This window comes from Streptococcus sanguinis (genome assembly GCF_019929225.1).
Taxonomy (GTDB): domain Bacteria; phylum Bacillota; class Bacilli; order Lactobacillales; family Streptococcaceae; genus Streptococcus; species Streptococcus sanguinis_J.
Window position 1 is genome coordinate 1 of sequence record NZ_JAHZPA010000007.1, and the last position, 57671, is coordinate 57671.

Annotated in this window: 56 protein-coding genes (1 of these 56 running past the window's edge); 12 read left to right on the top strand and 44 right to left on the bottom strand. The window is 43.9% G+C overall.

Annotation, left to right across the window (positions count from 1 at the left end; translation table 11 throughout):
• The 9 genes from K1I80_RS10315 to hisS all read right to left on the bottom strand — a co-directional run.
• A partial coding sequence (locus K1I80_RS10315) for a hypothetical protein (protein WP_223314006.1) occupies positions 1-1779 on the bottom strand: 1779 nt, incomplete at its 3' end.
• Positions 1780-1799: 20 nt separating this feature from the next.
• Positions 1800-2237, bottom strand: a complete 438-nt coding sequence (locus tag K1I80_RS10320; RefSeq protein WP_002908246.1) for a hypothetical protein — start codon at positions 2235-2237, stop codon at positions 1800-1802.
• A 43-nt stretch (positions 2238-2280) separates the two neighbouring features.
• A complete protein-coding gene (gene essC / locus K1I80_RS10325; RefSeq protein WP_223339042.1) occupies positions 2281-6684 on the bottom strand; it encodes a type VII secretion protein EssC in 4404 nt (1467 codons plus the stop codon).
• 2 nt (positions 6685-6686) lie between these two features.
• A complete protein-coding gene (gene essB / locus K1I80_RS10330) occupies positions 6687-7946 on the bottom strand; it encodes a type VII secretion protein EssB (protein WP_075202709.1) in 1260 nt (419 codons plus the stop codon).
• A gap of 1 nt (position 7947) precedes the next feature.
• Complete coding sequence (locus tag K1I80_RS10335; RefSeq protein ID WP_002894139.1) at positions 7948-8187, bottom strand: EsaB/YukD family protein; 240 nt, start codon at positions 8185-8187, stop codon at positions 7948-7950.
• A gap of 1 nt (position 8188) precedes the next feature.
• Positions 8189-8647 carry a type VII secretion protein EssA gene (gene essA, locus K1I80_RS10340; protein WP_223313969.1) on the bottom strand — a complete coding sequence of 153 codons (459 nt, stop codon included), beginning with the start codon at positions 8645-8647 and terminating at the stop codon, positions 8189-8191.
• 6 nt (positions 8648-8653) lie between these two features.
• Entirely contained in the window at positions 8654-11593 is a 2940-nt protein-coding gene (gene esaA, locus K1I80_RS10345) for a type VII secretion protein EsaA (RefSeq protein ID WP_223313982.1), read from the bottom strand.
• A gap of 224 nt (positions 11594-11817) precedes the next feature.
• A complete protein-coding gene (locus K1I80_RS10350; protein ID WP_032913686.1) occupies positions 11818-12105 on the bottom strand; it encodes a WXG100 family type VII secretion target in 288 nt (95 codons plus the stop codon).
• 167 nt (positions 12106-12272) lie between these two features.
• A complete protein-coding gene (gene hisS / locus K1I80_RS10355) occupies positions 12273-13553 on the bottom strand; it encodes a histidine--tRNA ligase (RefSeq protein ID WP_223313970.1) in 1281 nt (426 codons plus the stop codon).
• Between the two features lie 180 nt (positions 13554-13733).
• On the opposite strand from hisS, the gene K1I80_RS10360 reads away from it, so the two are divergent.
• Entirely contained in the window at positions 13734-14075 is a 342-nt protein-coding gene (locus K1I80_RS10360) for a metal-sulfur cluster assembly factor (RefSeq protein ID WP_002899327.1), read from the top strand.
• Positions 14076-14158: 83 nt separating this feature from the next.
• Here K1I80_RS10360 and ilvD read toward each other — a convergent pair whose 3' ends face one another.
• Positions 14159-15862, bottom strand: a complete 1704-nt coding sequence (gene ilvD / locus K1I80_RS10365; RefSeq protein ID WP_032907459.1) for a dihydroxy-acid dehydratase — start codon at positions 15860-15862, stop codon at positions 14159-14161.
• 256 nt (positions 15863-16118) lie between these two features.
• On the opposite strand from ilvD, the gene rpmF reads away from it, so the two are divergent.
• Positions 16119-16301: a 50S ribosomal protein L32 gene (gene rpmF / locus K1I80_RS10370; protein WP_002907528.1), complete on the top strand. Its 183-nt coding sequence runs from the start codon at positions 16119-16121 to the stop codon at positions 16299-16301.
• Positions 16302-16316: 15 nt separating this feature from the next.
• Entirely contained in the window at positions 16317-16466 is a 150-nt protein-coding gene (gene rpmG, locus K1I80_RS10375) for a 50S ribosomal protein L33 (protein WP_001265622.1), read from the top strand.
• Positions 16467-16527: 61 nt separating this feature from the next.
• Here rpmG and K1I80_RS10380 read toward each other — a convergent pair whose 3' ends face one another.
• From K1I80_RS10380 to K1I80_RS10495, 24 genes are all read right to left on the bottom strand, one after another.
• A complete protein-coding gene (locus K1I80_RS10380; RefSeq protein ID WP_125434480.1) occupies positions 16528-17079 on the bottom strand; it encodes an ATP-binding protein in 552 nt (183 codons plus the stop codon).
• Between the two features lie 116 nt (positions 17080-17195).
• Positions 17196-17420: a helix-turn-helix transcriptional regulator gene (locus K1I80_RS10385; RefSeq protein WP_002894155.1), complete on the bottom strand. Its 225-nt coding sequence runs from the start codon at positions 17418-17420 to the stop codon at positions 17196-17198.
• A 2-nt stretch (positions 17421-17422) separates the two neighbouring features.
• A complete protein-coding gene (locus K1I80_RS10390) occupies positions 17423-18019 on the bottom strand; it encodes a DUF3796 domain-containing protein (RefSeq protein WP_223313971.1) in 597 nt (198 codons plus the stop codon).
• Positions 18020-18215: 196 nt separating this feature from the next.
• Positions 18216-19250, bottom strand: a complete 1035-nt coding sequence (locus tag K1I80_RS10395) for a SepM family pheromone-processing serine protease (RefSeq protein ID WP_126436055.1) — start codon at positions 19248-19250, stop codon at positions 18216-18218.
• Positions 19251-19299: 49 nt separating this feature from the next.
• Complete coding sequence (locus tag K1I80_RS10400) at positions 19300-20190, bottom strand: hypothetical protein (protein ID WP_223313972.1); 891 nt, start codon at positions 20188-20190, stop codon at positions 19300-19302.
• Between the two features lie 48 nt (positions 20191-20238).
• Positions 20239-21153, bottom strand: a complete 915-nt coding sequence (locus tag K1I80_RS10405; protein WP_223313973.1) for a hypothetical protein — start codon at positions 21151-21153, stop codon at positions 20239-20241.
• A gap of 161 nt (positions 21154-21314) precedes the next feature.
• Positions 21315-21914: a glucosaminidase domain-containing protein gene (locus K1I80_RS10410; RefSeq protein ID WP_125337751.1), complete on the bottom strand. Its 600-nt coding sequence runs from the start codon at positions 21912-21914 to the stop codon at positions 21315-21317.
• Positions 21915-21949: 35 nt separating this feature from the next.
• On the bottom strand, positions 21950-22762 hold the full coding sequence (locus tag K1I80_RS10415; protein WP_223313974.1) for a prepilin peptidase: 813 nt from the start codon (positions 22760-22762) through the stop codon (positions 21950-21952).
• Entirely contained in the window at positions 22759-23823 is a 1065-nt protein-coding gene (locus K1I80_RS10420) for a VanW family protein (RefSeq protein ID WP_125348691.1), read from the bottom strand. The genes K1I80_RS10415 and K1I80_RS10420 overlap by 4 nt, the downstream gene beginning before the upstream one ends.
• A gap of 7 nt (positions 23824-23830) precedes the next feature.
• Positions 23831-24916 (bottom strand): PRC-barrel domain-containing protein, encoded by a 1086-nt coding sequence (locus tag K1I80_RS10425; protein ID WP_223313975.1) that lies wholly within the window; start codon positions 24914-24916, stop codon positions 23831-23833.
• A 55-nt stretch (positions 24917-24971) separates the two neighbouring features.
• A complete protein-coding gene (locus tag K1I80_RS10430) occupies positions 24972-26684 on the bottom strand; it encodes an SSA_2305 family type IV pilus system protein (protein WP_263280781.1) in 1713 nt (570 codons plus the stop codon).
• Between the two features lie 288 nt (positions 26685-26972).
• Entirely contained in the window at positions 26973-28559 is a 1587-nt protein-coding gene (locus tag K1I80_RS10435; protein WP_223313977.1) for a hypothetical protein, read from the bottom strand.
• Complete coding sequence (locus tag K1I80_RS10440) at positions 28543-29124, bottom strand: PilN domain-containing protein (protein WP_002899352.1); 582 nt, start codon at positions 29122-29124, stop codon at positions 28543-28545. Before K1I80_RS10440 ends, K1I80_RS10435 begins: the two co-directional genes overlap by 17 nt.
• The gene (gene pilM, locus K1I80_RS10445) at positions 29124-30536 is read right to left on the bottom strand and encodes a pilus assembly protein PilM (protein WP_223313978.1); all 1413 of its coding nucleotides are present in this window, start codon (positions 30534-30536) and stop codon (positions 29124-29126) included. The genes K1I80_RS10440 and pilM overlap by 1 nt, the downstream gene beginning before the upstream one ends.
• 44 nt (positions 30537-30580) lie before the next feature.
• Positions 30581-32068: a type II secretion system protein gene (locus K1I80_RS10450; protein WP_223313979.1), complete on the bottom strand. Its 1488-nt coding sequence runs from the start codon at positions 32066-32068 to the stop codon at positions 30581-30583.
• A gap of 12 nt (positions 32069-32080) precedes the next feature.
• Positions 32081-33385 (bottom strand): VWA domain-containing protein, encoded by a 1305-nt coding sequence (locus K1I80_RS10455; protein WP_223313980.1) that lies wholly within the window; start codon positions 33383-33385, stop codon positions 32081-32083.
• Positions 33386-33413: 28 nt separating this feature from the next.
• Complete coding sequence (locus K1I80_RS10460; RefSeq protein ID WP_049547789.1) at positions 33414-33902, bottom strand: hypothetical protein; 489 nt, start codon at positions 33900-33902, stop codon at positions 33414-33416.
• Positions 33903-34024: 122 nt separating this feature from the next.
• Positions 34025-34468 (bottom strand): prepilin-type N-terminal cleavage/methylation domain-containing protein, encoded by a 444-nt coding sequence (locus tag K1I80_RS10465; RefSeq protein ID WP_223313981.1) that lies wholly within the window; start codon positions 34466-34468, stop codon positions 34025-34027.
• Positions 34469-34513: 45 nt separating this feature from the next.
• Positions 34514-34957 carry a prepilin-type N-terminal cleavage/methylation domain-containing protein gene (locus tag K1I80_RS10470; RefSeq protein WP_223313899.1) on the bottom strand — a complete coding sequence of 148 codons (444 nt, stop codon included), beginning with the start codon at positions 34955-34957 and terminating at the stop codon, positions 34514-34516.
• Positions 34958-35065: 108 nt separating this feature from the next.
• Positions 35066-35509 carry a prepilin-type N-terminal cleavage/methylation domain-containing protein gene (locus K1I80_RS10475; protein WP_223313899.1) on the bottom strand — a complete coding sequence of 148 codons (444 nt, stop codon included), beginning with the start codon at positions 35507-35509 and terminating at the stop codon, positions 35066-35068.
• A gap of 171 nt (positions 35510-35680) precedes the next feature.
• Positions 35681-36907 (bottom strand): type II secretion system F family protein, encoded by a 1227-nt coding sequence (locus K1I80_RS10480; RefSeq protein WP_002899358.1) that lies wholly within the window; start codon positions 36905-36907, stop codon positions 35681-35683.
• Positions 36908-36910: 3 nt separating this feature from the next.
• A complete protein-coding gene (locus tag K1I80_RS10485) occupies positions 36911-37975 on the bottom strand; it encodes a type IV pilus twitching motility protein PilT (RefSeq protein ID WP_223313900.1) in 1065 nt (354 codons plus the stop codon).
• A gap of 1 nt (position 37976) precedes the next feature.
• A complete protein-coding gene (locus tag K1I80_RS10490; protein ID WP_002894193.1) occupies positions 37977-39659 on the bottom strand; it encodes a GspE/PulE family protein in 1683 nt (560 codons plus the stop codon).
• 1121 nt (positions 39660-40780) lie between these two features.
• Positions 40781-41668, bottom strand: a complete 888-nt coding sequence (locus K1I80_RS10495) for a cation diffusion facilitator family transporter (RefSeq protein WP_223312453.1) — start codon at positions 41666-41668, stop codon at positions 40781-40783.
• A 167-nt stretch (positions 41669-41835) separates the two neighbouring features.
• Here K1I80_RS10495 and K1I80_RS10500 point away from each other — a divergent pair, with 167 nt between their 5' ends.
• Both K1I80_RS10500 and K1I80_RS10505 read left to right on the top strand, forming a co-directional pair.
• Positions 41836-42357: a TetR/AcrR family transcriptional regulator gene (locus K1I80_RS10500; protein WP_002894195.1), complete on the top strand. Its 522-nt coding sequence runs from the start codon at positions 41836-41838 to the stop codon at positions 42355-42357.
• A gap of 38 nt (positions 42358-42395) precedes the next feature.
• On the top strand, positions 42396-43562 hold the full coding sequence (locus K1I80_RS10505; RefSeq protein WP_223313901.1) for a CynX/NimT family MFS transporter: 1167 nt from the start codon (positions 42396-42398) through the stop codon (positions 43560-43562).
• A gap of 25 nt (positions 43563-43587) precedes the next feature.
• On the opposite strand, the gene K1I80_RS10510 is transcribed toward K1I80_RS10505, so the two are convergent.
• Positions 43588-44850 (bottom strand): S41 family peptidase, encoded by a 1263-nt coding sequence (locus tag K1I80_RS10510; protein ID WP_223313902.1) that lies wholly within the window; start codon positions 44848-44850, stop codon positions 43588-43590.
• A 3-nt stretch (positions 44851-44853) separates the two neighbouring features.
• Positions 44854-45435, bottom strand: a complete 582-nt coding sequence (locus K1I80_RS10515; protein WP_223313903.1) for a DNA-3-methyladenine glycosylase — start codon at positions 45433-45435, stop codon at positions 44854-44856.
• Between the two features lie 280 nt (positions 45436-45715).
• Here K1I80_RS10515 and K1I80_RS10520 point away from each other — a divergent pair, with 280 nt between their 5' ends.
• The 3 genes from K1I80_RS10520 (at position 45716) to K1I80_RS10530 (ending at position 47880) form a co-directional block, all read left to right on the top strand.
• On the top strand, positions 45716-46111 hold the full coding sequence (locus K1I80_RS10520; RefSeq protein WP_002907568.1) for a hypothetical protein: 396 nt from the start codon (positions 45716-45718) through the stop codon (positions 46109-46111).
• A 162-nt stretch (positions 46112-46273) separates the two neighbouring features.
• The gene (locus tag K1I80_RS10525; RefSeq protein ID WP_223313904.1) at positions 46274-47020 is read left to right on the top strand and encodes a DeoR/GlpR family DNA-binding transcription regulator; all 747 of its coding nucleotides are present in this window, start codon (positions 46274-46276) and stop codon (positions 47018-47020) included.
• 32 nt (positions 47021-47052) lie between these two features.
• Complete coding sequence (locus tag K1I80_RS10530) at positions 47053-47880, top strand: Cof-type HAD-IIB family hydrolase (protein WP_223313905.1); 828 nt, start codon at positions 47053-47055, stop codon at positions 47878-47880.
• A 30-nt stretch (positions 47881-47910) separates the two neighbouring features.
• Here the strand turns inward: K1I80_RS10530 and K1I80_RS10535 are convergent, their stop codons facing one another.
• From K1I80_RS10535 to K1I80_RS10560, 6 genes are read right to left on the bottom strand one after another with little or no spacing between them, the layout of a single operon-like run.
• The gene (locus K1I80_RS10535; protein ID WP_223313906.1) at positions 47911-48396 is read right to left on the bottom strand and encodes a GNAT family N-acetyltransferase; all 486 of its coding nucleotides are present in this window, start codon (positions 48394-48396) and stop codon (positions 47911-47913) included.
• Positions 48397-48436: 40 nt separating this feature from the next.
• Positions 48437-49705, bottom strand: a complete 1269-nt coding sequence (gene dltD, locus K1I80_RS10540; protein WP_223313907.1) for a D-alanyl-lipoteichoic acid biosynthesis protein DltD — start codon at positions 49703-49705, stop codon at positions 48437-48439.
• On the bottom strand, positions 49698-49937 hold the full coding sequence (gene dltC / locus K1I80_RS10545) for a D-alanine--poly(phosphoribitol) ligase subunit DltC (protein ID WP_002899374.1): 240 nt from the start codon (positions 49935-49937) through the stop codon (positions 49698-49700). Before dltC ends, dltD begins: the two co-directional genes overlap by 8 nt.
• A gap of 19 nt (positions 49938-49956) precedes the next feature.
• Positions 49957-51201, bottom strand: coding sequence for a D-alanyl-lipoteichoic acid biosynthesis protein DltB (gene dltB, locus K1I80_RS10550; protein ID WP_223313908.1), 1245 nt, complete (start codon positions 51199-51201; stop codon positions 49957-49959).
• On the bottom strand, positions 51198-52748 hold the full coding sequence (dltA, locus tag K1I80_RS10555) for a D-alanine--poly(phosphoribitol) ligase subunit DltA (protein ID WP_223313909.1): 1551 nt from the start codon (positions 52746-52748) through the stop codon (positions 51198-51200). Before dltA ends, dltB begins: the two co-directional genes overlap by 4 nt.
• Before the next feature lie 19 nt (positions 52749-52767).
• Complete coding sequence (locus K1I80_RS10560) at positions 52768-52899, bottom strand: teichoic acid D-Ala incorporation-associated protein DltX (protein ID WP_002894209.1); 132 nt, start codon at positions 52897-52899, stop codon at positions 52768-52770.
• 258 nt (positions 52900-53157) lie between these two features.
• Between K1I80_RS10560 and K1I80_RS10565 the strand changes: the two genes are divergently transcribed.
• The 4 genes from K1I80_RS10565 to K1I80_RS10580 all read left to right on the top strand — a co-directional run bounded on the left by K1I80_RS10565 (position 53158) and on the right by K1I80_RS10580 (position 56229).
• On the top strand, positions 53158-53496 hold the full coding sequence (locus K1I80_RS10565) for a PadR family transcriptional regulator (RefSeq protein WP_002899377.1): 339 nt from the start codon (positions 53158-53160) through the stop codon (positions 53494-53496).
• The gene (locus tag K1I80_RS10570; RefSeq protein WP_009659568.1) at positions 53471-54070 is read left to right on the top strand and encodes a DUF1700 domain-containing protein; all 600 of its coding nucleotides are present in this window, start codon (positions 53471-53473) and stop codon (positions 54068-54070) included. The genes K1I80_RS10565 and K1I80_RS10570 overlap by 26 nt, the downstream gene beginning before the upstream one ends.
• Positions 54063-55130: a DUF4097 family beta strand repeat-containing protein gene (locus K1I80_RS10575; RefSeq protein ID WP_223313910.1), complete on the top strand. Its 1068-nt coding sequence runs from the start codon at positions 54063-54065 to the stop codon at positions 55128-55130. Before K1I80_RS10570 ends, K1I80_RS10575 begins: the two co-directional genes overlap by 8 nt.
• A gap of 145 nt (positions 55131-55275) precedes the next feature.
• Positions 55276-56229, top strand: coding sequence for a S66 family peptidase (locus K1I80_RS10580; protein WP_223312468.1), 954 nt, complete (start codon positions 55276-55278; stop codon positions 56227-56229).
• A 79-nt stretch (positions 56230-56308) separates the two neighbouring features.
• Here the strand turns inward: K1I80_RS10580 and K1I80_RS10585 are convergent, their stop codons facing one another.
• Together K1I80_RS10585 and K1I80_RS10590 are read right to left on the bottom strand one after the other, a co-directional pair.
• A complete protein-coding gene (locus K1I80_RS10585; protein WP_223313911.1) occupies positions 56309-57568 on the bottom strand; it encodes a carbohydrate-binding domain-containing protein in 1260 nt (419 codons plus the stop codon).
• Positions 57569-57587: 19 nt separating this feature from the next.
• Positions 57588-57671 carry the 3' end of a polyphosphate polymerase domain-containing protein gene (locus tag K1I80_RS10590; RefSeq protein WP_223312470.1) on the bottom strand. It continues 630 nt past the right edge of the window, so only the last 84 of its 714 coding nucleotides appear in the window; the start codon falls outside the window, past its right edge; it ends in the stop codon at positions 57588-57590.

Here is a 57671-nt window from a genome sequence, read left to right on the forward strand (position 1 = left end):
ATCCAAGTATTGCTCACGCATATAAGCATCGTAATCATAATAATGAGTCGCATCTACCTTCATAGTATTGGTGTTATGTGCAGGGGTGTAGCCTTTCCATAAATCAAAATCTGGTACATTATTTTCTTCCATCTTCCAAGCCCCTTTATTGGTAAAACCTCTCACAATATCATTTCTTGCTGCCATCTCTTTTTCTTCTAATTCTGACAAATTTTCATTATAAGTTTGTTGAGATTCTACAAATTTATTAAAACCGGACTTGAAAGTCTCAAGCGGAATCTTTTTACCATTAATAGTAATCTCATCAGGTAACCCTTCGCTCGCGGTGCCAATCGCTGTCGCTTTGTCAAAGGAATCCAAAGAATTTAACATGACTTTAAAGGTTCCGATAGCTATCTTTGTTGGTTTACCGCCAGGAACTAGATCTAGTGCCCATTCACCCATAGACTTCCAAAACTCCACTTGTTCACTAGCTTGCTGCTTCTTAATATCAGTCAATTCCTTATAAGAAGCTTCAAGTGCTTTATCCGAATATGTAGTTGAAAGACCACTTGTGTATATCTTAGTTTCAGGGACTCCAAGAGAATTATTCTTGGTAACCTTAAACGTAATATTGTCACTATCATCCAATTTTACTATTTCGAAATCATAAGAAATGTTTTTTTTGTAAACTCCTTGCATGCCATTATTAATCTCGCTCGAACTAGACCCTAAGCCAAGATCCTCCACAGACTGAAGAAGGCCGTTAAATTTATTCAAAGTTCGCAGTCTTTTTTTCATCGCAATCATGTCGGGATTGCTTTCATCATATTTAGCTTCTTTCAAACCTGCTTGAATTGCCTGCAATTTGCCTGCATACTTATCATTAACCGTTTTTAGATTTTCAATATGAGCTTTTGTTTCTTCTGGGGATATCTTCCCAAAGCCATTAAAATAACGTTGTATTTTATTTATATTCCCTTGTTCCATAGCCATAGCTATCTCAGTCGAGATAATCAAATAACCATTTTCACTAATAGATGATGAAGCTATGGCATGAGTGCTTTCAAGATTGTCATTCCAAGCTGCAACCATAATTTCGGCATCCGCTTCATTCTTGATAATATCTAAATAATCTACTTGTTCTACCGTAATAGGATTTTCTTTCATAATAGCATGATAAACTACTTTTGGACTAACTCCTATAACAGCTTGAGCATTTTGAATAGTATCAGCTAAATCTTCAAAGGCTGCCTTACCTGTCTCAGCTACTTTCTTTAAAGCATCATCCGCATCTGAAATGCCTTGATGGGTGGTGTTACGCGCATTAACTTCATCATTAATGAAAGCTTGGGCTCTCTCATCATATCCTGTGAAATCAACAGTCCCAAAACCTAGTGCCTCTTGCGCTTCTTCCATCAAAGATTTCAAGCCATTTTTCTTGGCAATCATCTCTTCATACTGAGGGCCTTTTAGTGTATTAACAATACCGTCAATAGCTCCTTTATCAGTATAGGCAAAATTACCAAATCCTAGGCCTTGGACGGTATGCCCAAAGTCTGAGACCCCTTCTCCGTAAGTTTTTAAAACTTCAGGAGCTTGTTGAAAGACTTGGTCCTGCAGAATGTTTAATTTACCAAAAAAGGCATTAATCACCTCTCCTCTTTGACCTCCTACACGATCTGTAAAGGATCGCTGTGTTTGGGCAGCTGCCGCTGTTAGTGCAACTGAAAAACTCGTAATGGATTCTCCATAGCTTTGAATACCACCCAAATTATGCGCTTTAACACTATAACTCATCTGTCTACTCCTTCTCTATTCTATTTCGTCTTAAACGTTGGCGTTTTAAGTAAGCTATTATTTCGATATTCTTCCCATTCACTAGCTACAGCTGCCGAAATCTGAGTTTCTAAAGAGGCGATTTCAAGCTTCAATAATTCAACCATCGTATCACGTTTTGTATCCAATAAAGTGGATAAAGTTTTGATATCCGTTTGTTCTTGCCTACGCTCTTCATCGTACTTATCTCCAGCAACGCTACCTAGAGCACCATTAATACTAAAGGTCATACTTCCAATCGCGCCTATTGAACCATTCAATGCATTGGTTACTTGCTTATCATCAATATTGCAGGAATATCCTTCTAACCTACTCTTGATGGCCTCTAACCGTGCTTTTTTGGCTTTCAAACCTGCTGATGCTCCAAAAGGATTACCAGGAAAAGTCATAGGGGTATATAAATAATTAAAACCGTTCATTTTGTTTCCTCTCTATTTTATAATTTAGTTTAAATAAATGTTGTTATTTCATCAAAACTTTAATCTTGTGTACTGTATTATCAAGAATATAATAATGAGTCTGTAAATCTAAGATGCCTTCACGAATCGGACGGTTGTTAAGAGAACTAAAGACTGTTTGCTCGCTTATACGCATAGCCACCAAAGATTGTTTAAAGCCTCTTGCAATCTTAGATGCAACATCTATGCTGCGAATAATATTTGGAGAAGTCATTGCAATAGAAGCATAGCCAGCTCTTAATCCTTTCTCTAAGACAAAAGCTAATCGTCCTTGATCCACACTATCAAGTTCTGTCATCAATTCTGTCATTTGATAGATTATCACTGTCGCTTCATGATTATTCTTACGTTCCTTAGTTCGTATTTTAATACGTTTTTCTATATCTTCAAGAAGCTCTGAAACATTTTGGCCCCCATTCGCTAGGATTACGTTCTTTTGCTCATTTAAATTATGATAAGTAGGAGCGAGTATAATTACACGCTGCATTCCCCTTTGAATTTGATTTACAAAAGCAATCATTTGAGTTTCTTGTTCTGTTAAATAAAGAAGATTTCCTTTATTTAACTGCCAATTGACAGATTCAACCGTCTCCATATCCAATCCTAGTGGTACTAAGCCCTGCTCATAAGCTGCTTGGACACTAGCTCGGCTGTAGAAGTCCGCCTCTGTCAACTCCTCTGGTACCATCGGAATGGCACTTGGTCGCTGTCCGGTCCAAGCTTCTTGGAGAGAAGCGACTTCCTGACGTAGGTTGTTGAGGACTTGTGCATCATTGGCACCTGCTACTGGCAGAGCCAGCTGGATAACATCGACTTCGTCACGCTTCATGAGCGCCCGACCCTTGATGTCTTCCATAGTAGCTGCAAGTAGAGTAGAGCCCACAATCAAGCGAACTTCTCCCACATCATTCTGCGGCAGACTCAGCTGGTGCTTGAAGTTGGCATAGAACTGCGCCCGAAGGTTGGATTGACGGCCCGCTGTCACCAAGAGGTGAACACCGATGCTGAGACCTTCACGGGAAATCCGCACTAAAAGTTTGAAAAGCTCCGCTTCATAGGCCTCTTCCTTCATGGACTCATAGCTGTCCAGCAGGATGACAATTGCCGGCTCTTGCTGACCGCTAGCTTGACGGTAGAGCTCCAAGGTACCAACACCGTAGTCGGACAAAAGTTTCTTACGCCGGTTGAGCTCCCGCTCCATGATGCGTACAAACTTGGCAATCTTCTCCGTCTGATCGAGAAGCAAAGTATCGGCCACCTGCGGTAATTGCCCCAGTGGTGCCAGACCATTGGTACCGAAGTCCATTAGGTAGAGGGTGACATCTTTGGGACTGAACTTGCGAGCCAAGTCCATGGCCGCACTTTGCAGGAAGGTTGTCTTCCCCGTACCTGGACTTCCGTAGAGCAGGATATGCCCATCCTTAGACAGATTGACTGAGACCGGCTCTTGCTTCTGCGCCTGCGGGATATCCGCCATCCCGAGAAGGACGGAGACCGGCTTCTTTTGCTCCCAGGCTTCCTGGGGCTGGACAGGTTCCAACTCTTGCAGAGTCATCCGCTCTTTAAGCGGTGGCAGCCATGGCTGTGGTACCGGTGGAATCTGCTGGCTCTCTGTCAGTAGTTGGATCTGACTGACAATAGCCTCCAGCTCTGTCGGTACTTCCTTGATATCCTCGGCTAAGTCAAGACCTGACAGGTCTTGATTGAGCACCTCGTATTGGCCTAGGTCGTTGATCAGGTAGATGGTATGGTCTTCAATTCCCATCTCATCCTTATCCGGCTGATAGTCTGCCCCTGACCAGGCTGACTGGAAGAGTTCATAGACTTCATTATTGCCGACCTGCAGATAGGCCCGGCCTGTCTGGGTAATCTCCGCCGCATCTGGCGTCTTAAGCATTTCCATCGAGTCCGTCCGGTCTGCTACCTTGAGCGCCAGCTTAAAGCGGGAGTTGGACCAGATCTGGTCATCCACCACCCCAGAGGGCTTCTGAGTAGCCAGGATCAAGTGGACCCCAAGGGAACGTCCGACCCGAGCGATAGATACCAGCTCCTTGATAAAGTCAGGCTGGTTGACCTTGAGCTCTGCGAACTCATCCGAGATGAGGAAGAGATGGGGCAGAGGTTCGGTTGCTTCCCCGTTTTTAAATTTCTTTTGATATTGGTTGATATGATTGACTTCAAACTCTCTAAAGAGCCGCTCCCGACGGTGAATCTCCGCATTGATGGAAGCCAGCGCCCGCATGGATTGGGCCCCGTCCAAGTTGGTAATGGTCCCCAAGAGATGAGGCAGGTTCTTGAAGAGGTTGGCCATTCCCCCACCCTTGTAGTCGATGAGCAGGAAGGCCACATCGTGCGGGTGGAAGTTGACAGCCAGACTCAGGATATAGGATTGGATAGTCTCTGACTTACCTGATCCCGTTGTCCCGGCAATCAGCCCGTGCGGTCCATGAGCTTTTTCATGCAGGTTGAGGTAGACCAGATCTTCTTTCCCCCGCAGGCCGATAGGCACCGCCAAGCTCTTATAAGGCGCATTCTGTTGCCACTTTTGCAAGACTTGCAGGTCTGAGAAGGTCTCTGCCCCATACATCTCCATAAAGGTTACAGTATCAGGGATTGAGCTCTTGAGATTCTGTAAGTGGTTGAGTGGCGCCAAGGTCCGAGCGATTCGCTCCTTGTCATAGCCTTCTGGGAAATGATCCAAGCGGAAGTCAATCTCTCTGAGGATTCCCTCTTCCATGACCAGCTGCCCAGTGTTGCGGTCCTTGATATTGACAACCGTCTTAATATTCTCAGACAGAGAGCTCATCACATCCTGCACGAAAATTAGTGAGCAGCCCAGGTCAGTCGGATCCTCTGTGAAGAACTCCATGATGATATGGTCGAGAATAAGCTTTTCATCTGTGACCAATACCACATAGTGAGGACTGTAGAGTGTTGTCTCCTGCCGGTTCGCTTCTTCCTTCTGAGCCTTGCGTAGTTTCAGGATCTGGTTGAGACTGTTTAGGACCTGATCGTGCGTCCGTTGATTATAGACAAAGCCACGGACGTTCAGTTCTTGCAGAGTCGCATGCGGCAGCCAGCGCAGCCAATCCCACTGGTCGCGCTCCTCCTCTGGCATGATGGTAATCACCTGCACATCGTGGTAGGAGTGAAAGACCGCTAACTGCATGACCAAGAGCTGGAGCTGTTCCAGGACTAGATTGCGCGGACCTATATAGCCGACCGGCCCATGGCTGAGATTAGCCACGATAGGAAGATCAGGAATTTTCTTATGCCGAGTGTAGAGAGCATAGCCCTCCTCTTCCAGCGCATCTTTCTTTCCGCTCCGCTCCTCTTGACCGTAGGTCAGCTTATAAGAGGTTGGCACCTGTCCAAGCCCCAAGCGATAGTAAAGAAAGTCAAAGTGCAGCGGTGTCTTCTCGTAGATGCGGTGGCTGTAGTCTGTCACCAGACCCGTCAATTCGTTAATGTTTGGGAAATGATAGAGCATGCCATCACGCTGCTCACGTTCCAGCTTGTTCAGCTCAATAGCCTTGTCTTTTAAATAGAGGTGATAAAGATCGATGCGCTCTTTCTTGTCTTCCTTGAACTTCTTGCGGTTTTTGAAGAAACCTCGAACCGAAAAGATAGCACTGGCGATTGACATCGTCACCGTAACGAGGATATAAATCCCCCGCGGCTGAACCAGTGTAATTAGCACCGTCACCCCAACCATGAGAAGTGGCGGCACAATCAGTCTCAAGAGTTCATCATTGGGCTTTTGAGGCTCCTTGCTTGGCGGAGCAATCTGGATCTTGTCCTCTGAACTCCGATAGATAATCCGCGGTGAGCGGTGATAGTCTGGATAGTCTGGATAAAAACCATGGCGAGAAGCGCCCCGCAAGGTCAGGTTAGAACTGACCGTAGCTGGACCCGTCACCCAGATTTCTTCTGGATAGACCTTGAGGCAGATACCTTCCAAGCTTAGCTCGTCACCGGCCTCCAGCTGGATTTGGTCTCCCGTCCACTCAACGTGATTGAGATAAACTTGACCTCGCATCTTGGTTAAAAACCAAGAATCATTTGTTCGCTTCAAGAGCAACTCCAAAGTCGCTTCCAGACTGATGGCTGCGCCCTTCTGGTCGCTGATGAGTAACTCTTTTCTGTCCAGTAGGTCATAAACAGCCGGTTCTGAATCAGATTGATACAAGGTGAGATTACCCAAGGTCAGACCGTCAGTTACGACACCCGTTTCTTCCCCCATCTGATAAAAGACTTGCCCTTCAGCTAGCTGAAGCTGGATAGGAGTCTCCTGATGAGGCAGGTAAAGCTGGGCCTTCTCACTAGCTGCTAAGAGAACTTTCTTGTCCTCTGTCAGCTGCAGCTCATAGCGCAGATGGTCTGTATAGATGATGATTGTCTTGCTCATACTTACTCCTTCGCGCTACTGCTAGACGACGCTTCACTGCTGGAGGAAGAGCTTGCTCCTGAAGAACCTTCCTCGCCAGAAGCGCTTGAGCTAGAATCACCAGTCAAAAGCTCCTTGCGGCTATCCCAGTATTTCTTATACTCGCCTTCCAAAGACTCAAGCTTAGTCTCCCGATCCTTACCAGACAAACTATCGTCCTCACGAACCTTTTTCATCTCCTGCGTCAAGGCATAAATAATCAGATCTGAGTCATTAATCCGTTTGGCTGTGTCCAAAGCATCTTCAAAATCATTACGTCCAACTTGAATCCAGTAATTGAGATACAAATCATCTGATTTTAGTGTGACATTGTTCAGGATGACCTTACGCTGATCATCGGAAAATTCCAGCCCCTGGATATAAGAGTAGGCCAGTTCATATTTCTGTGTATTCGGCAAACTCTTAGGAGAGATTCCCTCCAGCTCATCGATGACCTTGCTGTAGTCCACTTTGATAAAGGCAGTATCCGCCTGCAACAGCTTTTCCTTGAACGGATTCTGTATGAAAATCAGATAAATCAAAGGAATGGTCAAAATTACAACAGCTGCTGTCAGCCAGATGGTCGCCAGTTTGAAAATCTTATGCTGGCGCTTAGAGACCAGTGTCTGCTTCTCTGCTTCTTCTGCAGCCTTTTCCTGATAGGATTTCTCCAAAACAGCAACCGCATCTTCCAGACTGTCAGCCTCACGCAGCTCCACTAGGAAATCTGGCAGAGTTTCTAGCTCTAACGAGCCCTTGTAAAGCTCCATAAAGTCCAGATCTGCAAAGAGCGTCACCGCAAAGCACTTAGCCTGACGCAAAAAGTCCTCCCGAGAAATAGCCTGAGGTGTCATGATACCGGGAACTCCGCGATAAGCAATCTTCGCCTGTGCATCCTTAGTAATAAAGAGATTGCTAGGATGCAGCAAAAAAGTAACTGGCAATTCCAGTGCCGCTTCTAGAGCAAAAACATTGAGAGCCAGACGAATCCGCTCAGAAATCGTGCGCTTTTCAATCTCTTCCTTGGACAGCCCCAAAGGCTCAATCTGATAGGTGAAATAGACACTATCATGGTCGGCCTTAGTCTCCTGCTCCAAGAAAAGCGGATGGTGCAGGTCCAAAAGCAAGAGCTCCCGCAAATCCTGCGTTGCCACATCCGAACGCTTCAGTGTTAGGCTCCAATTCTTGTCATTTTTTTCATAGATAAACTCTTGTTCAGCAAATACAAATTTTTCCTCAGTCACCTTAAATCTCCTCAATCTCTACTAAATCTCCCGTTGTGACTGGATAATCAGCCAAAACCTTGCCCTCATCCAGTATCAACCCTTTGTTAATAATCCGCAGCTGATACTTATGGCGCTTTCCTTCGATATTGAAAATCTGATCAATCTCCCGAATGAAGCGACGGACCTCAATTCGCTTAGGAATACGAATATCCACGTCCTTATCCCGCAAACGGAGGGTGATGTTGATATGTCCTTCCATGTTATATTTCTCCCTTACTGATACGATAGCTGACAAAGACAGTCATACTGACCAAGAGCGTGGCTGCTACAAAGTAGACCACTCCTGGCAGAAAATCATCCCAGCTGCTTTCTTCATCACTTTTCAAACTCGTCTGCAGCTTGGACAATTTTTCCGTTCCCGGCTGAAAAAGCTCCTTGGAATGGTAAATATCCGTCGGCCCCTGTATAGCAGAAAACAGTTGTCCCGCTTCTGTGGCCAACTGTTTATTTTGATACTGCTTCATTTCCTGAATTTTTTCCTGATTTTCAGCAACGAAAAGAGACTTGGTGCCTTCCGATTGTGCACCAAAGTTCAGTTCTTGCTCTTTTTCAATCCGCGAATTATCTATCTGCAGACGATTATCCTTCAGCTCATCTGCGGCAACAGCCGTCACCGCAAACGAACCTAGGAGTAGGAATAAAAACAGAATTCTTTTCATACTCTTTTAAACTTCCTCAGTTTTTAATGTTCTAGTCTTGATAAAGATATTAGCTGCAACTAGCAGAGCCAGCAAGACAATCAAACCAAAGATGGCAAAGAAGCCAGCGGTCTTGCCGTCAAAGTAACCTGACAGCATGCCTTCTAGCACAGACAAGGCATTCAAGCTCTTGATAAAGGCTGAGAAGCCAGTCAAGCTAGCGGTCGTACCAATGGCACTAGACAGGTAGACAAAGCTGATAATCATGAAGAAAGCTAATCCCATACCCATCACGCGCAGATGCTTGAGGAACAAATACTGCCCCTGAATCAAGACAAAGCTAGCAACCACAATCAACAAGACCCAAGATGGAACATATTCCTTGCCGATGTGAAGCTGCATGCTGGAGACAATCCCAATAACTAGCCCAATCGTCAGAGACAGGAAGCCTAGGATGCCCACAGTCGTAATATCTGTATCTTGTAGTTTATTAAGCTTAAAGCGGTCTTTAACCTTGCGCACAATATTTTGCGTTGCAAAGAGATAGGCCGTAAAGAGACTGACAATCTCCAACAAGAGAATCCAAGTAAATGGACGGTAAACATTGACAGTCGCTTTGACAGATGAAGAAGACTGAGCAACTGGATTAGATAGGAAGTCCAACAATACTTCATTAGGAACCCCGTTTTCATAGGCATTATTAAGAACCTTGACAAAGGACTCCACAAAGTTGCCATTATCCTCCAATTCCTTATTGAATTGCCCCATCAAGCTTTCAGCATTCGCAGATAGTTTCTCTGTCGTTCCTTGCGCATTTTCCAGCTCACGATTGAAGCTGCTGAAGATCTGGTTGACACTATCAGCTGCCTGCACATTGGTCTGTGAAGAAGACTTAACGCCAGAAGTTGAAGACAGCAAGGATGAGAATTCTGAATTCAGAGATGACAAATCAGCATCCGTCTTTTTCAGTGCATCCGTAGAGGATTCTCGAGATGCAGAGATACCTTTCAATTTCTTTTTGACATCATCATAAAGTTTGAGTTGAGCTTCAATCTCTTCTGTGAGATCAGAGTTAGTCCCTTTGATATCGTTAATCTTACTCTCAAGGAGACTAATTGTTGTATCCAACTTCCCTTTGACACTATTCTCAGGCTTACCATCTTTACTATCAGACAAACTATTTTCATAAGCACCCAGATTAGATTCAACCGCCTGTACTAAAAGCTTTGATAAAGATTCAGACACATCTTTATTTTTTAACTCATCAAAAGAATTATAAGCTTGGATTAAAGACATAGCGTGTTGATAGGCAGAAGAAATCTCCTGTACTTTAGCTCCATATGCCGCTGCCGCTTTTTGTGCATCCTCTACATTCACCGGCGCACTTGCAACCTTAATACCATTCAGAGAAATATCAATTGAGCTGTCAACTGAAGTGGCTGCAGCATCATTAGTTACATTGAACTGCACATTAAAATTAGCGCCTTCAGCTAAATTAATTTCTTGCCCATTTGTTACTGTTTCACCATTGTATGTAATAGTTTTAATTGTTACACCAGTTGGTGGAGTAACCGACAAAGTAGCCTTTCCAAGCTGGCTATTAACTGGGCCAGTTGTAGAGCTAGCCGCTTTCTCTGCCACTGCTGCCAGATTGTCTAACTCAGCACTTCCATTTCCTTGTGGTGTTCCAAATTGCGAAATGGTTGAATAGTCAAGAGCAGGAACAGGCAATCCGAATTTCACCTCTGTTGGTTGAGAAGCTGGCAAAGCTTTTACTGCTTCAGCTATTTGTGCCTTCAAAGAAGCATCGTAGCTTATTATAGCATCTCCTAACACTGCGCTAAGAGTAATAGGCTTGCCTTCTTCAACACCATAGTAGGTTCTTAATTTATTATCAACAAAGTCCTTAATCTGTTGTTTATGGACATCTAATTGCCCACGTTCTGCTTTTAAGGCAGCTTCTAACTGCTCTAGTTGCTTGCTGACATTATCAGATTGATTTTGATTTAGCTGATTATTATTATCGTCTGAATCATCACTAGATTGTTTTTTGGAAAGCTCAAGCTGTGCAGTCAATTTTTGTTGCGATTCGCTCAAACTATTATAAAGCGTCTCAGTTTCATTTGCCAAAAGCTGACGATCCATCGCAATCAGCTGTTTCATGAAATCTTCGTAACTAGCCTGATCACTGACCCGCTGTTTGAGAAGACTATCAAAATTCTTCCCATAAGTCGCCTGAGAGTTATCCAAGTCATCGAAAGCCTTAGCATAAGTTTCCAGAGTCGTCTTCAGAGAGTTATTGGCTTCGACAGATGAGGCAGACATACTAACCAATGTTGGGAAGATATTCTTAGAGCCAATAGCTGAGTCCAGCAGATTTGTCCGGTAGCTACCAATGTTGGTAGAGCGCACCTCTGAACTAGCCTGCACGTTTTGCTGTGCTACATATAGATTGCTCAGGATGCTAGCCATATACATATCAACCAACTGGCTATTCAGATCCGCGATAATATCCTTAGCTAGATTATTGGCTTCATTTTCAATCTGCTGATTTCCCGCAGCATTGACCTTATAAGTAACGATTGTCCGATCAGCACTGATAGCATTGACATCTAGCACTTTCTCTGAAAAGTCACTTGGAATCGTCACGACCAGTTGATATTTCCCATTTTCCAGGCCAGCATCTGCAGCTCCACGCGTCACAATATACCAGTTTTGAGAGTCATCCCGTTCTAGATTTTTGACATAGCTAGCTCCAAGATTATACTCTTTCTTGTCAACCTTAACAGCCCGATCCTCATTGACAACCGCGACATTAAGCTTAGTTTTTTGGTCCGTTCTGAGCTTGCTATCTCTAGCACTGCTTGTATTCTTCTGCACTGCTACATTCAGCGTCACCACTGCTGCCAGCAAGGCGATGACTAAAACAACATTTCCTATATATTTAAATAATTTTTTATTTCCCATGGATACTTTTTCTTTTTTCTTCATTTATTTTTTTACATAAGGAGCACTCAAAAAAGACACAGATAGCCCTAACATTCTAATTCAAATACTGATCCAGATTGTTAGAGCTTGTCTTGACATTGTAGCAGTTTTCTTATTTGATATGAAAGAAACCGCCATTTTTTCATATTTAATCTTTACAAAAATAGGAAGGCTCTCGCCTTCCTAAAGCCGTTATAACAAAATTAGTGAATTTGTGCAGCGATATCTTGGTCAGTTTGCTCAACGATGTCAGCAACTTTAATCAACTGAGCATTGATATCTTGGAGCAATTGTGCAAATTCTTTGATTTTTGGAGACAATTCATTGAATTGTGCTTCAAAGCTATCAAATGCAGAACCATCCCAGTTATCAGCAATAATTGCTTGTTCATTAGTCAATGTGGTCAAAACTTGAGTTACATTTTCAGAACCTTCAGTGTATCTGTTTGCAGATGTACGAAGTTCTTCTGGAGTTAATTTAATTTGTGCCATAGTTGTTTCTCCTTTAGCAAATTTATACAACAAAAACATTATATCAACAATCACTTTAGGTTTCAAGCTTTTAAAAATATTTTTTTAGAAAATATATTGACAAGTTGTCGACCAAATTCATTCAAACACCTGATACTATAACGTTTTTGTCTGTTGGGCTCAAGCCTTTAAAACCCCAATTTCTCAAAAATAAGCTGATAGTTTTCTTGGATTTGGTCTAGACTAACAGTAATCTCCTCACGATTATGATTGTTCTTAACAGTCACCTGACCGCTCCCCACTTCGCTTTCCCCCAAGGTGATAAGAGTTTTGGCTTTAAAGATGTCAGCCGACTTAAACTGAGCCTTGAGCTTGCGGTCAAGATAATCCCTTTCTACCGCAAATCCTTGTGCGCGGAGAGCCTGCACTAACTCCAAAGCTCTGCCATTGGCACCAGCTCCTAAAACAGCTACATAGACATCCAGAGCGGTTTCAATCGGCAGCTCTACTCCTTGCTTGTCAAGTACGAGAAGTAGACGTTCTAAGCCCATACCAAAGCCAACACCTGGCGTTTCAGGTCCGCCAAAGTAAGCAACCAGCCCATCATAACGGCCACCAGCACAAATGGTCAGCTGACTGCCAGCCACCTCTGTTGTAAACTCGAAAATTGTGTGATTATAGTAGTCCAAGCCACGGACCATGTTGGTATTGATGACATAAGGAATCTGTAAGGTCTCTAGCATGGAACGAACGGCCGCAAAGTAGGTACTGCTCTCCTCATCCAGATAGTCCAGAATAGACGGAGCACCTTCTACAGCCGCCTTGTCCTCGGGCTCTTTAGAATCCAGCACGCGCAGCGGATTCTCCTCCAAGCGACGTTGGCTATCTGCTGATAGGCTAGGCTTCAGTGGAGTCAGATAATCAATCAAGGCCTGGCGGTAAGCAGCTCTGCTCTCAGGATTCCCCAGCGAGTTAAGCTCCAAGCTGACATTGGTAATGCCAATATCCTTGAAAAATTGAGCCGCCATGGCAATCATTTCTACATCTGTAGCAGGATTACTAGATCCAAAGCACTCTGCACCAATCTGGTGAAACTCCCGCAGACGGCCAGCCTGAGGCCGCTCATAGCGGAACATAGAGCCCATGTAGTAGACTTTGACAGGCTTTTGCACTTCAGGAGCAAAAAGTTTATTCTCTACATAAGAACGCACCACGGGTGCTGTCCCCTCTGGACGCAGCGTGATATGGCGGTCGCCCTTGTCATAGAAGTCATACATTTCCTTGGTCACAATGTCTGTCGTATCCCCGACCGAGCGGCTAATGACTTCATAGTGCTCAAAAATCGGCGTGCGGATTTCGCCGTAATTGTATTTTTTAAATGTCTTGCGGGCAAAGTCTTCTACATACTGCCACTTGGCTGATTCCTGAGGAAGAATGTCCTGAGTTCCTTTAGGTTTTTGTAATTTCATCTTCTGACCTCCGCCTTCTTTAGTACTTATATTCTATCATAAGTCCACCATTTTGAGGAGCCCGAAAGGGATTTTTCGTTTGGAAGAACTAAATCCGTTTTCATGTTCCAAAATAGCTTGAAAAAAAGTCTGAATTGTGAGAAAATAAAAACAATTCAAGTCAGATAGAAGGGGATAGCCATGAGAGACGATATCAAAATCAATGACCGAGCAGCTGCCATTCAGGATAAATTGGTGGAGAAGCTCGAGCGTATTTACGATCCGGATGTAGAGCTGGATGTCTATAACTTAGGGTTGATTTATGAAATTAACTTAGACGAGAATGGCCACTGCAAGGTTGTCATGACCTTTACCGATACAGCCTGTGATTGTGCTGAGAGTCTGCCCATCGCCATCATGGACTCTCTTAAAAAAATCGATGAGATTGAAAGTGCCTCTGTTGAGGTTACTTGGTCTCCTGCTTGGAAAATCACTCGTATCAGCCGCTTCGGCCGCATTGCCCTGGGAATCAGTCCTAGATAAGAAGATGATTCGTTTATCAGCATTTAAAACAAAAACACCAAACCCGCTAGAAAAACTAGCGGGTTCTTTTTTTCATATATAGGCTATTTCTTGCCGGTTTCTTCTGGTTTCCAGAAGTCAGTAACAGCACCTTTAGCGGCAGAGGAAACCATGTGAGCATATTTACCAAGTACCCCGCGACTATAAAGCGGTGGAATAGTCGTTTCTGCCTTACGTTTCGCCAACTCTTCGTCAGAGACTGCCATAGAGATTTCCTTGGTGTCTTGGTCAACCGTGACCATATCGCCTGTACGAAGATAGGCAATCGGGCCACCATCCTGAGCTTCCGGAGCAATGTGTCCGACAACCAAGCCGTAAGTTCCGCCTGAGAAGCGACCATCTGTTAGAAGAGCCACCTTGTCTCCTTGACCTTTCCCTACGATGATAGACGAAAGTGACAGCATTTCTGGCATACCAGGGCCACCCTTTGGACCAACGTAGCGAACTACAACCACATCGCCATCTACTACTTCATCGGCCAGTACCGCATCAATAGCAGCTTCTTCTGAGTCAAAGACCTTGGCTGGTCCGACGTGACGGCGTACTTTAACACCAGAAACCTTAGCAACAGCACCATCTGGAGCCAGATTACCATGCAAGATGATCAATGGACCGTCTGCACGTTTTGGATTTTCAAGCGGCATAATGACTTTTTGACCTGGTGTCAGATCAGCAAATTCTGCCAGATTCTCTGCCACAGTCTTACCTGTACAAGTAATGCGGTCACCATGAAGGAAGCCGTTCGCCAAGAGATATTTCATCACAGCCGGCACTCCACCAACCTCATAAAGGTCTTGGAAGACATACTGACCTGACGGTTTCAAGTCAGCCAAATGCGGTACTTTCTCTTGAATGACATTAAAGTCATCCAGTGTCAGCTCAACATTGGCCGCATGAGCCATGGCCAGCAAGTGCAGGGTAGCATTAGTAGAACCACCCAGAGCCATGGTCACTGTAATTGCATCCTCAAAGGCCTCTCGCGTCAAGATATCAGACGGCTTCAGCCCCATTTTCAGCATTTTTACAACAGCACGGCCGGCTGCTTCGATATCCTCTTGCTTGTCCTTGGACTCAGCAGGGTGAGAAGACGATCCTGGCAGGCTCATTCCCAGAACTTCAATAGCAGTCGCCATAGTATTGGCCGTGTACATACCGCCACAGCCACCAGGGCCAGGGCAGGCATTACATTCAATGCGGCGCACTTCCTCAGCTGTCAAGTCGCCATGGTTCCATTTTCCAATTCCTTCAAAGACAGAAACCAAGTCAATGTCCTTGCCGTCCAGATTCCCCGGTGCAATCGTTCCGCCATAGGCAAAGATAGCAGGAATATCCATGTTAGCAATAGCAATCATAGAGCCAGGCATATTTTTATCACAGCCTCCGATAGCTACAAAGGCATCCACGTTATGCCCACCCATTGCAGCCTCGATGGAATCTGCGATGATGTCGCGTGAGGTCAGAGAGAAGCGCATCCCTGGCGTCCCCATGGCAATCCCGTCTGCAACCGTAATAGTCCCGTACTGAACAGGCCAAGCGCCCTCTGCTTTAATGCCTTCCTTGGCTAGCTTGCCCAAGTCATGCAAATGGATGTTACAAGGTGTATTTTCCGCCCAAGTGGAAATCACCCCAACAATAGGCGTTTCAAAATCTTTATCAGTCATCCCCGTCGCGCGAAGCATGGCACGGTTAGGAGATTTAACCATACTGTCATAAATCTTACTTCTGTGACGAATATCCTTATCTGTCATAGCTTTCCCTTTCATTACAGTAATCTTTGTGCTTTATTATACCACACTTAGGCTATATTTTACAGAGGAAAATTTTTAAATTTTCAGAAGATTGGGAAAAATATAGAGGCGAATTTGAAACTTTTTCCTATCAAGCAAAAAGAAGAAAAAAATCTGTCAAGTAACTTTACTTTACAAAAAAGTTTTGTTATACTGTTAAAGTTGATGAAAATCATCAAATTGAATCGAATTCACAATCTAAAAGGAGAAACAAACAATGGCAGTACCTGCACGTCGCACTTCCAAAGCGAAGAAAAACAAACGCCGCACTCACTACAAAGTGACAGCTCCAACTGTAACTTTTGACGAAACTACTGGTGATTACTCACGCTCTCACCGTGTATCCCTTAAAGGATACTACAAGGGCCGTAAGATTGCCAAAGCTGCTGCAGAAGAATAATAGAAGGGAGCTACCATGCGCGTAAATATCACACTTGAACACAAAGAATCTGGTGAACGCTTGTACCTTACTTCTAAAAACAAACGCAACACACCAGACCGTCTTCAATTGAAGAAATACTCACCAAAACTTCGCAAGCACGTTGTGTTTACAGAAGTTAAATAATTGAGATAAAGAAAAGCCTTTGAAATCAGTATTTCAAAGGCTTTTTTTCTTTTATTCGTTCTTAAACAAAAAATCGATCTTCTGTTTTTATGAGATTCACAGTTTCTCTGATATCTAACTGATCCGTATAAAGGAAATGCTCCTGAGTAATATTTTTAGCTAGAAACTCTTTTCTAGATTTGATTGATAAGTCACCCGTTCTTTCTATTTCATTTCTGAATAGGTCCCTTTCTTTAAGCTTTTCTTCTTCTGCCAGCAATACACAGTATTTTAATCTTGTTTGTCTGGCCTTTAAAAAATCTGTAATTTTTTTGATTTGTTCCTCGAATATGACATAGTCTATGATGATAGTCATGCTTCTATTAAGTAAATTGCTGGTAAGACTAATGATATTGTCCCAGAATAAATCCATGTAGTAGCCATCGTCTTCCCAAGGTGCTACTAAGCCGCTTTTAACCATTAAATAAATCATGTCGCCTTCTATCACAGCACTCTTGTCAAAAGAATAGGCTAATTCTTTACTGACACTGCTTTTTCCAACACCTGGAGGACCCGAAATGATATAAACACAATTTTCCAACCTAATACCTCTATACTCTACATACTTGCTCATATTATAGCATTTTTTGGAAAAAGATAAAAACGATGATTCATATACAAATTGAATACTCTAAGCAGCAAACTGCCTAGAGTATTCTGGTTTATGTCACTAGCAGGTCTCGAAAAGAATTATGCCTCCTCTTTCTGTCTGAGTTCAAAGAGATCTTCTACTTTCAGATTAAAAACTTGAGCAATTTTGAGAGCCATTTCCAGCGAAGGATTGTAACGGTTATTTTCCAAGTGCAGAATTGTCTCGCGCCGCATGCCGATGCGGTCGGCTAACTCCTGCTGGGTCATGCCCATGGACTCACGAACAGATTTGAGATTAGTGATAATCTTGCTTTCTTTGGCCATGGTTATCCTCTCCGTTCCAAAATAAGATAGACAACCGCAAAGATGCAAATCAAGGCAGCTATGCTAATAAAGAACTGGCCCATGTAAAGAGTGAGAGAACCCATGTACCCAATGATAACTGCTAGGATTATCAGTGCGCCTAGTATAAAAACAAACATCAAGCTAGCTGCCTTAGCTAGATTAGCATAGAAGCGTTCGTCTGGAGTTTCCTTGACATTTTTCAAAGAGAAAAAACCAAATACAATCGCTTCAATAACGAGGCCGACTCCCAAAATCCATTCCTTAATACTGGATCCTTCGCTTGGGGTCGCAACCCAAATTCCTACTGTATAAAAAATGGTTGCTGCAAACAAAAGCATCGTGTAAAGCTTAGCAGACAAGTCAAAAATAGTCTTTCCCTTACCTTTCTGACTCTTATGAGGCCATGGTTTCATGTGCAGCCAGCCCCAAATAGCTACAATCTGACCTAACACTGAAATACCAGCAATAACTAACTTGGGTCCCCAACTAAGATTAGAACCAAATAAAACAGTAAAATCAATAAAGAGAGCTGCGGCAATCATCGCAATGAGGCCGCCCGTTTTTTGACTTTTTTTCATGATAGACTCCTTTCCTTATGTTAGAAATATTTAACACTCTTTATGTTATAAATATATCACACTTCAATTTGGAAAGCAAGAATTTATGTGCCAAGGTGTCAATTTTTTGAAAAAATTTTATCATAAAAGCCCTGGCCAGATAAATAACCAGCAAGGTCCTATGTTTTTATTGATTATTCAAGAATAGCAAAGTCCCTTATTCCATCTCTCTGAGATAGTTCAAAGCTTCGTTGAAGGTTTTGACAGGGACGATTTTCATTTTACTCTTGATTTTGATAGAAGCACGAAGTGCCTCATGGTAGTTAGAGCGCAGCTTGGGGTTGTACTGGGCAATATCGGCGTCAATGGTGTCATCAGGAACAAAGAAAATCTCAGCGCCTGCCTTATCTGCAGCCATGACCTTCATCTCTATCCCGCCAATCCGGCCAACATTTCCCTTGTGGTCAATCGTTCCAGTACCAGCAATAGCTTTTCCTTTGGTAATGTCTTCAGACACGAGCTGATTGTACAGCTCCAAACTGAACATGAGTCCACCAGAGGGGCCTGCCACACCGTTGCTCTTAAACTTGGTCAGAGGATTCATGGCAACACTGGCTTTAGAACCCAATGCAATCCCCAAACCAGGCTTACCAGTTGTCTCATCCACAATCACAGGACCGCTAGCCAAACCGATTACACCATTACGGCTGTACTCAATTGATACCACATCGCCGACTGTCCGCTGTTCCATCTGATCAACGATGTCGTATGGACTAGTGTAAGTCTGATTGTCAATCTTTAAAATCACATCGCCTTTCTGCAGCTCCTGAGCTAACGGCGTCTCTTGGCTGACAGCATCCACAAAAATCTCTTTATGTCTAATCTCAACAGTATGACCGGATGCTTGATAAGCTACCTGTAAGGCATTGAGATGGGAAGATCCCATAGTGCTGTTCTCTCGCTCTTCCCGTCCCTTCTCCTTATCAAAATAGTTTTCAGGTACAGAGACATACTCTGTTTCCAGCCTGTAATTAGGCAGCAAAGTCAAAAAGAGACTGAACACCCGAGCATCGGAAACGCCGACAGCCATGACATAGATTTGACCTTTTCCTTGATTAGTTCCTCCTTGAACTTGGACAAAGTCTTTGGCATTCAAAGCCGGTCTCAAGGTCTCCACTTGATAAGGTAGGGGGATAAAGCCAATCCCAGTTAACACCAAAGCTGTTATTAAAATTCTTGTTACTGATTTCATATCCTTCCTCTTGTTTCTATCAAGTATTGTCTGGACTTGCGACTTTGACTTAATCACCAAAATCCACCACTTCTGTATCATTTTCCATCAGAGTATCGGCAAAAACTGTCCGAACAACCAGAACAAATACACAGTAAAAGCTACTGAAAACTAGGACAGGAATCATCTGAATCAGGCCAAGTAAATCATCCAGTTCCCCCAGCAAGGGACCAATATACTGCCTTATCAGATCCATCAGGAGATGAGTGCCCAGCCCAATCAGCCCACCAAAAGAAGCTAGAAAAAAGCTGAGCAGAACATAACGACCCCTGCGCTCCTTCATCAGCAGGACTGACTTTCTCAGACAACCATAAAAAGAAAGCGGCTTGGCCAGATTGTCCCTGGAGCTAGTATCCTGAATGATATAAGACAGCAAAAAGAAGTGCGAATCAACCAGATAAGTGAAGAGCAGGTAAAAAACCATGAACAAGAAAGGAAAAAGAAACTGGAAAATCACAATGGCCTCTGGACTTACTGCCCTCCGATAAAAGGCAAAGAGACTAGCCACCCCAAGATTGATGCCAATTGCCGACCAACCCATGTATAGAATCAGAACCTGGACGGCACTGACAATGAAGGAATAAAAGAGGCGAGTAAGCAAGCCATCTGAGATACTGTACCAAACTGCATAGCCAAAATAGAGCTTGACCATCTGCGGATTTCGTATCACTGTCAAGGCAAATTTATTGACGTAAGCAAAACCGAAGGCAATTATAAAAGCCAAACAGGTCAAGACTAAAATGGACCGGTAAGACCAACTCGACACCAGCGGAAAAAGAAACCAAGCCAGTGTTGCAAGCGGGATTCCGACCAGCAAAAGGCCTTTCAGCCAAACAAAATAATATTCTGTAACAAAAACCCAAGCTTCTCTGAAAACCCTTGTTACTTTTACATCATTCATCGTTCATTATCCTAAATCCTAAAACCCTTTCTAATTTTTTCATAAATATTAATCTCCAAAATTAACTATTTCCCGATCATAAGACATCAGGATGTCGGCCATAACCGAACGGGCTGCCAAGGCATAAATCAGCAAAAAGCCATTTATCATACTAACAATCATTCCCACAACATTAGACACGCCATCGCCAAAAAGTAAACTCAAAACTTCTATTAGACCCAATACTACAGGAATAAGCTTTAAAACAAGCTCTACCAGTAAGTAACGCCCCCTCTGACCATTCATACGAGAAAAAGACTTGCCCAAGCTACCAAAGGCAGACAGAGGACGCAAAAGGTTATCAGAGGAGTTGGTATCTTGAATAATATAAGGCAATAAGAAGAAGTGAGAGACTATAAAATAACTGTAAAACAAATGGAATACCAAGTTAAACATTGGTGCTATCAAAAAAAGCAGGAAGAGCATACTAGCCATCTTCTCTTGGTTATTTGCAACCCAAATCATCCAAGTTCCCATATTCTCTCGAAAATTTGCATCTGGCATCAAGACATTATAAAAGTATACAAAAAGAAGTAATATAGCCAAGAAAAAGATGAAGACATAAATAGACATAGAAAGCAAACGCCCAAAAAAGCCATCAGAAATACTGTAGCCAACAGCCCTCCAGAAGTTTCGCCGCACCATCTGCGGATTACGAACCATGGTCAAGGAAAACTTATGGATATAAGAAATCACAAAAGAACATAGAAACCCAAAGAAAATCATACTTGGAAGAAATGTAGAAGTCAATGGAGAAAAAAATAGAATTAACAGCCCCAGAATAAAAAATGGCAGTTGAATGATAGCAAGCCCTGCTGTCCATACAAAAAAGTAATCAACAGTCAGTCCCCAGGCTTCCTTTAAAACATCGCTTACATCAAACTTTCTTTTCATAAATCCCCTAATTAAGTCATTTTTCGCCATAAAAGACGATGTCGCAGAAGCAAGTTTTTATTTTTTAGTCCTGAAGAGGATGATTAGGAATTTTTAGAGCCCCATAGAACAAGAAAAACCCCATCAGTCGCCTCACCAAAAGAAATTCTTTCTATAATAAAGCAAGCTGAGACACGATTGTCCCAGCCACCTTAACCTTTTTTCAAAAAATTTCGAATACGAATCATAATCTTGCTTGACCAAGTTTTGTCAGATGCGTATCTTACATTGATAGCAGCCATGCTCTTACCATTGTAGAACTGACCGCCAGGCTTGAGATAGTGCTCGCTGAGATAGCGGGCAACGGTATCTATACCATCGTCAAATGTTGCGAAATTTCCTGCACTGGAAAAAGGACTGGAGTCATAAGCCATGAAACCAAACAGGTTGTGCTTGGCTTGAGCAATCTGACTGCGGCCGTAATCCGATTCGTGAATAGCCAGCCCTACGAGAAAAATTGCATTAACTCCATGATCTTTCTCTGCTTTTTTGAAAGCTTTTCCCAATCCAGCCATCGGTGTGCCAGCCAGACGACTATCAATGAAATCGGCTGACACTGTGCTTGGCACTGTTACATCTTCTGAAAAGACGACTGCTCCTGTCTTCTTGGCCTGAAACTGATCTGACACCTGCACTAAAGACGGATCCAAACTGGCCTTTTCATTTGCCGCTAGACGGCTGACAGGCAACACACTGCCTGAAAAGACAGTAGCTGTCGCTAATGCTATAATAACTTTTTTCTTCCTAAACATTTTTTTATCCATTTCTATTGTCGCTTTTGGTTTTCCTAGATTCCTCCCCAGAAATATAGAATGACCGCCATGATACTCATAGCAGGACCAAAAGGGACTTCTTCTTTCAACTCAAATTTGAATTTCTTAAAGATGGTTGCGATTAAGAGAATCGCTCCAGCCACAAAGAAAGAACCATATCCCAAAATCAGCGTATTCAAGGGGCTAAACCAACTGCTCAGGGCAGCTAAGTAGAGAATATCCCCCATCCCGAAAGCTTCTTTCTTGTAATAAGCCTTGGCCCCAAAATAAATGAGAGAGTAGAGACCAGCGCCGACTAGCAGCGAAAAAAGCAGTTCCCAATTGAACTCATTGGTAAAAAACGTAACAGCCATGCGGCCCAGCCAGAAAACCAGAAGAACCGAGTCCGAGATGTACTGAGTATCAAAATCGATATAAGCGATAATCAGACAAAGCGACACCAAGAGACAGGCTGAAACAACCATCCAGGGTCCCTGATCCTGAAAGATCAGATAAGAGGCTAGCCAGAGCAGACCCGTCAGGAGCTCCACAATGAGATAGCGCGGTGAAATCGGCTCCTTGCAGTGCTTGCATTTAAAGCCCTGCATGATAATCGACACAACCGGAATCAGCTCCACCGAAGTCAAGACATGGCCGCAGGACGGGCACATAGACCGACCTTTGGCAATGCTCTTTTCCAGTGGCACACGGTAGATGACGACATTGAAAAAGCTCCCAAATACGACACCTAATATAAATACTAAACTTGCAATCATAATTTTTCCCTTTTTATGCTCTTTGAAAGTCTCAGCTGACAATGTCAAACTTCGACTTCCCTTGAGTATCACTTAGATGCCAGAATGATGGATACTTGCCCCTCCTCCAAACTTAATGAAAATACCATATCTGTTTCTGTATTATTTTGAATGGTCAATTCGGTCAAACCTTCAGCCGGCGTTCCAATGTTGAAATACTGTCCTCGATAAGAAATAACATTGGTCCGTGAAAAGGCGAGTTGCTGAATGGCATCTATAATCTGCTCAGCACCCTGACCGTAAACTTCTTTATTATCCTTACCCTTGACTGGCAGATATCCAGACTCTGCATTCAAAGCGCCCAGCAATTCTGAGATAGACTTGGTCTCACCAGGAGCCAAGTAAACATTCTGCAGCTTGTAAAAGGCTGTTTTCATGTTTTGAGCTTGGGCAGCGTTGGTCGGCAGTGGTACTTCCTTACGCTCAATAAAGTGCGTATATTGACTCAGAAGTTCACTCTGATCTTCTGCTTCGACAGGCGTGCTCTCAACCTTGACATCATCAAATTTACCAGTCTTGGCAATCTCCTCAGATGCTTGGATAAAAGCAGCAGGGTCAATCTTATAGCCATTAGACTTGTCTCCCACCTTTACGTTAGACTCGCCGTCCATGACCAGATGATTGGTCGTTGGAAGCTGACTGAGAACATCAGGATGGGCAGCTAAGACATCGTTTAAAGGTCTAAGCCAAAAGAGTCGATTGGGATAGATGGAAATCTGTAGGTTTTCCTTGGTATCGAAAAACGGTGTAAACTTATCCCAAACCGTCTTGGCTGAGATATTATCCAGTCGCTTAAGCTCTTCTTCTGTGAAATAGCTCAGTCCTAAAAAGCGCATATCTACAGAGAAGTGTTGCCCCGTAGTCAGCTGAAATGTAGCCTTATAGGGCAGTTCTCTGTAAACTTCAATCTCAGCTTCGCTCCGAGAGCGAACCTTCATAGAGGGGCGGCCATTGATACTCAGGTCAATCGTTGGATTAAAGACAAAAATGACATAAAATAAACTACCCAGCAGAAAGGCAGCAAGTGTCGCTGCTGGAAGTAGTTTTTGATATTTTGATGAAACCTTTCTTTTTCTTCTTGACATGAATCTCATCCCAACCTTATACTACGCATTCAGCTAAGCGGATAAGGAATTTACGGTCGATGCGGCGAAGAAAATCAATGATGTCATCTGAAACAGTATCTCCGGCATTCAGGATAACTCCTCCATCTGCATTAACAAGGTCTTTTTGCAGTGTTTTGCCTACCAGAAGACGTTTTTGCTGATCGATAAAGTCGTTAACAGCTTTCTTTGCTGCAGAGTCTTCCTCAGCAACTGGCGCTGTGCTAACTGTTGATTCTACTTCCTCAGCAGGAGCTGCCAATACTTCTTCCAAAGCAGCATCCAGACTCAGAGCTGCATCTGTTTCTTCAACTTCTTCAGCAGGTTCTGACTCTTCTTGTACCAAGTCTTGGACTTCTGGCTCTTCTACTGTCTCTACGACTGCTTCAGAAAATTCCAATTCAGAAGCAGCATCTCCCAGACCCACAGCAGCCAAAGCTTCTGTCAAATCTGTCGCAGCTTCTTCTTTTACATCTGCTTTTTCATCTACAACTGGCTCGAATACAGGAGCTTCAGCGACTACTTCCTCAATTTTTTCAGCAGGTTTTGCAGCTTCAGTCTCATGGAGCAAATCTGCTGCAGCCAGACGGCCCATCTCTACATCTGCTTCAAGATGAGGAGCTGTCTTTTTTTCATCATTGAGGATGATATACTCTTTACCAATCATCAAGATGCGTGATTTAGGAATCTGAATTTCCTCGCTGGCATCTTCAGAATTAACCACCAAGTAGCCAATTTCATTTTTTTCGTCAATATGATAGTCAACAACAGTTCCCACCTTGTTTCCATCAATTGTAATGACGATTTCGTCAAAGATACTGCCCTGCTTGTCGTTCAAAACCTTCAGGTCTGCTTCTTGCAGTTCTTGAAAGACTGAGCTGTTTTCTACCATGACCGCAAAATCTCCGATGCCTTGGATGTTCTTGCTAGACAGCAAGGCAAAAGGCTGTTCAGACTGCTTTGACTTAATGACAAAAGTCAGATTGACCCCCTCGTCAACAAAGACTTCATGGACTTCACCCAGTCCCATCCCTTTTTCAATCTCAATGACAACGGTCCCTGTGATTGTTTTACAACTTTTCATAATTTCCCCTAAAACCCTTCTAATTGATTACTATCAATTGTATGTTTATATAGTATTAATTTTTCCCGATTTTGTCCAGCATGTTGAACGCTTCTTGACGAAGATTCTGATCTGAGCTGCCTTGGACAATCTCTTTCAGGTAGCTCTCAGCTTCTTGAACTGCATTAGAAGCCAATAATTCCTGACTTTCCAGTAGAAGGAATTGGAAATAGACTTCTTTATCTCCCGCAGTTGTTGTAGCTGGTCTTGCTTCCGCTGCTTCCTCAGCTTTGAGGATGTCAGTGATTTTCTGAAGCAAATCTTCTTCAGTCTCATCTGCAGCTGGAGCGACTGAAGAAGCCTTGATTTGTACCTCCTCAGCTTTGAGGATGTCTGTAATTCCCTTGAGCAAGTCTTCTTCTGTTTCATCTGCAACTGCTTCTTGAACAGGCTCAGCCTGTGTCCAAAGAGTGTCTTCAGAAACTGATTGAACAACTGCTGGTTCAGCAGCTTCTTCAAATTCAAACGTTTCAGCTGCAGGTTCGAAGTTGCTTTCTTCCTCCCAAGTTTCTGCGACTTCAGCAGTCAAATCTTCCTCTTCAGTCCCAAGCAAATCATGCTGAATTTGGCTGAGAATGTCTTGATATCCCTGAATATCAGCGCGATCACGACTAACCATAGACTCTTCAGTAGCAGAAAATTCTGGCTCTGAAGCAGCTTGACTGAAGGCTGAATCCATCTTAACTTGTGGCTCGGCTTTCTCCTCAGCAAAGAAGAGAGATTCTAAGCTGTTTGCTGCTCTCGACTCTTCTGCTCTAACTGGTTTGATATCTCCCGTAGCAGCAAAAACATCTTCAAGGCTATTGCCTACTTCTTCTGCCACTGGCTGCTGAGCTTGTTCTTGGTCAGTGAAGAATTCTTCTTCATCTTGAGAAACAACACCTGTTACCTCAACTGCTTGCGGTCTGAAGTTGCCATAGCTAGACTCCGTATAGGACATCGGTCTAATCTTAGATAGAACAGCTGTCTCAAAGGCTGGATCATCTATATCTGTATAGCCTTGATTGCCGGCTGCATTTGCTTCCGTAGGCTGAATCAGAGAGTTGGCCACCTTAATCTTAGTAGAACCCTTGCGGTGATGAAGCAGGGACTGCAAAAATTCATCATTGGCCTTTTGTGCGCTGTGGTCCATACCCATCATACCGACCTCAGCTGCCGCTAGCTGACTGTTTGGCTCGTACTCTCCAAATGCAGGAGCTGTAGCCAAGTTATCAACAGGGTAGAGAGGTTTTACTTTCTCAAATCTTGTCATATCCTTTTTGATAGAACGGTCTGCTAGGGTGCGACCAGAAGCAGATGCTCTCTGCCTTGCCGGACTTTCCTCAGCCTGAACCCTTTCTTTACTTTCCTTTCTCATCCCACCGGTTGAAGCATTGGAAAAGTTCAAATCTCTAGCGGTTGACAAGCTTGCTTCCTTAGCTTCCACTTTCTTGCGTGAGCTCTTGGCATGCTTCTGGCTTCTGCTTCGCGTAGAAGCAGTTGCTTTTTTCTTGACCGGAGCTAGCTCCTGTGAAAAGAGCAGCACCATATAGACAGCCAAGGCCAAAACACAGAGTCCAACAAAGGCTATGCCGGGAACTTGTTGAAAGAGGAATGGAGCACCAATCGCAAATAGCATGACCCATACTACGAGAAAAAGGCGCTTTATTAATGAAATCCTAGAAACAAATAAAATGCTAATCGTATGCAGCGCTATAAGCCCTGCTCCAAAAGGTAAAAAATATGCCATTTGAATATTTTCGACACCCCCCACTTTCTAAATGATATTAAACTTTTTCAATGCAAAACCAGTCTTGATTTTGTTTTTCCATAAACTCCATTAAAACCCAAAATAGACTCGGGCGTCTATTCTGAGTTTGCTTGTATTATACTTCAAATATCTCTATGTTTTAGTTTACTATAAATGCACCGTGAATACTAGTCTAATAACTTGGTTTTTAGCATTTTTTTAAGAAAAATTTACTCATGCTCTTGAAATTTTAAACCAGAGACTTATTTGGTATTTTTTCAAAGTGTTTTAGCTAACTACCAAGTTATTCACAGATAGGTTATCCAGCTTCATAGTCGTTTCAGGGCTTTCTCCGCTCGGAGTTTCAAAGTAGTAACCCACAATAGTCATTGGATAGCTGAATCCTGGAATGTTTTCAGGATCGAAGCTAACTTCGCGCCATCCAGTCCAGCTGTTAGGACGAATGACGTGAAGATAAATCTTCTGACCGCTGGCATTCTTGACAATCAAGCCAATCTTACCCTGCCATTGATTAGACAGAGACAGGGAGAAGCTGATAGCATCCGGCTTATTGTTCAAGGATACATACGGTGCTGCAAATTCCATTTCATACATGGTAGATGATTTTGTTGCTGGAATCTTAACCACGTTGGAACCTGAACCCTCAAGGAAGTCCGTATTGTCAACTGTCACATCGTACTGATTGCTGCCGCCTGATTGAGTCAGCTTCAGTGGTGATTCGAAGCGGTAGATAGTTGATGAATTGTAATAAGCTGACAGACCATCATTCCGACTAGACTGAGTGCTAAGCTGCTCCAGATAAGACGGAGCCAGATTGGTACTGCTGTTAGCATTCGCGCTGCTAGTTGTATTGGTTGTTGCGGCCCCCAAACTGCCCTTATTGCCAGTTGCATCTGTGCCGCCACCTGCTGTCGTTACAGATATAGAGCCTGCCTGCCAAGTCGGAATGGCAAATGGAGACTGCCAGTTAGCAAACTGAATCGGTGTCTTATCGACATTGCTCTCCAGAGTCACATAGCGCTCAACGTCTTTAACCTGATAGAAACGCAGCTTGATTTTACCGCTGGTCAGATCAGGGTTTTTGTTTTCCTCCGTGCTAGACAGGCTTTTCTTTCCACCCAATTCCAGCTCGCTGGAAACGATTTTTTGTTGATTGCCATCAATCAATTCCAACAATTTCAGAACCTGTGTATAAGTTCCTTCGAACTCAATGTCCGCTGTCATCTGCGTGATGTTCGTATTATTGGTCGTTCCGTTCCCTGGTGTCGCTGTGTTAGCTGCAGTTGTTGTTGCAGTATTCGCGTCTGATGAAGAGCTGCTGCTTGTTGACGATGAGGACGATGTACCAGACGAGCTAGAGGTCGTACTGGATGAAGAAGACGTCTCACTCGAGCTTGAACTGCCAGTCGTACCAGAAGAGTTGGAGTTTTGCCCCTTGGACGAAGTCGCAGCCAATCCCTCCTGCTGGAGTTCCAACTCTGTGCTCTCAGTGTAGTTGACAGACTTGAATTTAATACCGCTTTCGTTGACCAACTTGTCAATCAAGAAGATGAACTCCCCTTGATTGGTCGTACCATAGTATTTCTTAGCCTGATCCAGAGTCTTAGCATTCAAAGTTTGGAGCTGCTTGGTAAGAGACTTCCTCTGACTAATCTTGGCATTCTTACCTTCCAACTCTGTCGAGATAGTTGCATGCTCTTCAGCTAACTGCGCCATCCGTGTATAAGAATTTGTTACCAGATACCCTCCACCAGCAAGGACCGCTACTCCTCCGACACAGGCCAACAATTTCTTGTCACGCTCATTTAAATTACTCAGGATTTTTTTCTTTTCTTTCTCATTTTTGCTCTTCATTGAAATCTACATCCTTCGTCAAAATTTTAATGTTAAACTTGTACACTGTATTGTTATCCTTTTCCTCGCGAGTAATGTTATCCACAAAAATATGGTTAAACTTCTCAGACTTACGAAGCTCTTCCTCAAACTTAGCGATAGAAAGATGCTCTTGAGACGAACCATTGATTTCTACATTGTCGTTATTAATCTTGATATCGTCAAAGACCAGGTTCCGTGTCACGTTTTTATTAAGGAAGTCCATAAAGGCTTTGTTTACTCGGTGCAGGCGGCGGAAGTCGCCTTCCAGGCTGGTAAAGAGAAGTTCGTCATTCTTGACCGTAACAATCTTATCTTCAGTCTCAGAGACTGCCTTCAGCTCTTGAGCCATCTCTGGACTCTTGAGCGTCTGCTCCGCTCGGTCAATCTCACCTTGGAGGTGCATAGCGCTAAACTGGAAGAAGCCAATCAGCACAATCATAATCGCTGCAATCCCAGCAAAAGCGGAAATAGCAGCAAGTTTTAGTGGACTGGTTTTAGCCGGTGCCACATGATATTTTGAAAAGTAGTTTAAATCTCTCCGCATTAGTTTGCTCTCCTAATCAACATGGCTGTAGCTGGAATGAACTCCGCATTAAACTCGGCAGAACCTTCCCACAGTACATTCTCATAATCTACGTTATCAATTGAGATGAATTCCCGATTCATGCTCTGCTTCAGAATAGTTGCCAACTGCCAGCAGATGTCCTGGTCACCAAAGACGTAGAAACTGTCAATGTTGAGACCAGTTGATCCGCTGAAGAAGTTTTCAGTATTGAGAATGTGGTTCTTAGCATCAGCCACCCACTCATCCAAGGCCCGCTTCAAGAGACCTGTATCCAGATCATCTGAAGCCACTGCTGGAAGCTTCTGCAAAAGACTAGCATCGTCTGCATAGCTCAGGATGTCCTTGTAACCACGGTTGAGATAGTTGCTGGTCACAAACTTGCCTTCTGAGTAGAGATAGACACCAATGAAGCTCTTGCTCAGATGTACCATGCCGACATTTTCCTTGGTTAGCTTCTTGGCACGATTGTTAACCGCCTGAACGCGTTCCAGCCATTTTTCAAAGGTATTAGACTGAAGGTCAAAGACATAAGGTGTCAGCTTCAGATTATTAGCTAAGCCCAGATATTGCTCTACCACGCCTTTTGGCACAGCATAGACCATGAGTGAGCGAGTATCTTCATCAAGCGGAAAAGCTGAATTAGACTCCTGCTCTTGGAATTGAATAACATAAGAAGTCGGATCAATATCCAGATATTGCTGGAGCTCGTAAGATACCAAGCCCTCAATATCCTCATCATTCTGCACACTAGCTGCCACATCAACCGAACGGGCGATGATATTGGTATTGCCCAGAGCAAAGAAAGCGTACTTAGCAGTGATCGCATGCTGCTCCATCAGGTCGCTGATAATATTTTTGAGAGTAATCGGGTCGATAATCTCACTATTCAATACAACACCTTCTGGCAGATTGGCAGAGGCCATCTTGATAATCTCCAACTCATTGCGCTTCTGTCTAGCAACAACCAGATAGACTGATTCGTCAGTGAAGTCAATGGCCATCAGATTACCCTTGATTGGTTTACCAAACATAGTGTAAGGCGCATGCATTCTAGTGACCGGTTGGCTCGCCGCACCACTGCCTTTCTTAGCAAAAAGCGAACGATTACCAGACTTAGCAGGCATATCATCACTGTCACTATTCTTAGAAAAGAGCGGCTTGTTGAGCTTGGTTAAGAAGCTCCCTTTTGCTGTTGACTTTTCCTCATCGTCAAAGTCTTCTTGACGATCTGACTTGATCTGAACTCCTTGAATAGATAAGTGTTCTTTATGTTTCCCTTTTGATGAGAAGAGCGGTTTATTTAATTTTCCTAAAAATGAGCCTTTTTTCTCATTATCTTCTTCGTCCAAAGCTCTTCTGCGCCCCTTGGACGAAAACATATTTTTTGCCATAATCTCCTAATCTCCCTTATTTTTCCTAAAAACTATTTCCCTAATTATTTCGCTCTGTATTTATCACTGAAATACTCAGCAAGAATATTAATTTCGCTGTCTGTCAACTTCTTGTTATAGACAGCAAACTCATTTATAAAAGTTTTTCCGCCAAATATAATCTGACTTCTCCTAATATCATGAGTCACACCATTACGCTCCATGAAGAGTTCGTGTGTATGAGCTAAAGCACCATTGACGAAGACTTCAAGTTTTAAAATCTTGTTTGTCACAGAGGCGCGAACCTGAATCGAATTGTCCTTTGTATAATCTAGTACAACATTTGCATATTGTCGACCACCATTATTAGCATTAGTGTTATCAACTGTCTCGATAGCAATTTTACCATTAGCTTCCAAGCTAACTGTCCAGTTCAAGGAATTATCTAACTTATAAGTTAACAGCGAGCCTGTCTGCTGACGATTGCCAATTAAAATCGAGGTCGTATAACCCTTATTGAAATCGTGATTACTAAACTGAATTTTGGAGTCGTTAAGAGCGATTAGCTGTCTGGTCTGATTGATAGCTGGTTCCTTATAGTTGATAACAGGAATAACAGCTCCATAAACTCCATTCTTTTTAGTCTCCGCATAGTTTGCCACAACAGTATTACTATGCGCTACCCCATCAGCTGGTATCGCTGAAATTGTGTTATCAGAGTTCCGCATCAAGGCTAAATCAGCATCTGTATGAAGTACTAGATTTAGTCTCATTCCTTGATTGGGAAGCCCCATAACCCAAATTCTCTGTGGACCTTCTTGGTATTTTCCTACACGTCCAAATGAGTTAATTCCTCTCGCTGCAAAGGTTAGATAACGTCCGCGCATTTCATCTGTGATAGCAATCGGTTTCTCGTTACTGCTTATTTGTCGAAAATCATCTGGTAGCTTAGGTAATACTATACCAAAAGCAGTATTTTCTATATTAGTCCCCAACGTTCCTACTGGAACAATCTTACTATTATTAAAATTAATACTGGACTCGCTGAGAAACCAAGCAGAACTGGTATGAATCTTGGCCTTTGTAGACTGTTTATTGTCTTTGAATCCTGCTTGACCTGCCGGACCAGTCTCACCAGCATAATAATAATAACGACTTGTATCCTTTAACGAAACGACCAAATCCTCTGGAATATCCAAGGGTATTTCCTTTTTATTTGCGGCAAAGAGATGGATATTCTTGACTTTATTATCTTTATAAGACAGGGTCGTTCCCTTGACGCTAACGCTGTTACTCCGACCGTTTTTACCTATTCGATAGGTAAATGTTTCAACATCGTTGCCGCTTCCACCATCTTTTTTAATTTTTGCTAGCCGGGTTTCAAAATCCTCCTGAATGTCAAAGTTTAAAGCATTTTGATTCCGCTGGCCCAGAATATTCTGGTAGCCACTGGAAAAGAAAGTCAATAATCCTGCTGCAATGACCCCTATCAAAACGAGGGCTATCAAAACCTCAACTAGAGTAAAACCTCTGGTTCTTCGCATTTTTTTCATCGCTCTTCCTTTCTACGGACCAGACACAAACCAAAGATCCTGTTGAATTTGCTTTTTAATGTCAGCAAACGTCTGTTCCAAAGCAGCTTCATTAGTCGCAATGACAAAGGTAGAGTCTACCTTTCCGACTGTTTTGATTTGATCAGCTATTTTTTGTCCGTCTTTTATTTCTTTTACATTCCCTGAAAAGCCGATGACACTAATACGCTTAACACCAGAGCCGAAGGTCTTTGCCACTTGTCCCACATATTCCGTAGTCAATGAAACAGGTTGATCAGCTTTAATTTGCTTACCATTTGTTGGGAAATTGGCTGTCAGATCATACTTCCCAATCCCGTCAGGAGAGGCTGTATAGGCATTTGGAATACCATCTGTCAGCAAGACAACATATTTTAGCTGGGCTGGATTTCTCTGAAGACTTACCAAGCCATAGCGAAGCCCATCTCCAGGGTTAGTAATCCAACTTGTAGGGAGGGCTTTAATCTTAGTTTTAATTGTCTCTGTGTCCTTATCTAGCTCTACAAAATCTTCTTGAATATAACTTGCATCACCAGAAAACCGAACCAAATTAACACTAACGTTTCCTATTTCCTTGAGGTCATCAACCAAAAGATTTGCTTTGGTCTTCAAAATATTCATCCGGGTTCTACTATCTGTTGGTTCCAATTTCTGATTCCACAGGCCATAAGCCATAGAGCCAGAAGTATCAAAAACGAAAGAAACAGCTGTATTTACCTGACCTTCAATAGGATCGTTCCGATAAGCAAGAGCAACTCCTTTCTTACCTTTGGCTACTTTAGATATAACCTGCTTGGTATTAAGAGCTGAGATTGCTGTATCGATGGATAGTTTATTCTTAGAGTTTTTATATTGACCTGTTAGATTGTAGTTAATCAAGCGATTATCTTGGTATGATTCATCAGCCTTAAATTCTAAGTCCAGTTGCATATCATAGAGGGAATTAGTTCCTAACACTGACTCGTCCCAACGCTTAGTTGTCTTATTCCAAATATAATTTATAACTTTCTTCCCATCAGGTGATAAGCCTATATAATTCCAGCCCTCTGTTTTTCTGACATCCTTGCCATATTTGCTCTCGTCAAGGACGAAAACAGAGGTCGCCTTACCAATGGTGCGATCCACATATTGCATAGAAGTTCGCATTTCTGATTGGATACTAGCTTCCCGCTCAATTATATTGCGGCCTGAAAACATTGTGTTAAATACAAGACCTATCAGAAGTCCCACCATACTTGTAAGGATGATGGCAATAATGATTTCAGTCAGTGTAAAACCTTTTTGTATTTTTTTCATCATTCTTTCCTATTTAAATTTTTTGATCCATCTATTTAGCCGAGACTAAGTGTCCCTCTTCGGAACGGATACCTTGCGTTTCCCAGTTAAAGATTACCACATGCTCATAATAATCTTTACTATTAGCCAAGGTTGATTTTGATTTAATGGTTATAACATAATTTCTAGGGCTACGGTCATCACCCTCAAAGGATCCATTCATCTCAATCTCAGCTTTACCTCCATCTTTGAAGGTATGGGTAGAGATAATAGGATCTTTAGGGATTCTTCCTTCCTTATCTTGCGCCCGCCTGCCAAACTCTGCATAGAGAGGAGAAGACGCTCCCTCACCTAAAGCCCCCCAAGCAAGCTGAGAGCCAGATGTCGCTATATATTTGGCTTTAAGGTAGCTATACATACGCTGGGTTTGCATCTGTCCCGTATCTACTATAGAAGCCATAATACCCAGCATGGCCACCAGCAGCACAATAGCCACAATGACCATAGGCAGGGTTGAGCCTTGTCTTTTTTTTCCTTTCATGGATGATATCTCCTAATTTTATCTTTTGATATTACCAAAGTAGTTGTCAGATGATGACAACTACTTTGGTAATATCCGACTGCCTTGGCAGTCGGAATAGAGATTTTCTTTCATTGCTATTATTAGCTAGCGCTATTAGTTCTCCAGTCAAATTCCCAAGTAATAGGCTTCCCGCCACTAGCAGGCGTATAAGTCGAAATCAGCTTATGACTCGTCTTATTAACCTCATGAGCGATCTTGCCATTATCTGTTGCAAGTGTCTTAGAAAGTTCTCCTGAACCCTGAGATTCCTTGGCTATATAAGGCTTGAGCGCATCAAGATCTGGCACATCAGCCGTTTCTGGTTCGACTTGCGAGCCAATATAGGACTGTACAGCCTGAACCAGCTGACGGTGCTCCGACTGGATACGTGCCTTACGGGCAGTATCTTGGAAGGAAACGAGAGAGGGGATGGCAACTGCTGCCAGAACTGCGATGATGATAATCACCACAATCAACTCAACCAAGGTAAAGCCTTTACCTTTTTTCTTCGAATCCTGACGGAATTTTTGCAGTTTCTTTAGCATTCGTCGGTATTCTCCCTATTTCTTTTTCAACCTGACAAATTACGATTAGTTACTGCTGTTCGTCTTCCAGTCGTAAGTCCATTTCTTTGGAGTTCCCCCAGCCTTTGGAGTATAGGTGGAAACCAGCTGATTGCCGTTGATTACATGAGCTGGACCATTGCTTGCTCCATCTTTGGCAAGGATATCCGCAACATCGCCTGATTGTTGTGAGTTCTTAGCGATATATGGCTTCAGATCATCCAGTGTTGGAGCCGTAGCATTCTCAGGATCTACCTGAGAGCCTAGGTAAGACTGAATAGCTGATACCAGCTGACGGTGTTCCGTTTCGATACGGCTCTTACGCGCGCTGTCTTGGAAACCAGTAATAGCTGGAATTGCTACAGCTGCCAGAACTGCGATGATGATGATGACGACAATCAGCTCGACCAAGGTAAAACCTTTACCTTTTTTCTTCAAGTCCTGACGGAATTTTTGTAATTTGTTTAACATTTGAATCTTCTCCTATTTCTTTTTCTCTTTTAATTTAGTGATATTGAATCTTTAATAGAAATCCCAAAGGCAGGGTTTTACTAGACTTTGAGATATGTATTTCTACGATTAGTTACTGCTGTTCGTCTTCCAGTCGTAAGTCCATTTCTTTGGAGTTCCCCCAGCCTTTGGAGTATAGGTGGAAACCAGCTGATTGCCGTTGATTACATGAGCTGGACCATTGCTTGCTCCATCTTTGGCAAGGATATCCGCAACATCGCCTGATTGTTGTGAGTTCTTAGCGATATATGGCTTCAGATCATCCAGTGTTGGAGCCGTAGCATTCTCAGGATCTACCTGAGAGCCTAGGTAAGACTGAATAGCTGATACCAGCTGACGGTGTTCTGTTTCGATACGGCTCTTACGCGCGCTGTCTTGGAACCCTGTGATAGCTGGGATAGCTACCGCTGCAAGAACAGCGATGATGATGATTACGACAATCAACTCAACCAAGGTAAATCCTTTACCTTTTTTCTTTAAGTCCTGACGGAACTTTTGCAATTTGTTTAACATTTGAATAGTTCTCCTATTTCTTTTCCATATATTTTATTATATTCGCCCACAGAGGCATTTGTTTTGTTCCTAGCTGGGAGACCCCACAAACTCCCAGCATCCGAACGGTTTTCCTAACTTTTTGTGCAGAGCAAGTACTCTGCGAATCTTAACTTTTTCTGTAAATAATCTTTATTGATTTGCTTCAGCGCCCTGTTGAACAGCATTAGCAATTTCAAACATTGGCAACATAACAGAGGCAACGATTCCCCCGATGATGACGCCCATGACGATGATCATGGCTGGTTCCAAGAGTGAGAGCAATTGCTTGATAGCTGCTTCAAGCTCTTCTTCATAAAAATCCGATGTTTTATTGAGCATGGACTCCAAAGACCCAGACTCCTCACCGATCTTTACCATCGAGAGCATCATAGGCGGGAAGAGACCTGTCGAGGTCAGCATACCCGTTAGGCGTTCCCCTTTTTGCAGACCTTCATTGGCGATTCTCAGCTTGTCAATAACAACAGCGTTATTAGTCGTTGCAGCAGCTGAATCAATAGCCTCTACCAGAGGGATACCCGCACTGGTAAGAGTAGCCAAGGTGCTGGCGAAACGAGCAGTGACAATCTTCTGCATCGGTCCTTTGACGACTGGCATCTTGAGCTTAAGCTGGTCCAGCTGGTAACGGCCTGCCTCAGTACTGCGATAACGCAGGAATAGGAAGACTAGAAGCCCAACCCCTCCAAAGAGGATATACCAGTAAGATTGGACGAAGTTACTAGCTGCCAAGACGATACGTGTTGGCAAAGGTAAGGCAACACCACTCTGTTCAAAGATTCCCGAGAAGTTGGGGATAACGACATAGAGCAAGACCAAGGTGGCAGCTACTGCCAGAAAGGCAAGGACCGCTGGATAGATCATAGCCCCACGAATCTGGCGACTGGTCTTGAGCTCTTTGTTATAGTGCTCAGACATTCTTTCCAGTACCTCGTCTAGCTTACCAGTCTTTTCGCCGGCCTGTACCATACGGATTAAGAGGTCGGGAAAGAGACCATTTTGCTCGATTAGAGACTTGGACAGCTGATTCCCTTCTTTCAAGCCTTTACTGATAACCTTCAGACTTGCCTTCAAGTTTTTGGCATCTGTCTGCTGCTCTAAGATATCTACTGCATTGTTGAGTGGGATACCCGAGTTTAGCATAACCGACATCTGCTTACAGAAGAGCGATATGTCCTTGAGCTTGATCTTCTTACTTTGGAAAAGGGTGATTTCCTTAGAGCCCATGACCTTTTCTTCGACACTGATTGGCTTACCTTTGAGACGGATCCGATTGACGGCGTCAGTCCGGTTAGGCGCATCCACCTCTAGTGTGACGACCCCTTGCCGAGTGTCTAAGTATTTACATACATATACTGTCATGCTCTAGTACCCCACTATTCCTAGAGATTTTTCAACTTGAGCGCGGTCCACTGAGTAAGACAGCAGCGTTCTTTGGTCGATGACATTGCGACGGTAGAGTCCCATGAGCGAAGTATCCATGGTAATCATGCCTAGCTGAGCCCCCGTTTGGATTGGCGTCAGCAATTGGTGGGTCTTCCCTTCGCGAATGAGGTTGCGAATAGCGGGTGTTCCCAGCATGATTTCAAAGGCAGCCACACGACCCTTGCCGGTCGCTGTACGCATAAGCTGCTGCGATACAACCCCTTCCATAACGGCTGAAAGCTGTACACGGATTTGCTCCTGCTGCTCGGCTGGAAATACGTCGATAATCCGGTCCATGGTGTTTACGGCACCGACCGTGTGGAGGGTTGACAGGACTAAGTGACCTGTTTCCGCCGCACGCAGGGCGATTTCAATCGTTTCCTTATCCCGCATCTCACCGACTAGGATGACATCCGGGTCCTGACGAAGGGCACCGCGGAGAGCATTGCCGAAGCTCTGCGTATCCGCTCCCAGCTCACGCTGGTTGACCAAGCATTTATTATGCGTGTGCATGTACTCGATCGGATCTTCAATCGTAATGATGTGCTCGTCCCGCAAGCTATTCATGTAGTTGATCATGGTTGCCAGGGTCGTTGACTTTCCGCTTCCTGTTGGCCCGGTAACCAATATCAGCCCCCGGCGTTTCTCAGCCAGCTTTTTGATAACTGGTGGCAATCCCAGAGATTCCATAGATGGAATATCCTTGGGAATGACCCGCAAGGCAATCCCGCAGTTGTTTTTCTGCTTAAAGATATTGACCCGCAAGCGATAACCATTATCGACCTCGTAGGCACAGTCCACTTCACCGACTTCTAAAAGATGAGCAATCTGCTTCTCATTTAAAATATGCTTGGTGAAGCGAACCGTGTCTTCGTTGGTCAAAATTGTATTGTTGAGTTGTGTTAACCTCCCGTGCAGACGCATGGTTGGCTCAGCGCCAACCGTGAAGTGGATATCTGATGCACCCGCTTCAATCGCCTGCTTAATTAACCCATCCAAATTCATCCTAAACTTCCCCTTCTAGACTGAAGGCAATCTTCATTGCTTCTTCAATCGTTGTAGTCCCCTGTTTTGCGATATCAATGGCCTCCTCCGCCAAGTCTCGCATACCATTTTTCTTAGCTTCTGCTCGAAGCTGTGCTGTTGTTCCACCATCATTAATTAGTGACTTAATCTCCCGTGTCACCGCCATGATTTCGTGGATGGCAATACGTCCATAGTATCCCGTACCGCTGCAGTAGTTGCAGCCGCGTCCGCGATACAAGGTGTCTCCCTTGTGAATACCGATACCTGCATGTTCATTTGTTTCTACAGTATACTCAGTCTTACACTTAGGACAGATACGCTTAATCAAGCGCTGTGCGATAATACCGACAGTCGCCGTTGAGACCAGATAAGGCTTGATGCCCATATCGACCAAACGGTTGACTGTACTAGCTGTGTCATTGGTGTGGATAGTCGAGAGAACAACGTGACCAGTGATAGCGGCCCGAACCGCGATACTAGCTGTCTCTTCGTCCCGAATTTCCCCCAAGAGAACGATGTCCGGGTCCTGACGCAAGATACTTCTCAAACCACTCGCGAAGGTCAGTCCAGCTTTGTTATTTACCTGAACTTGGTTGACCCCTTCCAATCGGTACTCAACCGGATCTTCAACGGTGATGATATTTTTTCCTACATCATTGAGCTCACGGAGTGCTGTGTAGAGAGTGGTTGTCTTTCCGCTTCCTGTAGGACCAGTCAGCAAAATAATGCCTTCTGGCGCCTTAAGAATATCTTCAAAGAGCTTCTGGTTGGTTGGCGAGAATCCCAGCTCCTCTTTACTGAGGAGAGTTGCATTCCGGCTCAAAATCCGAATAACGATTTTTTCACCGAATACAGTAGGCAAGACTGAAACCCGCATGTCGACTTCTTTGCCGTCGATGGTTGTCTCAATCCGTCCATCCTGAGGAATCCGCCGCTCAGCGATGTCCAGACCACTCATGATCTTAATCCGTGTCGCAATGGCTGAGTGAGCATTGGCTTTCAACTGCATGTTTTCCACCAAAGTCCCGTCAACCCGGAAACGAACACGAACAACTTTTTCAAAGGGCTCAATATGGATATCGCTGGTCCGCGTCTTGATTGCCTGACTGATAATCGAGTCAATCAAACGTACAACCGGAGCGTTTTTGATTTCGAGATCTTCTTCGACGATCTCTTCATCCACATTAAAACCTTCGATTTCGGTCGCTGCCTGTTGGGCTTCTTCTCCTTTAGAATAGTATTGATCAATATACTTCTCAATATCATCCCGAAAAGTTACATAAGGTTCTACCGCCATCTTAGAAACGATTTTAACGTCGTCTAGGGCGATATAGTTGCTTGGGTCTGCCATCGCAACTACTAACTTGGGTTCTTCTCCCTCTTCCCCATCTGTGAAAGAGATCGGAATCAATCCATGACGTTTAGCAACTTTTTCTGAAACCTTCTCGACAGCTTCCTTTTCTATCACAAACTGTGATAGATTGACATGAGGTACACGGTAATAGTAACTCATGACTTTCAGCATATCTTCTTCTGTCACATAGCCCTTGCTGATTAGATATCTCTCTAACTGCATGTTTGATTGTGGCATATCTTGAAGAATTTCTTCTTTTTGAGCTGCCGTTATCAGATTGAATTGAACCAATATAGCGATTAGTGCCATTTGTTTCTCCTGTCTGTGATTTTTTTGTAAAAATCCTTCAATTCTTTCTATGCGTTAATAGATAACAGCTTTCTTAAAAAAATCTCCCTCGCTTAAAGCTTCCTTTAAGGTTTCTTTAAGCTTTTTAAGTTAGGCTAGTACATGGAAAATTTACCAATAGAACCAAACTTAATGTTTTAAGTTAGATGCTTTGAGCAGTATCTCTATTTGATAAACCTAGTAAACAGTCCTTAAACCAATCCTAGGATTGACAAGGGCGTTTTAGATTTGTCAAAAGGGGCGCAAAAAAGCAGATGCCAAAAACATTTGTTCTTGCGTTCTTAAATACTATACAAAGCAAGTTCTCTTGCGAAATTTCTCATGCTTTTAGATGCAGGTTAAACCGTGTGTGTGTGAAGTTGGTTTAACCCGAATCATCAAGCAGCCAGTGCCATAAGATAAGAATTCTTGTCTTATGGCTTTTCTTTTTACCGATATGCATATTTTGGTAGGAAATGCTAGGAACAAAAGCTTTATTTGCTTTAAAAAACATTTACCTATCACAGTATATGATATAATTGACAACTTGTCAATAGGTTTGCCTCGAAAAAAATGACTGCATTTAAAAAAATGTTTAATTTTGACAAAACCTTGTTATATCAAGCTTTTTGACACTTTTTTAAAGCGTTTTTTTACTTCGAGGATAAAAAAAAGCAAATTTTTTTAAGGAAATTTCCCCTTTACTGCTTCTTTTTCAACCTTCAGATGGACAGTGTGACAGCATCTGTCCTCTTCTAATCGGTAGTCGATATGCTTAGGAAAGGCGCTTCAGGACAAGGCTTAGCAAGCTTTGCCTGTTTCTTCCTACCCAATAGTATATGCTAAAGAAAAAGCATTGTCAATGCATTTGCATTTTATTAGATGTAAAACCTATCTAAAAATGCACAATGTACTCAGCTTGTCTATTTTTTATAGAAAAACCACAAAATCAAAAAGCTAGAATTTTCAGACAAAGAAATAGAGAAATTAAATAAGAAGAAAATCATAAAAATAGAACTACTTAAAAGATGGTAATCAGACTATGAAACAAAAAAACAGCCCGAAATATCGGACTGCAGAGGTATAGTTTACAGTGGTACAATTTAAGTATGAGGTTTTAAATCGCCCTCTCCACCTAAACACCACTCTTCATGCTCTTCCAAGCTGCTATCCGTCTGGATAGTGATTTTGGTGATGCCATAGGCTTGCAGTTCTTGACGCAGAGTAGTCTGGGTCTCGGCCAGCAGATCTGGATTTTCAAGACAGATATGGATCATGGCAAATTTTTCCAAACCGTCTGTGGTCCAGACATTGAGCTGGGTAATAGCCTGAACGTTTTCAACCGACAGAATTTCCTGATAAAGCTGGCTCAGATCAATATCGCTTGGGATGTGATCCAGAAAAATCTTGATGTTTTCCCAGAACTTAGGCAGGGCCTTGCTGAGGATGAAGCCCGCAATAAGCAGGGAGAGCAGTGGGTCAAGAAAATACCAGTCAGTAAAGCGCAGAACGATGGAGACTAGGATAACAGCTACCCAACCCAGAATGTCCTCTAAGAAATGGAGACTGAGAATAGACTCATTGTGACTGTGTCCATGACCATGGCCGACTACCTTACTGGCTGCTAGATTGACTATAATGGCAAAGATACCCAGCACCAGCATGCCGTCATAATTAACCTTTTCAGGCGCAAAGACCTTGGGTACATTCTCGATAATCACCAAGGTCGAGCCGACTAGCAAGATGACCGAGGTCAGCAGGGCTCCCAAAAGGCTGTAGCGCTTGTAGCCCAGAGTGTATTTCTTGTCTTCTTTTTTATTAGAAATTTTTTCAAAAAGGGTGGAAAGTCCGATGGCCATCGCATCTCCCGTGTCGTGCACGGCATCGGCTAGTACAGCGCTGGAATTGAACATAAAGCCAAAGATAAACTCAAGAATGGCAAAGGAAAAGTTTAACAGAAAAGCAATTGTCATATTTTTACTAGATTTCACGGTAGCCTCCTTTCAGTTTGGCTAAATTTATAGTATAATGTAATCAAAACGGAATACCTTGTTCAGTTTTTCATCTTTATTATCCCTTATTCTCAGAAAGGAAACAAGAAGCAATTGAGGGGCTTTGTCTGTTATTGAACAATCCTGCTCTTTTGTTCCGAAACGCTATGGACAGACGAGTCAAGAAATCACGCGCAGCTATTTACCAAGCTTTTATCAGCCTGCTGCATCAAAAAAGCTATGAAAGCATCACCGTGCAGGAAATCATCGACCTGGCAGACGTTGGCCGGTCGACTTTTTATGCCCATTTCGATACCAAGGAAGCCTTGCTAGAGGAGGTTTGCCAAGATCTCTTTCAGCATACCTTTCTTGAACGCGACGACGGCAAGGATCTCTTTGAAGCAACCGCCCATATTTTCAAGCATTTCCAAAAGAATCAGGACAAGATTGCAACCTTGCTGCTTTCGAAAAATATCTATTTCACCAATCGCTTAAAGATTGAGCTGGAAAACTATCTCTTTCCGATGATTCAGGAGCAGCTCCTGCGAAAAAAATCTCAGCTGCCAGAGCCTTTTCTGAGAAATTATGTGACTTCTACCTTTGTGGAGACGGTCAGCTGGTGGCTCCAGCAGAAGAAAACATTGCCAGAAACAGTTATCAGCCAGTATTTTCTGGATTTGATGGACTGATTTTATTTTGATACTTATATAGGAGGAAACTTAACTTTATGAAAAAGAAACATTCGAAATTTTTGCTCCCAGGTATTTTGATGGTGGGGGTTGCCCTACGGGCGCCTTTTGCAGTGCTGCCCGTTGTTCTGGGCGATATTGCTAAGGGGCTGCAAGTTCCCGTCAACTCTCTGGGACTGCTGACTAGCCTGCCCTTGATCATGTTTGCCCTCTGCTCAGCCTTTTCCCCACGCCTGGCTCAAAAGGTCGGCCTAGAAAAGCTCTTTACCATAGCCATGATTGTGCTGACTCTGGGCTCTTTTATTCGTATCTTTAACCTGCCTCTACTCTATGCAGGTACAATCATGCTAGGGGCTGCTATCGCCGTCTTAAATGTGCTCCTGCCTAATGTCATTCAGGCCAATCAGCCAGAGAAAATTGGATTTCTAACCACACTCTATATCACTTCTATGGGACTGGCCATCTCAATCATGTCTCCCTTGGCTGCACCTATTGTCCGCTTAGCCGGCTGGAAAGGACTGATTCTCGTCCTGACCCTCATCTGCTTACTGGCCTGCTTAATCTGGCTGCCGAACAGTCGGCATAATCACAAACTGACTAGCAAAAGCCGCGAGCAGCAAATGGGGAGTCTGCTAAAAAATCCTAGAGTATGGGCTCTGATTGTTTTCGGCGGCCTGCAGTCCTTACTCTTTTATACGGCTATCACTTGGCTGCCGACTCTTGGTCAGTTGGCAGGACTTTCCAATGATGCTACTGGTTTCTTGGCCTCTGTCTTTTCCTTTATCAGCCTTCCTTTGGCCATGACGATACCTAGTCTGACAACGCGTCTATCAGCTAAAAAACGCTTGGGGATGATCGCTCTATTTTCTGCAACCGGTATGGTTGGTCTGGGTATGCTGCTGGTAAAGACAGATTCCTTTGTCTACTGGCTCATCCTCAATCTGCTAATCGGTATGTCCGTCAGCGCCCTCTTCCCCTACCTCATGGTCACTTTCTCGCTCAAAACCAGTACTCCTGAACAAACCGCTCAGCTATCTGGCTTGGCCCAGACTGGTGGTTATATTCTGGCCGCCTTTGGACCAAGCCTCTTTGGATACAGCTTTGATTTATTCCATTCCTGGACTCCAGCCATCCTCATTCTCATTGGCTTGGCTGCCATTGTGACGCTAACTCTCTTTTACATTGAGAAGTTTGACAAGATATAATAAAGACGAAAAACGCTTAGAAATCCTAAGCGTTTTTGCAATAGTTGAGACACTCTTCCAGGTCCACATCCCGCTCTAAGTGCTCTGGTGTCCAAGGAATCAAGATATCTGGTTCAACTCCCTTATCATTCATGCCCTTTCCTTGATCAATCCTAGTGTCTCGTGAGGTGGGAAACAGAAGCTCATAGTCACCAAAATCCTTCACGCAGCAATTGGAATAATCTAAAATTCCCATAGTCGGACGCCCTAGAACCGTAACCTTGGGCATCTTTTTCATGGTATCAACAAAATTGTCACCTGAAGACCCACAGGTAACATCTGCTAGCACAAAGACTTTTTCAGGTCGAGCTAGGCCTAGAACGTCTGGTAGAAAGTTCTGCTCACTGTCTTCATCGCCATAAAGGACATACCCTTTTCCCCGATTTTCTTCTAATTCTTTTAGAAATTCTTTGAGAATCTGGTGAGTTTCTGCTGACAAGTTTGGATCTTCTAGGATATTTTGCATCAGTTGCTGGCGCAAATCAACATTTCTATCGGTATAGAGAATCTCCATCCCATCATCGCTTGGCAAATCTAAGTCACTGAAGGCCTTTCCCTGAGGGAGAGTATATTTGAAAAGTGGATAATAAAGCGAGTCCGTTCCGCCATAATTGACCCGAACATCAATGATTAAATACTTGGCCTGCTCAATAGCTGCTTGACTGTCAGCATAAAGCTGAGTGATGGCTACCTCATCCGTAAAATCTTCTAACTTAAGATAGACGATGTCCTCAGAAAGATTGCGCCATTCAAACTGCGGTGACTTATTTGGGTGAGCGGTCGGTCGAACATGCAGTTGCTCTTCCTTGCCATTGCGTACTACTGTAACTTCTCCGGCATGCTCCACAAAGTAAGCCCACTCCTTGTGCTGTCGCTCTGGTGTGGAACTGACAAAATAGTCCTTGTGCTCTTGATACACCTGAGGCAAGGCTTTCCCATCCAAGGCTAGAATCTGGTCTCCACGTTTCAGCCCCGTGTCACTATTTGCCTGCAGGACGCAGAGGCTGTCTTGGTAGTATCTTAGCTTAAATCCGAGCGGTTGCGTTTCCTTAATCCCAAACCAAACATGAGATAAAATCCCAAAACTGGCTATATAACAATGCATCTGGTAAAGAAAGTCCTCTTGACTCATCTGATCTGTGATACGCACTCGATATTCCTCGGGATTTGCACCCATGATGTCTTTCTTTGTAGAGGAATCCTCTCGCATAATTTCTACAACTTGCTCAAAAATCTCTGTTTTCTTCATCTTTTACTCCTTCTTCCAGGTGTCCTCATCGTCCAGCAGACCTCGTTTGGGCATTTTTGAGACATGACGATTGCCGGCCACATAAAAGCCCAAGGGCTCTTCCCGCCAGGCATCTGTGCAGGTCACGCCAATCCGCGGACGGCTGGCAATCTGATTGGGAGTCAAGTCATGGGCTAATTGCAGACTGGAGGTCGCTAAACTCTGTCCATCAAAGCGCTTGTCAATCCCAGCATACTTGGTTAACTTGCCAGGGCCGTTAGCTAAAAGTCGGCCATCCGGCAGCTCTAAGGCTCGAATCAGTACGGCTTCAGCCACATTTTCACCCTTGGTCACCAGATTCAGCATCTGATGACCATAAATCTGATAAACATACCAGTGACCTGCTGGCAGATACATGGATTCATTCTTAGGGGAGCGGCGCCCTCCAGCCGAATGGCAGGCACTGTCTTGACTTCCCAGGTAGGCTTCTGTTTCGACAATTCGGCCTAGCTTCTGACCATTTATAATCAGCTGCATACCTAACAAAGCTCGCGCTGCTGCAACTGTGTCTGTCTCGATTAGTTTATGAAAATCTCTTGACAACATAGGTTGATTATAGCATGATTTCTCCATTTACAGAGGAAAAGAAATGTTGCAAAAATGTTATTTTTCTCCTTCTCATAAACTTGTTATTTGTTACAAAAAGATTACGATGTAAACAGCCAAAAAATCGTGGAAAAGCTTATAAAATCTATTTATTGTCTAATTGCATTGCATATATTTTGTAACATTTTTATTAACAGAGTATGTTATTTATGTATCAATCCAGTTTTTCATTGCTTCAAATGAAATATTTGTTTAATATTATACTAGAAGGAGGGGTAAGATGAAAAAATTATCTAAAATTTCTTTATTTTTATTACCACTAATTGCACTTTTCTTTTTAGCAGCTTGCGGAAATTCTGCAGATAAGAAGACTGAAGAAAGCTCAAGTTCCAGCTCAAGCGTATCTTCTTCATCTAAAGCTAAAACAAGCTCTAGCAGCACATCTGAAGAAAGCGGTAGTGCCAAAGTCAACGTAAACGGCGGTGATACCAGCGTTAATGTAAATGGCGATGACGAAAGCGGCGATGCTTCTGTTGAAACTAACGGAGACGGTAGTGCTAATGTACAAACTGACAACGCTGGCGTTAGCGTAAATGAAGATGGCGTTCATGTTCAAGGCGGCGGCGTTGATGTTAAGGTCGGCAGCGATGGATCTGTCAATATTCAAACACCTTAATTGAAAAATGTCTTTTGATTATTATAAATCATAAAAACCGAGTTTTGCTCGGTTTTTTTGTCTTTCTCCTATGCATTTCAAAAACTTGTAAAACATTAAAAATACTTGTAAAAACTTATCCGTCGTGTTATACTCTATTTAGAAAAGCAAGGAGGGACATGCATGTACCAAGAACAACGCTTAGCTGAAATCTTAGAGCTTTTGGCTAAGAAAAAACAGCTGTCAGCCAAGGATATGATTGAACATTTTCAGGTCTCTAAAGATACTATTCGGCGAGATTTTTCGATTTTGAGCGAGCGTAGGCTTGTGCAGCGCACCCACGGAGGTATTATCCCGCTAGACACTAGCCGGCAAATCCCCTCCTTTAACGACCGCATCAACCGACTAAGTCAAGAAAAAAAGGCTATTGCTCAGAAGGCCCACGACTTTCTCAAGCCGGGGCAAATAGCTTTCTTTGATGTCTCAACCATCGTTCTCCATCTGGCTCAGCGCATCAAGGAGCCTATGACAATCTACTCCCATTCTCTTGATAATGCAATCATGCTGAGCACTCAGGACAAAGTGGACTTTCACCTCTTAGGCGGAAAATTTTATCCCAAAAACCGATTCTACTATGCGCTCAATGAAGCAGAGCTGCTGGAGCAAATTTCCTTTGACATTGCCTTTATAGGGGCAGCCAGTGTCTCTGATGGTCTAGTCAGCTTTGAAGACGAGGCTGATGCTCACCTGAAAAGACTGGCTTTGAAGCACGCCAAGACTAAGATTCTGCTGGCTGAGCAAGACAAATGGCAGAAAGAATCTAAGTACATCCTGGGTCCTGTCAGCGACTTTGACTACTGGATTACGGACCAAGAGCCCATCCCTGAAGTCCAAAAACTGCTTGGAGACAAGGTTAAAATAATTTATTAAATCGATCCATTAGACACAAAGGAGGAAGAGCTATGACAAACCACCCGATTCGCCTGATTATCAGCGACATTGACGGCACCATTTTGGACGACCAGCATCTAGTAGATCCTAATCTCAAAGACATGATTCCCCTGCTAAGCCGAGAAAAAATCCCTTTCGTTCTCGCTTCTGCCCGCTCTCCTCTAGGCATGGAGCCCATTGCCCGTGAGCTGGGACTGGGAGATAATCCGTTAGCCTGCTACAATGGCGCTCTGGTCATCAAGGGCGACCCGCAAGCTTATGAAACTATTATCGAGCATCCTCTCGACAAGAAAGAAATCCGCACTTTTCTGGAATTTGTCAAGGCTGAATTTCCTAGCGTATCCATCAATCTCTACTCTGGTAAGGATTGGATCGCTGACCGTCTGGATAAGTGGGTGCAGATAGAGGCAGCTATTACAGGTGAGCAGCCGATAATTCAGAATGTGTTAATGCCGGTGCTGGATGTTCTAATGCCTGCTCACAAGTTACTCCTCATTGATGAAGCGCCTATCATCCAGAAACTCCATGACTACCTACAGACCTTGGACTTTGCCAAGACAGCCTTCTATCTCTCTAAGGACAACTACATGGAAGTCACGGCCAAGCATGTCTCCAAGGAGCAAGCCTTATACGAAATTGCCCAGCACTATCAAGTGCATCTAGAGCAGGTTATGACAATCGGAGACAACTTCAATGACCTTCCTATGCTCCGCCTGGCTGGACTTGGAGTCGCTATGGGCAATGCCCCCGAAGCAGTCAAAACCGAGGCAAAAGCCGTCACCAAAAGCAACAATGAGCACGGAGTTGCAGAAGCTGTAGAAAAGTATGTTTTGATATAACGCAAAAAATCTGCTCAAGGGCAGATTTTTTTATTGATGATAGTCATAAGCCTGGCGAGGACTGCCATCAGCCACATAAATAATGCCGCACCTCCTAAAGCCGTAGTTCAGGACAGCAGCCTGCATAGCTTGATTGTCCGCATGGGTATCGATTCGCAAGTAGGGAATCTGCTGGCGGCAAAAATCAAAGACCTGACGGGACAGGCCTCTGACTTGCCCGTTCGAAGCGATGCGATGAATGGTGCCGTAAGGCTCTGCAAAATGCCAGGTTCCCTTTTCGATGACCTGATAGGTCGGGTCTTCTCCAATGATAAAGGCAAAGGTACCAACCGGCCGCCCTTCTTCCTCGACAACAAAGGAGTGGCCAGTCGCAATGTCATCCTCAATCAAGCTCGCGCTGGGATAGCCTCCATCCCACTGAGTCGGATTGCCTTGGTCTTTCATGAACTGACGAGCCACATCATAAATCGTCATAATGGCTGGGATATCTTCTATTTGGGACAAACGAATCTTCATCTTTCCTCCTTTATAAAAATAAGGCTGGAAAGTCCCAACCTTATTTGAATTCTTCTGGTTTGCCAGTATACTGAGACCATTCCTTAGTGAAGAAGCGGTCATTGATCTGGTAGTTTGGCGCCGGCTGTGGATTGGCTACAAAAGGATCAACAGCCTTGTCAAAGGCCAGCCAGCCATTCCAGCCCATGTGGATAGTGTCCTGCATGAAGTAAGGCTTGTCGCCGTCCTTAGAAAAATCAGCGATGTTGGTAAAACCCTGACTTTCCAGCTGGTAGCGAATCTTGGCAACCGTCCGCTGGTACATTTCAGGACTGAGTCCTGTATACTCCATCCACTTAGAATTGACCGGTGGAATGATGAAGATGACATTAGTCTTTGACTTGGCGAACTGGTCCAGAACCAGCTGCAAGTCGTTGTACTCAGGAGATTTTTCATAAGATTGCTTGGTTTGAAAACCTCTGAGCTTGGCAACCTTGCCGGCCAGACGGGTCTTGTAAAATTGATTGTCTATGCCGAATTGATTGTTATTGGTCTTCTTCTTGGCCTCTGCTGTAGCAATCTCTTCCAAAGCCTGATAGGAGAAGGTGTCTGGCAAATCAGCCATATAAGGCAAAATTCGCTGGTCATAATTTTCATTATTGAGGGCAGCAAAGTTGCTAAAAAAAGCATCTTGGCGCTCATTAAGATGAGCCATCATCTCAATATGGCGCTCTTCAAAGCTGCTCAGCTTTTTACCTTCCGACAGCTTCTGGACGCTCTCTGCCATAGCAACATCTGGATAAAGCTGCAGGAGGCGCTGGGCTGCATATTGCGCCGCCGCATCTCCTTGCTGCTGAGACAGATAAGCCGTCAGCTGATCACTGTTGAAGTACTGCTGAAAGGCCGAAGCATCATAGCCAGTCTTGGTAAACCACTGGGGCGACACTACATAGACCGCCGTTTGCCCCTCCAGCTCAGAGGACATCTGCTGCATACCAAAGTACTGATTAAATGATGCTGCCCCGCGCTGGCCTAGAAAATAAGGCCGATAGGAGCGGTCGTATTTCTCAGCCAGCACTGCTGGATGCATGCTATCAAAGCGCAGCCATTCACTAGAGCCAAAGAAGGGAACAAAGCGCATCTTCTTATCGGTCAAGGCTGTCACCTTCTTGCTGCGGCTCTTGAAGTTTTCTGCTGTCAAAGTCACTGCCGAGCGCTTCTCTGCTTCTATATCATGCTTTTTATCAAGCGGATAGAAGAAAAAGAGCAGGGCAACCATGGCCATGGCGCAGAAAACCGGCCCCAGAATCAACCAGAGTCGTTTAAGCATTGCGAAGCTCCGTTACGCCTTCAACGATTTTATTAGCTGTGTTCCAGTCATCGCGGCCAAACTCTGACACTGGCACGCGGATATCAAAACGGTTTTCCAGCTCAACAATCAGCTCGACCGTTCCCATACTGTCTAGGACACCAGCGTCAAACAAATCCTCGTCCATCATATCTGACACATCTTCCATAAATAGTTCTTCAATAATTTCAATTACTTCTGTTTTTATATCCATTTTTCTTCCTCATTCATTTTTATTTTTTAAACCAAAGCTCATTTAAAAATCCCGAAAAGATCAAAAATGAGAACATGACTGCGTGAAAGGTCACCACAATCCCCAAAGCTTGGGTCCATTTATTGTCTGGCAAAGGCGGAAGCCCCTTAGCCTTGCGCTCTTTGTTTAGCGTTTTCTTCTTGCGCAGCCAGGCATCATTGACGACTAGACCAGCTCCATGAAAGAGACCGTAGGCGATATAGTACCAGGTCACACCATGCCAAAAGCCCATTATCAGCATGTTGATCAGATAGGCCACACTAGAGGTCGTGTTGCGGTTTTTAAAGACCTTATTGCGCATCAGGACCATGACCAGCCGCATAAAGACAAAATCACGGAACCAAAAGGACAGACTCATGTGCCAGCGATTCCAAAATTCTTTCAAATCGCGTGAGAGAAAGGGCTTATCAAAGTTGATAGGGCTCTTGATTCCCATGAGATTGGAAATAGCTAGCGCAAACATCGAATAACCGGCAAAGTCAAAGAAGAGATCCAGACCAAAGACATACATGACGCCCAGAGTTCCCAGATTAAAGAAACCGCCGGTATAGAGAGCGTAGGTCTTGACATGCCCCAGCAAGAGATGTCCAAAGATATGGGCTAGGATAAACTTATAGAGAAAGCCTAGCATGATATACTTAACAGACTGCTCCAGCATATCCAGCAGCTCATCGCGCTCAGGAATGTTCAAATAGTCTTCATTGAAACGCTTAAAACGATCAATGGGGCCACTCGAAAAGGTCGGCATGAAGAGCAGGAAACTCAGGAACTCCCAGAGCGTGAACTCTGTCAGAACTCCATCGCGCATCTCAATCATCATCCCTACCGAACGAAAGGTCAGATAGGAAATCCCCAAAAAACCAAAGAGAGATTGATGGCCGCTGATTGCGGGCTCTACCTTGACAAGCACAAGCGGCAGAACTGCCATCAAAGTATGCAGATAAAAGATCCACTTGCTGTCCCGCGACTGGCGATAAAGCTTATATGAATAAACCCAAACTATCTGCCAGATGACATAGCCCAGTAAAGCACAAAGCTGCGCCAGACTGGGACCTGTCAGCATCAGGACGATAAAGACCAAGCTGACCAAGGCTTCATAAAGGGGGAAGCGTTTCTTAAAGAAAAGTCCGACAAAGATTGGCAGAACTGCCAGAACGATATAGACAAAGTAAACTGGGTTGCCGTAGGGTTCCAAGTGAGGCAGCTGTTTCAAGAAATCCATCATCGCTTATTGACCTCGCTAATCAGCCCCTTAATGTCAATCTTGCCATTCGGGGTCAAAGGCAAGGTCTCTCGATAGAGAAACTTGGACGGCATCATGTAGGACATCATGATATCCTGCAGATCTTCCTTGATTGCCTTGGTAATATCGATTTCTCGCTCAAACTGCTCAGCCACACCGTCTTTGAGGATGACATAGGCCAGCAGATTTTGAACCTTGTGGTCCTTGTTGTAGCGGGGCACAGCCACTGCAGATTCAACGTATTTCGATTTGTTCAGATTCTGAGACACATCCTCCAGCTCAATACGGAAACCATTAAACTTGATCTGGAAGTCCATCCGGCCGCCATAGAGCAGCAGGCCTTCATCTGTCATTGAGCCGACATCTCCTGTATGATAGGCTGGCAGACCTTCAAATTCAAAGAAGGCTTCTGCGGTTTTTTCAGGATTGTTCAGATAACCCTTGGATACCGCTGGACCGCAGACGATGATTTCTCCCTGCTGACCATTCGGCACCTTCTGCCCCTCTTCATCAATGACAAAGGTCGGAGAGTCCGCCTTGGTATAGCCAATCGGCAGGCGCTTGCAATTTTGCAGCATCTCATCTGTCACTGCTACTGCAGACAGGGCCACTGTTGCCTCAGTCGGACCGTAAGCATTGATAATGCGAGCTTGAGGGAAGCGATCGCGCAGCTTCTGAGCTGTCTTGACCGTCAACTCCTCGCCGTCAAAATAGAAATGCGTCAGCTGAGGCATCTTCTGGCTGTTAAAGTCATCCGACAGCAAGGCCATATCCGCAAAGGAAGGCGTCGAAGTCCAGATAGCAATAGGCAGACTGAGAATCGTCTCAAACAGCTGCTTGAAATCCTGAGTCACAGCCGAAGGCAGGGCAAAAAGAGTCCCTCCTAAGGCTAAAGTCGGCGCCCAATACATGACCGACAAGTCAAAAGAATAAGGCGGCTGAGCCAACATTTGAGGACGCTCCGGAGTCGCAAACTCTTTATCCGTAATCATCCAATTCGTAAAGCTGAGCAGATTATTATGGGAAATCTGCACTCCCTTAGGCTTGCCAGTCGTTCCTGATGTGAAAATGATGTAGTAGTTATCATCTCCCTGCACTGGATGACTAAGCTCATAGGACGCTCCCTCTCTGAAAGCTGCCTGAACTTGCTCAACACTAAAAATAGGGGCTGCTACATCTGCCAACGGAAAATCGTTGATGGCGATAATCAAGCTTGGCTCAGCAACTTCCACAATCGCTGCCACGCGCTCCAAGGCTGAATGGCTGTCAATAGGAATGTAGGTATGACCAGACTTGGTCAAGGCCACAAAAGTAGCCAGCATTTCGTATTCCTGACCGCCAAAGACCACAACCGGAGACTTATCGGGAAGTCCCAAACGGTCAATCTGAGCCGCCAACGAATCGGAATCCTTCTTTAAATCGCCATAAGTATGAACTTGACCTAAAATATCATAAACTGGAAAATCCGGCTGCACCTGAGCAAAATGCTCAATCGTTTCAATCATATCATGTATCACTTTATTTGACATTATTTCCTACTCTCTCACATTAAAATTCATTATAGATAAAGCCGCCCTGACCCTGACCCAGATAGCTAAAGAAATAAAGCAAGGCCAGAAAGATAACAAAATATAGTAGGGTTTGGCCCAAAAACTTATATAGGGTTTGATGTTTTTTCATTGATCTCTCTTATATTTTTAGTTAGACTTACACCATTTTACCATTTTATGGAAGATGTTTTCAACACAAAAGCTAAGGAAGATGTAAAGTTCTTGTAAGGAAGAAAGGTACTTTGATGTGCCTTATAAACAGCCATTAAAAGACTTTTTCAAAAAATATATAAAAATTTTATATATTTTGCTTGACTTTTTTCCTAAGAGGTTGTAGACTATATATAGAAAGATTATATATAAATATTTTACACAAGGAGGTGGTCCTATGTCTTTCCCCACATCATCGGCTTTGATTGAGTTTCTCATCTTAGCCATCCTTGAAAAAGACGATTCCTACGGTTATGAAATCAGCCAGACGATTAAGCTGATTGCCAATATCAAAGAATCAACACTTTACCCCATTCTGAAGAAGCTGGAGCAAAATGACTGCCTCACGACTTATTCGCAGGAGTACCAAGGACGAAAACGAAAATACTATTCACTCACTGCCTACGGGCATGAACATTTACTCACTCTAAAAGAAGAGTGGCAAACTTATACCATGACCATCAGCGGTATCATAGAAGGGAGCATCCGTCATGACAAGAACCGAGTATCTAGCTGAGCTAGAAAAATATCTAAAAAAACTGCCACGCAAGGACTACCAGGAAGCTATGGATTACTTCACTGAGTACTTCGACGAGGTAGGCCCAGAGGGCGAGGCAGCTGCTATTGCTGATTTAGGCAGCCCAAAGGAAGCGGCCCACGAGATTATGCTAAATCTTTTGGACAAAAAAGTCGAGGAAGATAATCAAGACAGCAGTTCATCAAAAAACACTAAGAACATCGTCCAGATTGCTATCCTATCCATTTTGGCAGCACCCTTGGCTATTCCGCTCTTTATAGTAGCAGCTCTTTTGACTTTCGTTTTCTTCCTCTTCGTCTTTATCTTTGCTCTAGTCATGGCTATAGGTGCCTTTGCCTTCTTTATTTTTGGAATCAGCCTGATCTGGGACACTTTGACAGTGGGACTGACAACATCGATCCCGGCCTTCCTGTTCACTCTGGGGCTCAGTGTTCTAGTTCTGGGACTGTCCGGCATCTTCTACGCAGGCATTTCTCCTGTTACTCAGTTTGGCAAGGCTGGCTTTGTCAAACTAGCTCAACTTTTCGCAAAGAAAGGAACACGTCATGGCTAACATCAAATTGAAAAAACCTCTTTTATCTGCAGCTATTTTAGCCTGCCTCTTTGGTGGAGCCCTGACAACTATCGGCTCCATTACAGGCGGTGTCAATGACTTGGTCAATTCTACCAAAAGCAAGGTAAAACTAACGAAAAAAGAAGAAAGTTTCTCTGATCTTTCTTCCCTAAATATCAACTTAGCAGCTAGAAACCTCGTCATCAGCGAATCTCCTGATGACAAGGCTCACTTGACCTATTACCAAAGAGACGGCAACTATCAGATTGGCGGCAGCATGCTTGGAAAAATAACAACAAGTTCTGAAAATGGAAACTTAAACATCAAGGAAGATGGTGCAGACTCCTTCCACATAAGCACTGACATCCGCTCCTTCCACATAAGCACTGGCATCCGCTCCTTACTCAGCTTATTTGACCAAGAATCTCAGGAGAAGCGTACTGTGCAGCTTTCCCTGCCCAAGGGGACCAAGCTTGAGACATTCAGCGGCAGTTCGTCATTAGGAGATGTTACGCTGTCCAATCTATCAGCCAAAAATGCTGACTTCTCTCTATCTCAGGGCTCGTTGACTGTGAATGATGGCCAATTCGCATCTGGTAAATTTAAGAACTCTCTGGGAGAGATTACCATCAATAACAGTCAGATTAGCTCTGGAAAAATCATTGATTCTTCGGGTACCATCACTCTGAGCAACAGCCAGTTCGCATCTGGCGAAATATCAAACTCTCTGGGAGAGGTCAATCTAAACTCGAGCAAAATCTCCGACAGCACTCTGAAAATCTCAAGCGGCTCACTGAACTCTGAACAGTTGGAATTAGCTGGTACAATCTCTATCACTAACCAACTGGGCGATATTAATCTGCATCTGGTTTCTGGCAGTTTGTCGCAGCTATCCTTTGATCTGAAAGCGGATCTAGGTGAAATTGACATCCCTAGTAGTATAAGTGTAGAGCACTCCAAAGGCCATGAACTTGGCGGCTCTGCCATCCGTAAAGTCGAAAATCCGACAACTACACTTACTGCCAGCGTCGAAAGCGGTAGCATTAAGCTCAGCGAATAAATCATAGAAAAGAATATATACAATCAGGGAGTCTTCAGCGGCTCCCTTTTTTTGATAAAAATTCCCGCACTGACCTAAGTTTGCTTTACAGGTCTTGGCCTTTGTGCTATGATATTCTATAAAAATTTATCCCAAGGAGGTTCCTATGAAAAAACTCGCACCTGGTATGCACATTCGGGTCGTCAGCCCTTCGGCATCAATCGAACACATCGGTGGCTTTGAGGCCAATCTAGCCGCCAAGGAGCGCTTGGAAAAGCTGGGTTTTATCGTGTCTTTTTCGGAGCATTATCTGGAAAATGATATTCTAGGCTCTGCCGCCATCGAAAGCCGGGTGGCAGACATCCATGCTGCCTTTTCGGATGACTCCGTTGATGCTATTCTGGCCACAATCGGTGGTTTCAACTGCAATGAACTCCTGCCCTATCTAGACTTTGAGTTAATTGCTAGAAATCCTAAGATTTTCTGCGGCTACTCGGACACAACAGCCTTGCTCAGCGCCATCTATAGTAAGACTGGTATGAAAACCTACATGGGACCGTCCTACTCTAGCTTTAAGATGGATGCCCTGCAGGACTATCAGACCGAGAGCTGGCTCAAGGCCGTCAGCCAGACTTCTTACGAGCTGACTCCTAGTGAAAAATGGGGCGACAATGCTTGGTATCTGCCCGATGCGCCACTTACTTTTCATGAAACAGAGTGGAAGGTCTATCATCACGGGCAAGCCCAAGCCACTGCTATCGGTGGCAATCTCTCCACCTTCTCGCTCCTACGCGGCACCCCCTATGCCCCGACAGATGAAAACTATGTCCTCTTTGTTGAGGAGGCGGAGGAAGATTTCTATGTAGAATTTGAACGCAATCTAGCTGCCCTCCTTCAGGCCTATCCTAACCCGCAGGCCCTCCTCATCGGCCGCTTTCCAAAAGAATGTCAGATGACAGAGGAGCTGCTCCTTTATATCTTGGACAAACATCCAATTCTCAAACAAATTCCTGTCCTCTACGACTTGGACTTTGCCCATACTCAGCCACTCTTTACCATTACCATCGGTGCTCAAGTGACGGTGGATACGGAGAAGATGTTGATCAGAATTGATGAATAGCAAGAAATCCTCATTCCAGCTGGAATGAGGATTCTTCTCTTTCATTAGGCACTATTTCATTGTTATCTCGTCGGCTTTCTTATCGTCCACCAAAACCGCCTTGACCGCCTGGGGCACCGCCGCCACCAGGTCCACCAGCGCCAGGTCCGTCTGCTGTGATTTCTGTTCGGCTTTCACCATTGACCGTGATGGCACCTCCAGTGTAGGTAGCCGTTCCATCAAAGTCAAAGGCAGATACCGTAGAAGTAATATCCAAGTTTCCTCCTGACATGATGACATCACCGTTGGAGTCAATAGCATCGGTATCGCCTTGGCCGACCTCGACCTTGATATCGCCACCGGTAATCTTGATAAAGATATCAGCTCCAGTTACATCACTAGCTGCATTGATACCATCATCTGTCGCATAAAGATCCAATTTCCCGCCGTTAATGGTAACATTGGTTCCTTCCAGAGCTTCTACACTCTTGGAAACCGTAATCGTCCCACCATCAATCAAAGCTATATTGCTAGCGTGCAGACCATCATCACCAGCATTAATCGTGATGGTGCCAGACTGGATATAAAGATTCCCCAGAGAAGTATCTTCATCATTGTCCGCGTGGATGGCATCTTCTGTCGCTGTGATATCAATAGTAGCGTCCTTGATATTAATGGCTGAAGCTGCTGACAGACCATTCTTAGCTGCCTTGAGTGTATAGGTACCACCTGTCACCCGCAAGGTCTGCTCAGACTTAATCGCTGTTTCATACTTACCATCAACTGTCAGGCTTCCAGAGCCATTGAGAGTCAGATTAGAGTTACTATAGATAGCTGCATCTGCATCCGTATTGCTATGATTTGATGAGTCTGAGATGGTGTTTTGGCTGCCGTCAGCCAGAGTCAGGCTTGTTTTACCCGCATTTTCTACTAGAATAGCTGCATCTGTCCCGCTCATGGTTACACCATTTAGGACGATTTGAACCTTGTCGCTATCACCTGCTTTGACGACAATCTGCACATTTTCACTCGTTCCGGAAACGACATAAGTTCCAGCCTCTGAGATTGTCACAATGGAACCAGAGACACTAGCTCCGTCACCAGAGGTCTTAGCACTAGATCCACTCAGGCTGATGGTTGTCGCCTTGGACACATCATAAGAAGCGTCCGAATCCTCTGAGGCAAAGTAATCAGAAGTATTGGTCTTAGTCTGACTGGTGCTGGTAGCATTAACAGCCTGGGCACTGCTTGAAGCTGTAGAGCTGCTGGCGTTTGAGCTGCATGCTCCTAGCACTGCTGTCATCAAGACTAGTGGAATCATCAATTTAATTTTTTTAAGGGTTGATTTTGATTGTTTCATTTTTCTTTTCCTATCTATTTTATTTGCTGCTGATATAGTTTGCTTCTTTATAAGCAAAGCCATATTTGGAGAAAGAGCTCGGAGACAGTTGGTAGCGATCCAT

Coding starts and splice junctions, on each gene's coding strand:
- K1I80_RS10490 (WP_002894193.1), bottom strand. CDS start 39,659: ATGGCACTAATCGCTATATTGGTTCAATTCAATCTGATAACGGCAGCT.
- K1I80_RS10585 (WP_223313911.1), bottom strand. CDS start 57,568: ATGAAACAATCAAAATCAACCCTTAAAAAAATTAAATTGATGATTCCA.
- K1I80_RS10565 (WP_002899377.1), top strand. CDS start 53,158: ATGTCTTTCCCCACATCATCGGCTTTGATTGAGTTTCTCATCTTAGCC.
- K1I80_RS10580 (WP_223312468.1), top strand. CDS start 55,276: ATGAAAAAACTCGCACCTGGTATGCACATTCGGGTCGTCAGCCCTTCG.
- K1I80_RS10425 (WP_223313975.1), bottom strand. CDS start 24,916: ATGAAAAGTTGTAAAACAATCACAGGGACCGTTGTCATTGAGATTGAA.
- rpmG (WP_001265622.1), top strand. CDS start 16,317: ATGCGCGTAAATATCACACTTGAACACAAAGAATCTGGTGAACGCTTG.
- K1I80_RS10520 (WP_002907568.1), top strand. CDS start 45,716: ATGAAAAAATTATCTAAAATTTCTTTATTTTTATTACCACTAATTGCA.
- K1I80_RS10535 (WP_223313906.1), bottom strand. CDS start 48,396: ATGAAGATTCGTTTGTCCCAAATAGAAGATATCCCAGCCATTATGACG.
- rpmF (WP_002907528.1), top strand. CDS start 16,119: ATGGCAGTACCTGCACGTCGCACTTCCAAAGCGAAGAAAAACAAACGC.
- K1I80_RS10505 (WP_223313901.1), top strand. CDS start 42,396: ATGAAAAAGAAACATTCGAAATTTTTGCTCCCAGGTATTTTGATGGTG.
- K1I80_RS10465 (WP_223313981.1), bottom strand. CDS start 34,468: ATGCTAAAGAAACTGCAAAAATTCCGTCAGGATTCGAAGAAAAAAGGT.
- ilvD (WP_032907459.1), bottom strand. CDS start 15,862: ATGACAGATAAGGATATTCGTCACAGAAGTAAGATTTATGACAGTATG.
- dltB (WP_223313908.1), bottom strand. CDS start 51,201: ATGATGGATTTCTTGAAACAGCTGCCTCACTTGGAACCCTACGGCAAC.
- K1I80_RS10500 (WP_002894195.1), top strand. CDS start 41,836: ATGGACAGACGAGTCAAGAAATCACGCGCAGCTATTTACCAAGCTTTT.
- K1I80_RS10350 (WP_032913686.1), bottom strand. CDS start 12,105: ATGGCACAAATTAAATTAACTCCAGAAGAACTTCGTACATCTGCAAAC.
- dltD (WP_223313907.1), bottom strand. CDS start 49,705: ATGCTTAAACGACTCTGGTTGATTCTGGGGCCGGTTTTCTGCGCCATG.
- pilM (WP_223313978.1), bottom strand. CDS start 30,536: ATGGCAAAAAATATGTTTTCGTCCAAGGGGCGCAGAAGAGCTTTGGAC.
- K1I80_RS10390 (WP_223313971.1), bottom strand. CDS start 18,019: ATGAAAAAAAGTCAAAAAACGGGCGGCCTCATTGCGATGATTGCCGCA.
- K1I80_RS10525 (WP_223313904.1), top strand. CDS start 46,274: ATGTACCAAGAACAACGCTTAGCTGAAATCTTAGAGCTTTTGGCTAAG.
- K1I80_RS10395 (WP_126436055.1), bottom strand. CDS start 19,250: ATGAAATCAGTAACAAGAATTTTAATAACAGCTTTGGTGTTAACTGGG.
- esaA (WP_223313982.1), bottom strand. CDS start 11,593: ATGGGAAATAAAAAATTATTTAAATATATAGGAAATGTTGTTTTAGTC.
- K1I80_RS10570 (WP_009659568.1), top strand. CDS start 53,471: ATGACAAGAACCGAGTATCTAGCTGAGCTAGAAAAATATCTAAAAAAA.
- K1I80_RS10430 (WP_263280781.1), bottom strand. CDS start 26,684: ATGGCATATTTTTTACCTTTTGGAGCAGGGCTTATAGCGCTGCATACG.
- K1I80_RS10410 (WP_125337751.1), bottom strand. CDS start 21,914: ATGTTTAGGAAGAAAAAAGTTATTATAGCATTAGCGACAGCTACTGTC.
- dltC (WP_002899374.1), bottom strand. CDS start 49,937: ATGGATATAAAAACAGAAGTAATTGAAATTATTGAAGAACTATTTATG.
- K1I80_RS10380 (WP_125434480.1), bottom strand. CDS start 17,079: ATGAGCAAGTATGTAGAGTATAGAGGTATTAGGTTGGAAAATTGTGTT.
- essA (WP_223313969.1), bottom strand. CDS start 8,647: ATGAAAAGAATTCTGTTTTTATTCCTACTCCTAGGTTCGTTTGCGGTG.
- K1I80_RS10560 (WP_002894209.1), bottom strand. CDS start 52,899: ATGAAAAAACATCAAACCCTATATAAGTTTTTGGGCCAAACCCTACTA.
- hisS (WP_223313970.1), bottom strand. CDS start 13,553: ATGAAATTACAAAAACCTAAAGGAACTCAGGACATTCTTCCTCAGGAA.
- dltA (WP_223313909.1), bottom strand. CDS start 52,748: ATGTCAAATAAAGTGATACATGATATGATTGAAACGATTGAGCATTTT.
- K1I80_RS10475 (WP_223313899.1), bottom strand. CDS start 35,509: ATGTTAAACAAATTGCAAAAGTTCCGTCAGGACTTAAAGAAAAAAGGT.
- K1I80_RS10480 (WP_002899358.1), bottom strand. CDS start 36,907: ATGACAGTATATGTATGTAAATACTTAGACACTCGGCAAGGGGTCGTC.
- K1I80_RS10320 (WP_002908246.1), bottom strand. CDS start 2,237: ATGAACGGTTTTAATTATTTATATACCCCTATGACTTTTCCTGGTAAT.
- K1I80_RS10360 (WP_002899327.1), top strand. CDS start 13,734: ATGAGAGACGATATCAAAATCAATGACCGAGCAGCTGCCATTCAGGAT.
- K1I80_RS10405 (WP_223313973.1), bottom strand. CDS start 21,153: ATGGCGAAAAATGACTTAATTAGGGGATTTATGAAAAGAAAGTTTGAT.
- K1I80_RS10485 (WP_223313900.1), bottom strand. CDS start 37,975: ATGAATTTGGATGGGTTAATTAAGCAGGCGATTGAAGCGGGTGCATCA.
- K1I80_RS10530 (WP_223313905.1), top strand. CDS start 47,053: ATGACAAACCACCCGATTCGCCTGATTATCAGCGACATTGACGGCACC.
- K1I80_RS10470 (WP_223313899.1), bottom strand. CDS start 34,957: ATGTTAAACAAATTACAAAAATTCCGTCAGGACTTGAAGAAAAAAGGT.
- K1I80_RS10335 (WP_002894139.1), bottom strand. CDS start 8,187: ATGGAAGGACATATCAACATCACCCTCCGTTTGCGGGATAAGGACGTG.
- K1I80_RS10575 (WP_223313910.1), top strand. CDS start 54,063: ATGGCTAACATCAAATTGAAAAAACCTCTTTTATCTGCAGCTATTTTA.
- K1I80_RS10385 (WP_002894155.1), bottom strand. CDS start 17,420: ATGGCCAAAGAAAGCAAGATTATCACTAATCTCAAATCTGTTCGTGAG.
- essC (WP_223339042.1), bottom strand. CDS start 6,684: ATGAGCAAGACAATCATCATCTATACAGACCATCTGCGCTATGAGCTG.
- K1I80_RS10510 (WP_223313902.1), bottom strand. CDS start 44,850: ATGAAGAAAACAGAGATTTTTGAGCAAGTTGTAGAAATTATGCGAGAG.
- K1I80_RS10455 (WP_223313980.1), bottom strand. CDS start 33,385: ATGATGAAAAAAATACAAAAAGGTTTTACACTGACTGAAATCATTATT.
- K1I80_RS10515 (WP_223313903.1), bottom strand. CDS start 45,435: ATGTTGTCAAGAGATTTTCATAAACTAATCGAGACAGACACAGTTGCA.
- K1I80_RS10460 (WP_049547789.1), bottom strand. CDS start 33,902: ATGAAAGGAAAAAAAAGACAAGGCTCAACCCTGCCTATGGTCATTGTG.
- K1I80_RS10435 (WP_223313977.1), bottom strand. CDS start 28,559: ATGAAGAGCAAAAATGAGAAAGAAAAGAAAAAAATCCTGAGTAATTTA.
- K1I80_RS10420 (WP_125348691.1), bottom strand. CDS start 23,823: ATGAGATTCATGTCAAGAAGAAAAAGAAAGGTTTCATCAAAATATCAA.
- K1I80_RS10400 (WP_223313972.1), bottom strand. CDS start 20,190: ATGAATGATGTAAAAGTAACAAGGGTTTTCAGAGAAGCTTGGGTTTTT.
- K1I80_RS10440 (WP_002899352.1), bottom strand. CDS start 29,124: ATGCGGAGAGATTTAAACTACTTTTCAAAATATCATGTGGCACCGGCT.
- K1I80_RS10450 (WP_223313979.1), bottom strand. CDS start 32,068: ATGAAAAAAATGCGAAGAACCAGAGGTTTTACTCTAGTTGAGGTTTTG.